Origin of the sequence: Actinomadura soli (assembly GCF_005889715.1) — a bacterium.
Taxonomy (GTDB): domain Bacteria; phylum Actinomycetota; class Actinomycetes; order Streptosporangiales; family Streptosporangiaceae; genus Spirillospora; species Spirillospora soli.
This window is the reverse complement of record NZ_VCKW01000034.1, coordinates 1-47626: the sequence shown is the minus strand read 5'-3', so window position 1 is coordinate 47626 and position 47626 is coordinate 1. Positions and strand designations below refer to the sequence as shown.

Annotated in this window: 45 protein-coding genes, 1 tRNA gene and 3 pseudogenes; 22 read left to right on the top strand and 27 right to left on the bottom strand. The window is 69.4% G+C overall.

Annotated features, from left to right (window positions below):
- The first annotated feature begins 295 nt into the window (after nucleotides 1-295).
- Nucleotides 296-369: transfer RNA gene (locus tag ETD83_RS09385), tRNA-Arg, on the top strand.
- A gap of 307 nt (nucleotides 370-676) precedes the next feature.
- Here ETD83_RS09385 and ETD83_RS09380 read toward each other — a convergent pair.
- The 3 genes from ETD83_RS09380 to ETD83_RS09370 all read right to left on the bottom strand — a co-directional run bounded on the left by ETD83_RS09380 (nucleotide 677) and on the right by ETD83_RS09370 (nucleotide 4030).
- Nucleotides 677-2281 carry a tyrosine-type recombinase/integrase gene (locus ETD83_RS09380; protein WP_138644673.1) on the bottom strand — a complete coding sequence of 535 codons (1605 nt, stop codon included), beginning with the start codon at nucleotides 2279-2281 and terminating at the stop codon, nucleotides 677-679.
- Between the two features lie 7 nt (nucleotides 2282-2288).
- Nucleotides 2289-2525, bottom strand: coding sequence for a hypothetical protein (locus tag ETD83_RS09375; protein ID WP_230420781.1), 237 nt, complete (start codon nucleotides 2523-2525; stop codon nucleotides 2289-2291).
- A gap of 557 nt (nucleotides 2526-3082) precedes the next feature.
- The gene (locus tag ETD83_RS09370; RefSeq protein ID WP_138644671.1) at nucleotides 3083-4030 is read right to left on the bottom strand and encodes a GlxA family transcriptional regulator; all 948 of its coding nucleotides are present in this window, start codon (nucleotides 4028-4030) and stop codon (nucleotides 3083-3085) included.
- Nucleotides 4031-4225: 195 nt separating this feature from the next.
- Between ETD83_RS09370 and ETD83_RS44305 the strand changes: the two genes are divergently transcribed.
- Complete coding sequence (locus ETD83_RS44305) at nucleotides 4226-4660, top strand: DUF6010 family protein (protein WP_230420780.1); 435 nt, start codon at nucleotides 4226-4228, stop codon at nucleotides 4658-4660.
- 353 nt (nucleotides 4661-5013) lie between these two features.
- Here the strand turns inward: ETD83_RS44305 and ETD83_RS45905 are convergent.
- From ETD83_RS45905 to ETD83_RS09345, 3 genes and pseudogenes are all read right to left on the bottom strand, one after another.
- Nucleotides 5014-5094 (bottom strand): annotated as a pseudogene (locus tag ETD83_RS45905) (SHOCT domain-containing protein); the annotation flags it as partial.
- Nucleotides 5095-5317: 223 nt separating this feature from the next.
- On the bottom strand, nucleotides 5318-5764 hold the full coding sequence (locus ETD83_RS09350) for a carboxymuconolactone decarboxylase family protein (RefSeq protein ID WP_171064105.1): 447 nt from the start codon (nucleotides 5762-5764) through the stop codon (nucleotides 5318-5320).
- A gap of 10 nt (nucleotides 5765-5774) precedes the next feature.
- Entirely contained in the window at nucleotides 5775-6734 is a 960-nt protein-coding gene (locus ETD83_RS09345; RefSeq protein WP_138644669.1) for an MBL fold metallo-hydrolase, read from the bottom strand.
- A 79-nt stretch (nucleotides 6735-6813) separates the two neighbouring features.
- Between ETD83_RS09345 and ETD83_RS09340 the strand changes: the two genes are divergently transcribed.
- Nucleotides 6814-7626, top strand: a complete 813-nt coding sequence (locus ETD83_RS09340; protein WP_138644668.1) for a TetR/AcrR family transcriptional regulator — start codon at nucleotides 6814-6816, stop codon at nucleotides 7624-7626.
- 104 nt (nucleotides 7627-7730) lie between these two features.
- On the opposite strand, the gene ETD83_RS09335 is transcribed toward ETD83_RS09340, so the two are convergent.
- Genes ETD83_RS09335 through ETD83_RS09325 form a run of 3 tightly spaced genes read right to left on the bottom strand, consistent with a single transcriptional unit; the run spans nucleotide 7731 to nucleotide 11312 of the window.
- On the bottom strand, nucleotides 7731-8822 hold the full coding sequence (locus tag ETD83_RS09335; protein WP_138644667.1) for an ABC transporter ATP-binding protein: 1092 nt from the start codon (nucleotides 8820-8822) through the stop codon (nucleotides 7731-7733).
- Nucleotides 8819-10330 carry an ABC transporter permease gene (locus ETD83_RS09330; RefSeq protein WP_138644666.1) on the bottom strand — a complete coding sequence of 504 codons (1512 nt, stop codon included), beginning with the start codon at nucleotides 10328-10330 and terminating at the stop codon, nucleotides 8819-8821. The genes ETD83_RS09335 and ETD83_RS09330 overlap by 4 nt, the downstream gene beginning before the upstream one ends.
- A 4-nt stretch (nucleotides 10331-10334) precedes the next feature.
- Nucleotides 10335-11312, bottom strand: a complete 978-nt coding sequence (locus tag ETD83_RS09325) for an iron ABC transporter substrate-binding protein (protein WP_230420778.1) — start codon at nucleotides 11310-11312, stop codon at nucleotides 10335-10337.
- 106 nt (nucleotides 11313-11418) lie between these two features.
- Between ETD83_RS09325 and ETD83_RS09320 the strand changes: the two genes are divergently transcribed.
- The 3 genes from ETD83_RS09320 (at nucleotide 11419) to ETD83_RS42335 (ending at nucleotide 14970) form a co-directional block, all read left to right on the top strand.
- Nucleotides 11419-14205, top strand: coding sequence for an AMP-binding protein (locus tag ETD83_RS09320; RefSeq protein ID WP_205717572.1), 2787 nt, complete (start codon nucleotides 11419-11421; stop codon nucleotides 14203-14205).
- A gap of 348 nt (nucleotides 14206-14553) precedes the next feature.
- Nucleotides 14554-14811: a hypothetical protein gene (locus ETD83_RS09315; protein ID WP_138644664.1), complete on the top strand. Its 258-nt coding sequence runs from the start codon at nucleotides 14554-14556 to the stop codon at nucleotides 14809-14811.
- Nucleotides 14812-14817: 6 nt separating this feature from the next.
- Nucleotides 14818-14970 carry a hypothetical protein gene (locus tag ETD83_RS42335; protein WP_171064104.1) on the top strand — a complete coding sequence of 51 codons (153 nt, stop codon included), beginning with the start codon at nucleotides 14818-14820 and terminating at the stop codon, nucleotides 14968-14970.
- Between the two features lie 105 nt (nucleotides 14971-15075).
- On the opposite strand, the gene ETD83_RS42330 is transcribed toward ETD83_RS42335, so the two are convergent.
- From ETD83_RS42330 to ETD83_RS43585, 6 genes are all read right to left on the bottom strand, one after another.
- Nucleotides 15076-15222 carry a Tn3 family transposase gene (locus ETD83_RS42330; protein ID WP_171064103.1) on the bottom strand — a complete coding sequence of 49 codons (147 nt, stop codon included), beginning with the start codon at nucleotides 15220-15222 and terminating at the stop codon, nucleotides 15076-15078.
- 104 nt (nucleotides 15223-15326) lie between these two features.
- A complete protein-coding gene (locus ETD83_RS09310) occupies nucleotides 15327-15944 on the bottom strand; it encodes a dihydrofolate reductase family protein (protein WP_138644663.1) in 618 nt (205 codons plus the stop codon).
- A gap of 65 nt (nucleotides 15945-16009) precedes the next feature.
- A complete protein-coding gene (locus ETD83_RS09305) occupies nucleotides 16010-16297 on the bottom strand; it encodes an ATP-binding protein (protein ID WP_138644662.1) in 288 nt (95 codons plus the stop codon).
- Between the two features lie 332 nt (nucleotides 16298-16629).
- Entirely contained in the window at nucleotides 16630-17268 is a 639-nt protein-coding gene (locus ETD83_RS45900; protein ID WP_407921474.1) for a trypco2 family protein, read from the bottom strand.
- A 159-nt stretch (nucleotides 17269-17427) separates the two neighbouring features.
- Nucleotides 17428-18603 carry a sialidase family protein gene (locus tag ETD83_RS09300; RefSeq protein ID WP_171064102.1) on the bottom strand — a complete coding sequence of 392 codons (1176 nt, stop codon included), beginning with the start codon at nucleotides 18601-18603 and terminating at the stop codon, nucleotides 17428-17430.
- Between the two features lie 113 nt (nucleotides 18604-18716).
- Nucleotides 18717-19157, bottom strand: a complete 441-nt coding sequence (locus tag ETD83_RS43585; protein WP_205717571.1) for a hypothetical protein — start codon at nucleotides 19155-19157, stop codon at nucleotides 18717-18719.
- 76 nt (nucleotides 19158-19233) lie between these two features.
- Between ETD83_RS43585 and ETD83_RS43580 the strand changes: the two genes are divergently transcribed.
- Both ETD83_RS43580 and ETD83_RS09290 read left to right on the top strand, forming a co-directional pair.
- Nucleotides 19234-19689: a site-specific integrase gene (locus ETD83_RS43580; RefSeq protein WP_205717570.1), complete on the top strand. Its 456-nt coding sequence runs from the start codon at nucleotides 19234-19236 to the stop codon at nucleotides 19687-19689.
- A 125-nt stretch (nucleotides 19690-19814) separates the two neighbouring features.
- Nucleotides 19815-20309 (top strand): phosphatase domain-containing putative toxin, encoded by a 495-nt coding sequence (locus ETD83_RS09290; protein ID WP_138644660.1) that lies wholly within the window; start codon nucleotides 19815-19817, stop codon nucleotides 20307-20309.
- Nucleotides 20310-20341: 32 nt separating this feature from the next.
- On the opposite strand, the pseudogene ETD83_RS45895 reads toward ETD83_RS09290, so the two are convergent.
- From ETD83_RS45895 to ETD83_RS09265, 4 genes and pseudogenes are all read right to left on the bottom strand, one after another.
- Nucleotides 20342-20641 (bottom strand): annotated as a pseudogene (locus ETD83_RS45895) (transposase); the annotation flags it as partial.
- A gap of 267 nt (nucleotides 20642-20908) precedes the next feature.
- Entirely contained in the window at nucleotides 20909-21568 is a 660-nt protein-coding gene (locus ETD83_RS09280) for a transposase family protein (protein ID WP_268920433.1), read from the bottom strand.
- 361 nt (nucleotides 21569-21929) lie between these two features.
- A complete protein-coding gene (locus ETD83_RS09275; protein WP_138644658.1) occupies nucleotides 21930-23651 on the bottom strand; it encodes an eCIS core domain-containing protein in 1722 nt (573 codons plus the stop codon).
- Between the two features lie 1095 nt (nucleotides 23652-24746).
- Nucleotides 24747-25148, bottom strand: coding sequence for an STAS domain-containing protein (locus ETD83_RS09265; RefSeq protein WP_171064101.1), 402 nt, complete (start codon nucleotides 25146-25148; stop codon nucleotides 24747-24749).
- Between ETD83_RS09265 and ETD83_RS09260 the strand changes: the two genes are divergently transcribed.
- The gene (locus ETD83_RS09260; protein WP_230420776.1) at nucleotides 25119-25874 is read left to right on the top strand and encodes a MarR family winged helix-turn-helix transcriptional regulator; all 756 of its coding nucleotides are present in this window, start codon (nucleotides 25119-25121) and stop codon (nucleotides 25872-25874) included. The two genes, ETD83_RS09265 and ETD83_RS09260, sit on opposite strands and share 30 nt — an antisense overlap.
- A gap of 52 nt (nucleotides 25875-25926) precedes the next feature.
- Nucleotides 25927-26340 (top strand): transposase, encoded by a 414-nt coding sequence (locus ETD83_RS09255; RefSeq protein WP_230420775.1) that lies wholly within the window; start codon nucleotides 25927-25929, stop codon nucleotides 26338-26340.
- A 49-nt stretch (nucleotides 26341-26389) separates the two neighbouring features.
- On the opposite strand, the gene ETD83_RS09250 is transcribed toward ETD83_RS09255, so the two are convergent.
- A complete protein-coding gene (locus ETD83_RS09250; RefSeq protein ID WP_138644656.1) occupies nucleotides 26390-28663 on the bottom strand; it encodes a helix-turn-helix transcriptional regulator in 2274 nt (757 codons plus the stop codon).
- A 44-nt stretch (nucleotides 28664-28707) separates the two neighbouring features.
- Here ETD83_RS09250 and ETD83_RS09245 point away from each other — a divergent pair, with 44 nt between their 5' ends.
- Both ETD83_RS09245 and ETD83_RS09240 read left to right on the top strand, forming a co-directional pair.
- A complete protein-coding gene (locus tag ETD83_RS09245; protein ID WP_329602719.1) occupies nucleotides 28708-30018 on the top strand; it encodes a DUF6882 domain-containing protein in 1311 nt (436 codons plus the stop codon).
- A 289-nt stretch (nucleotides 30019-30307) separates the two neighbouring features.
- The gene (locus ETD83_RS09240; protein ID WP_138644654.1) at nucleotides 30308-30487 is read left to right on the top strand and encodes a DUF1737 domain-containing protein; all 180 of its coding nucleotides are present in this window, start codon (nucleotides 30308-30310) and stop codon (nucleotides 30485-30487) included.
- Nucleotides 30488-31096: 609 nt separating this feature from the next.
- On the opposite strand, the gene ETD83_RS09235 is transcribed toward ETD83_RS09240, so the two are convergent.
- Together ETD83_RS09235 and ETD83_RS09230 are read right to left on the bottom strand one after the other, a co-directional pair.
- The gene (locus ETD83_RS09235) at nucleotides 31097-31345 is read right to left on the bottom strand and encodes an SCO4226 family nickel-binding protein (protein ID WP_138644653.1); all 249 of its coding nucleotides are present in this window, start codon (nucleotides 31343-31345) and stop codon (nucleotides 31097-31099) included.
- Between the two features lie 694 nt (nucleotides 31346-32039).
- A complete protein-coding gene (locus ETD83_RS09230; RefSeq protein ID WP_138644652.1) occupies nucleotides 32040-32261 on the bottom strand; it encodes a hypothetical protein in 222 nt (73 codons plus the stop codon).
- 392 nt (nucleotides 32262-32653) lie between these two features.
- Between ETD83_RS09230 and ETD83_RS42325 the strand changes: the two genes are divergently transcribed.
- From ETD83_RS42325 to ETD83_RS09220, 3 genes are all read left to right on the top strand, one after another.
- Complete coding sequence (locus tag ETD83_RS42325; protein WP_171064100.1) at nucleotides 32654-32803, top strand: hypothetical protein; 150 nt, start codon at nucleotides 32654-32656, stop codon at nucleotides 32801-32803.
- A gap of 88 nt (nucleotides 32804-32891) precedes the next feature.
- Nucleotides 32892-34001: a HesA/MoeB/ThiF family protein gene (locus ETD83_RS09225; protein WP_138644651.1), complete on the top strand. Its 1110-nt coding sequence runs from the start codon at nucleotides 32892-32894 to the stop codon at nucleotides 33999-34001.
- Between the two features lie 3 nt (nucleotides 34002-34004).
- Nucleotides 34005-35252 carry a hypothetical protein gene (locus ETD83_RS09220; protein WP_138644650.1) on the top strand — a complete coding sequence of 416 codons (1248 nt, stop codon included), beginning with the start codon at nucleotides 34005-34007 and terminating at the stop codon, nucleotides 35250-35252.
- On the opposite strand, the gene ETD83_RS09215 is transcribed toward ETD83_RS09220, so the two are convergent.
- Nucleotides 35242-36255 carry a LuxR C-terminal-related transcriptional regulator gene (locus tag ETD83_RS09215; protein ID WP_138644649.1) on the bottom strand — a complete coding sequence of 338 codons (1014 nt, stop codon included), beginning with the start codon at nucleotides 36253-36255 and terminating at the stop codon, nucleotides 35242-35244. The two genes, ETD83_RS09220 and ETD83_RS09215, sit on opposite strands and share 11 nt — an antisense overlap.
- A gap of 98 nt (nucleotides 36256-36353) precedes the next feature.
- Nucleotides 36354-37157 carry a helix-turn-helix transcriptional regulator gene (locus ETD83_RS09210; RefSeq protein WP_205717569.1) on the bottom strand — a complete coding sequence of 268 codons (804 nt, stop codon included), beginning with the start codon at nucleotides 37155-37157 and terminating at the stop codon, nucleotides 36354-36356.
- 771 nt (nucleotides 37158-37928) lie between these two features.
- Between ETD83_RS09210 and ETD83_RS09205 the strand changes: the two genes are divergently transcribed.
- From ETD83_RS09205 to ETD83_RS09195, 3 genes are all read left to right on the top strand, one after another.
- Nucleotides 37929-38321, top strand: coding sequence for a hypothetical protein (locus ETD83_RS09205; RefSeq protein ID WP_138644647.1), 393 nt, complete (start codon nucleotides 37929-37931; stop codon nucleotides 38319-38321).
- Nucleotides 38322-38794: 473 nt separating this feature from the next.
- Nucleotides 38795-39640 carry an ArsR/SmtB family transcription factor gene (locus tag ETD83_RS09200; protein WP_138644646.1) on the top strand — a complete coding sequence of 282 codons (846 nt, stop codon included), beginning with the start codon at nucleotides 38795-38797 and terminating at the stop codon, nucleotides 39638-39640.
- 291 nt (nucleotides 39641-39931) lie between these two features.
- On the top strand, nucleotides 39932-41080 hold the full coding sequence (locus ETD83_RS09195) for a hypothetical protein (RefSeq protein ID WP_138644645.1): 1149 nt from the start codon (nucleotides 39932-39934) through the stop codon (nucleotides 41078-41080).
- 100 nt (nucleotides 41081-41180) lie between these two features.
- Here the strand turns inward: ETD83_RS09195 and ETD83_RS09190 are convergent, their stop codons facing one another.
- Complete coding sequence (locus tag ETD83_RS09190; RefSeq protein WP_205717568.1) at nucleotides 41181-41558, bottom strand: epoxide hydrolase N-terminal domain-containing protein; 378 nt, start codon at nucleotides 41556-41558, stop codon at nucleotides 41181-41183.
- A 366-nt stretch (nucleotides 41559-41924) separates the two neighbouring features.
- Here ETD83_RS09190 and ETD83_RS09185 point away from each other — a divergent pair, with 366 nt between their 5' ends.
- Genes ETD83_RS09185 through ETD83_RS09175 form a run of 3 tightly spaced genes read left to right on the top strand, consistent with a single transcriptional unit; the run spans nucleotide 41925 to nucleotide 45065 of the window.
- Nucleotides 41925-42830, top strand: coding sequence for a metallophosphoesterase family protein (locus tag ETD83_RS09185; RefSeq protein WP_138644643.1), 906 nt, complete (start codon nucleotides 41925-41927; stop codon nucleotides 42828-42830).
- A gap of 49 nt (nucleotides 42831-42879) precedes the next feature.
- Nucleotides 42880-44106 carry an MFS transporter gene (locus ETD83_RS09180; protein WP_230420774.1) on the top strand — a complete coding sequence of 409 codons (1227 nt, stop codon included), beginning with the start codon at nucleotides 42880-42882 and terminating at the stop codon, nucleotides 44104-44106.
- Nucleotides 44103-45065 carry a TolB-like translocation protein gene (locus ETD83_RS09175; RefSeq protein ID WP_138644642.1) on the top strand — a complete coding sequence of 321 codons (963 nt, stop codon included), beginning with the start codon at nucleotides 44103-44105 and terminating at the stop codon, nucleotides 45063-45065. The genes ETD83_RS09180 and ETD83_RS09175 overlap by 4 nt, the downstream gene beginning before the upstream one ends.
- Nucleotides 45066-45636: 571 nt before the next feature.
- Here ETD83_RS09175 and ETD83_RS09170 read toward each other — a convergent pair.
- Complete coding sequence (locus tag ETD83_RS09170; protein ID WP_138644641.1) at nucleotides 45637-46257, bottom strand: class F sortase; 621 nt, start codon at nucleotides 46255-46257, stop codon at nucleotides 45637-45639.
- An 89-nt stretch (nucleotides 46258-46346) separates the two neighbouring features.
- A complete protein-coding gene (locus ETD83_RS09165; protein ID WP_138644640.1) occupies nucleotides 46347-46856 on the bottom strand; it encodes a hypothetical protein in 510 nt (169 codons plus the stop codon).
- 527 nt (nucleotides 46857-47383) lie between these two features.
- Here ETD83_RS09165 and ETD83_RS09160 point away from each other — a divergent pair.
- Nucleotides 47384-47626, top strand: a pseudogene (locus ETD83_RS09160) (hypothetical protein); the annotation flags it as partial.

Genomic DNA, 47626 nt, shown 5'->3' with positions numbered 1-47626 from the left:
ACCCCCAGCACCCGCGGCGCCCCGTCGAACCCCACCGACTCCAGATGCCGCAACAACCCGTGCACCGCCGGACTATGCGCCCGCAACGGCCTCCGCACCGTCTCCCCGACCCGCACCACACCCTCCGACACGTCCCCGCCGGAGAGCGGCACTTCAAAGTTCACCACCACAGCAACCAAAGATAAGACCCCCAATACACCACCTCCGCCGGTTCACCCGTGGTAACGGCGTTATAGATGTGGAGCCGAAGGACCCTCGCCCTTACACTGTGTCCCGGCGTCCCGCCGGGCGCCGGGCGCCCGTAGCTCAGCTGGACAGAGCATCGGACTTCTAATCCGACGGTCGCGGGTTCGAATCCTGCCGGGCGCGCCCCCACCTGACCTGCGGTTTTACCACTGCCAAGATCCTGGATTCTGTCCCGGTTCGTCCCCGTGTTCGCTCGATGTTCGCTCGGTTGTCGCCGACCTGTCGCCGGCACCCCGCGAATCGCTGTAGTCACCTGCCCAGCCGCCGCTCCGACCACCGCCACCCGGTGACCGCTGGAACGCCGCCGTGCAGGCGGTTGCCGGCTCTTCGATCCGCCAACCAGGCCCACCGCGCAAGGACGGGTGTCCGCGCCCGGACCGGTCCGGGCGCGGACACCCGCAAGGTGAATCCGATGGTCAACCTCGGCTGCTCATCGGCTCGACGCCTGTGGCATCCGGACGACGCGGCCCGTGGCTGCTGCTTCGTCCGGCTCGGGTCCGGTGCGGGCGTTGAGGATGACGGCGGCGGCGTCTTCGGCGGATTGGCGGGCCAGGTCGGGCAGGACGCTGGTGTAGGTGTCGGAGGCGATGGTGATCGACGACAGCCCCAACGTTTCTTGTACGACTTTGAGGTCGTGTCCGGCGCGCAGCAGGATGGTGGCGGCGCCGTGCCGCAGGTCGTGTAGCCGGACGGGTGGGAGTCCGGCCTCCATGGCGAGTAGCAGGAATTGTTCGGAGACGGCCATGGGCGCCAGCGGCTGGCCGTCCTGCTGGGTGAAGACGAATCCGGTGTCGTTCCAGGTGTCACCTGCGGCCAGGCGTTCCTGGTTGTGTCGGGCCCGGTGCGCGGTGAGTTGTTTGATGGTGTGCTGGTCGAGGGTGACCTGTCGTTCCCCGGCTTCGGATTTGGGGCGGCCTTGTTCGGTGTGGGCGCCGATCTGGGTGATTTGCCATCGGACTCGGATGGTGCCTTCGTCCAGGTCGACGTCGGCCCACCGCAGCCCGCACGCTTCGCCGCGCCGGAGCCCGCGGAAGGCGATGAGGTGGTAGAGCGCGTGCAGCCGGTGCCGGGCGGCTCGGTCGAGGAAGGCCCCGGTCTGTTCGGGTGTCCACACCATGACCGGGGACGGGCGCGGCGTGCTGACGTAGGCGTCCATCGGCTTGACCCGCCCGCCGCTCCTCCCACCTGGCCCTTCGGGGCGCGTGCTCTTGGTTTGGATGAACGCTTCCCGTGCCTGGCGCCATTCGCGGACGCGTTCGGGTGTCCACACCAGCGCTTTGGGGCGGCGTCCGGACGGCAGTTCGATCAGGGAGGCGACGTTGAGATCGATGTGTCGTTCCCGGATCGCCTGGTTGAGGGCGGCGCGCAGGGTGGCACGGATCCGGTGCATGGTCGCTGGGCCGACCGGACGGCAGCCCTTCACCTGCGCCCGTGCTTCGGGGTCACCGGACGTGCGGGCGCGGTTGATCTGCTCGTTGCGTTCGTCGATGGCGTCGAACACCGCTTGCACGTCGGCGACGCGGAGCCGGTCCAGGCGGATGTGGCCGATGGCCGGTTCCAGGTAGGTGGTGATGTGGGTGCGGTAGCTGCGCAGCGTGCCGTTACGCAGGCCTTTGCGTCCGGCCAGCCAGGTTCGCAGCCATTGCCCGGTGGTGAGGGCGATCTCCAGGTCCTGTCCGGTGCGGACCTTGCGCCGCACCTCCTCCGGCACCGGGAGCCGCTTCTCCCTGCTCAGGGTGGTGGCGATGAGGTCGGCGATCCGGCTGCGGTCCTCGGGGTCGTCGCTGATGGCCAGCAGCTCGTGGAGCCGGGTGATCTGGGTTTCGGCGGCGTCCTGGCTGGTGAACCCGCCGCGGCGGATGGGGGTGCGGCGGGTGCCGTCGAGGTTGGGCGGCAGTTCGAATTGGTAGTACCAGTTGCCGTGGGTCGGGCTCCAGGAGCCGCCCTTGCGGCGCAGCTTGGGGCACTTGGTGCGTAGCAGCCGTCCCTCGGGGGTGCGGCAGCCGCACGATTTGTAGGTGGTTCCGGCAGGCATCCGGTGTTCACTCGCTTTCCAGTGTGGGCTGCCCGGTGCCGTCGGTGAGGCCGAGCAGGGTGAGCAGTCCGGTGGTGGGGACCAGGTAGCTGCGGCCGACGCGCAGCACCGGGCAGGGAAACCGCCCGGCGCGCGCCAGTTCGTAGCTTTTGGTGCGCCCCACTCCTAGAGCCCGCCCCGCGGTGACCAGATCGACCACGGCGGGCAGCGTGCGGATCTCCGCCGGAGTCAGCCCCGCCCTCACCGCCCACCCCCGCATGCAGTACGGGAACAGGCAAGTGGGGCGCTAGGTGCGTCTGCCAGCGGAGCGGGTCCGCTCCGGTGCCCGGACGCATGTCCTGCGCCTTGCAGACCAGCGGATTGGCCCGGACCGGAGCACCGGTATGCACGCTCGCCTCCATCCCGCCGGTCAAGCCCCGCCCTGCTGGCCCGGAGACCCTGGACGAGGGTGACCGGCGGGGGTGATGCGCTGGCGACACTGCGGTGGGCTGGTCAGGTGCCAGGCACCACCGCACCGGTAGGCGCGCAGCCCGGCGGCCGGGCGCGGCGATGCGGGCGGCGTGCCGGGCAGAGCGGCGGGTGGCGTAGCGGGCGCGTCCGCAGCGGCCGCACAGGCCGAGCTGCAGGAGGGCACCCGGTTGCGTCCGGCACGCTTGCCGTGCCGGTTCGGGGTCATCGATTCGCCTCCGGCAGGTCGGTGACGGGCCTTAGGAGCAGGAGGTCCTCGTGGACTGTGACGCAGGCGGGGATGCCGCGGTCACGAGCCCGGCGGGGTTCGAGGCGCGGGGCGGTAGCCGTCGCTCATGACGGTTCTCTGAACGTGCGGCGGTACGCGGCCGGGCTGACCCCAGTGATGCGCTTGAAGCGGTCACGGAAAGCGGTGGGGGAGCCGAAGCCGACCTGGGCGCTGATGCGTTCGATGGTGTGGCTGGTGGTCTCCAGCAGGTGCTGCGCCTGGCGGATACGGGTGTGGTGGAGCCACTGGAGCGGAGTGGTGCCGGTTTGCTCGCGGAAGTGGCGCATGAGGGTGCGCGGGCTCATCCCGGCGTGGACGGCCATGTCGGTGAGGGTGATGTCGCCGGACAGGTTGTCCTGAAGCCACATGAGCAGGGGTTCGAGCGCGGAGCCGCGGGGCGTGGGCGGGAACGGCCGGACGATGAACTGCGCCTGGCCGCCCTGGCGTTCGAGGGGCATGACCGACAGGCGGGCGGCGTGCGCCGCGACCGCCGAGCCGTAGTCGCGGCGGATCAGGTGCAGGCACAGGTCCAGCCCTGCGGCCGCGCCCGCGGAGGTGAGGATTTGGCCGTTGTCGACGTACAGGACGTCGGGATCCACGTCGATATCGGGGTAAGTGGCGGCCAGCAGGGCGGCCGCGGACCAGTGGGTGGTTGCGCGCAGGCCGCTGAGGAGGCCGGTCGAGGCCAGCGGGAACGTCCCCGAGCAGATGGAGGCGATCCGGGTGCCGTCGGTGGCGGCCGCTTTCAGCGCGTCTCGTACGGCGGGCGACACGGCTGCCGTGGGGTGGGCGGTGCCTGGGACGATGATGGTGTCGGCGTCTTTGAGGCCGCCCAGTCCCCAGGGCGCGTGCAGGATGAATACCCCGGCGTCGACCTGCGGTGTCTCGGCGCAGATGCGCACCTGGTAGCCCGGGCGCCCGTCGGGGAGGTGGGTACGGGTGAAAACCTCGATCGGCGTGGACAGATCGAACGGGATGACCCGGTCGAGCGCGAGGACGGCCACGGTGTGCATGGCCGTAATGTAGCCACCCGCCAAGGCGGGCCACGGCTCCTATCTAGCCTGGATATAGGGGCCTTCTGTGGTTGGCGTTATTCCGTTGGTAGATGGCAGTAGTGCCACTGGGAGACGGGTTCTCGGCCGCATATCTTCGATGCCGATCCCGACCGGCCGCGCCGCGGCGTCACCGCGTATCTGCGAGGAAAACCGATGCTGCTGTCCGTTGTGGCGCCGATCCTGATCGGGCTCGTCTTCATCACCCTGATGTCACTGAACCGGGAGCCGCACCGGCGGCGTTTCAACGCGGTCTTCGTGGCCGGGGCGGGAGCCGCCTACATCAGCGGCGGCGGCCTCGGGCTGTGGGAACTCCTGTTCACCGCGGTCGTCACGTTCGTCGCCTACCGCGGGCTGGACTCGTGGACGTTCATCGGGATCGGCTGGCTGCTCCACACCGCCTGGGACGTGGTCCACCACGTCAAGGGTGACCCGATCATCCCGTCCTTCCACGACTCGTCGTTCGGTTGCGCCCTCTGCGACCCCGTCATCGCCCTGTGGGCACTGACCGGTGGCCGCTCAGTCATCGACCATGTCAAGAACAGGCCGATCGGGCTGCGGCGGCACGCATCGCCGTCGAGGAGAGCATGAAAACGCCTCATTGCCGAGGCCGGATCGATGTCCTTGAACACCGCCGGGACCGGGCCCACGCCGTACCAGCCGATTCCGAACCGTCCCCATTGCTCGTCTCCCCGAGACGGGAGTGCAGACTCTGGTCGATGAGGGAATGGACCGGCCTGAACAGCAGATCCTCGGCAGAATGGGGATCGCCGGCGTAGACCATCCATCTGCACATCGCTACCTCGCATCGATTGGACGACGACGCACCTGTGAGCCTGGTCAGGTCGGCCGAAAGCCGATGTCATCGCCCTTCGGATCATGCCCATGTCCTTGCCGCGCGCGATCAGGTACACGAGGGCGCCGAGGAACGGCAGCACGATCACGAAGATCGTCCATCCCGCCTTGCCCCAGCCGCTCAGCCGGTCGTCGCGGAAGATGTCGGCGATGATCCTGAAAGGCAGCATCAAGAACAGCACCCACAGGAAGAACCAGAGCATGGACCAGAAAACGTTCAGCAGGGGGTAGTCCGTTTCGGCGATGGGTCTCGCAAGGTCATTCATGGTGCTCCTCCTGTCTGCCCATCATCATTCCGATGTGCCAACGCTCCTCGCCTCCGATGGCCCCGGAATCACCCACAGCAGTGGTCCGCGAAGTGCGGCGCGCATCCTCGCCAGCGGTGACCGCGCCCTACGCCCCGGATGAGGTTGCCCTCGGCGAGTCCCCGTCGAACGCGTCGTGGACGGCTTCCATCGCGAGGGAGGCTCGGGGGTATCCGAGGTAGCCGGCCAGGAGCGTCATCAGGGCGGTGAGCGCGTCCTCGCCGAGCCCGTGCTGCCGGGCCTGTCGCAGGTGGGTGGCCAGTCGGTCGCCGGATATGCCCTGGGCGGTCAGGGCGGTGATGACGGCGATGTCGCGGTCGCGTCCGGTGAGGGCGGGGTGGGCCCATGCGGCTCCGCCGGCCGCCTGGAGTTGCTCCTCGGCGAACGGCAGCCCGACCCGCGCGGAGAAGACGGCGAGCACGTCTCGCTCGGGTACGTCGAAGATCTCGGCGTAGACGGCGATGCCGCGCTCTCGCCGGTCATCGGATGCGCGGGTTGCTGGGAGCGTCCCATGCGGTCCTGTTTGCGTGTTCATGATGTGGCGCTCAGTCGGCGGGGGCGGCGTCGTAGAAGGCCCGGGCGGCGGAGCTGATCCATTCGGGCCGTTCCCAGGTGCTCCAGCGGGCGCGGGCATCGCTGTCGATGGCCGTGGCCGCCTCGTCGGCGGAGACGCCGGTCGCCCGCAGGCGTCCCGCTTCGTCGCGGACGTATGTCAGGTAGTCGCGGACGTCACCGATCAGCGAGGCGTCGGTCACCTCGCCGTGCCCGGGGACGACGACCTCGGGGGCCAGGGCGCCGAGTTGGTCGAGCACACTGATCCAGCGATGCGGGTCGACGTCGGTGTCGTGCGGTGGGAAGTACGGCGTGATCGGGAAGATGCGGGTCTCGAGCAGGTCACCGCCGAACAGCACCCGGTCGTCGACGAGCACGACCTGGTCAGCGGCGGTGTGGGCGGGGCCGACGGGGCGCAGCACGGCCGTGTGACCGCCGAGGTTGATCTCGGCCTGGCCGTCGTAGACCAGGTCAGGGTCGACGAGCTCGACGTCTTCGAGTTCGGCCGCGATGGCCGGGCTCAGGCCCCGGAACATCTCAAGGTAGGCGGCGCCCTTGCGGTGCAGCTCGTCGCGTTGTCCCCGGTTGTAGACGATGGTCGCGGCACCTTTGAAGGCCTGTGCGCCGAAGCCGTGCTCGGGGTGGAAGTGCGTGACGGTCAGGTACAGGTGCCGCTGGCCGGCGAGGCGGCGGGCCTGACGCAGGACGTGCGCGCCGTTGCGCGGCCCCATGCCGGTGTCGACGATCAGCGCGGCCCTCTCGCCGACGACGAGGCCGACGTTCGGGACGAGCTCCACCCGCCGGTCCGGGATCACGTGGACGCCGTCGGAAACCTGGACCGGCTCGCCGCTCACGACCGGTGCCGGCGCGCCGCTGACATCCGGCGCGCCGCCCGCGTCCGGGCCGGTGGCTTCTTTGTGCACGACGCTCGGTGAAGGTTCGGTGGGGCACATGATCGCACTCCAATCTGAGCAGTGTTTAGATTCGGCTCTGACCGTACCACCAATCTGAGCACTGTTAAGATCGATGTTCATGGGCAAGAGGCGCTATCACCACGGGGACCTGCGCAGCGCGCTACTGGACGCCGCTGAGGAACTGGTCCACGAGCACGGCGACACGAACTGGTCGCTGCGTGAGGCCTCGGCCCGGGTCGGAGTCAGCCCGAGCGCCGCCTACCACCACTTCTCCTCCCGCGACGCGCTGATCCGTGCCCTGTCCGTGCGCGTCCTTTCCCGGCTTGGAGAGCGGATGGCGGGCGCCGCCACGCAGGCCGCTGCACCGGGCGCCGATGCCCGGCAGGGACTCGTGGCGGCAGGGAGCGCCTACGTTCGCTGGACGCTGGAGGATCCCGCGGTCGCCCGCCTGGCCTTCGGCTCCGGCGCCCGCGACCCCGACGCCGCGATCTCGCCGCACCCACACGATGTGCTCGACGCAGAGCTGGACCAGCTCGTCGAGATCGGCGACCTGAGTGCCGAAGCCCGCCCCGGCGCCGAGTTCGCCGTCTGGGCCGCCGTCCACGGCCTCGCCACCTTGCTCGCCGACGGACTCATGACCCTCGACGGCCCCGAGGCCGCCGACCTGCACACCAAACGCATCGTCCAGGCCGTGCTCACCGGCTTGGCCCAGGAGACCACACCGCTGCCGGGTTGGCCGGCAGCGCGCTCCGCCCACACCGAGCGCCAGGCCAGAGGACAAGGTAACGCCACCGCGGACCAGCCACGGCCGACCACTCCGAACCAACCACCGACCACGACGCGGTCAACAGCACGCCCTACTCACGCGAAGGGCGCCGGAACACTCAATCAAGACACCCGCTCCTCCACCTTCACCCACCAAGAGCACTGAGGCCGTCCTGGGTCCCGGTCATGCCAGGCGCATCGGACACCTGTCCAGCCCACCCCGCAGGGGGCCTGTCCCGACCCCGGTTCCGGCGGTGCCGGTTGAGGGGCTCAATGTCGGGGCGGTCCGGCGTGGAAGGTGGCCCGGCCGGTGGGGTGGAGGCCGGTCCGGTCGCCGGGGCGGAGGCGTAGGTGGCCGTCGACCCGGACGTCGACCGGGCGTTCGAGCCCCTCGACGGAAAGGGTGATCACGGCGTCGTGTCCGTAGTAGCGCACGTCGGTCACTGTGCCGCTCGGGGTTGTTCCGGTGGGTTCGGTGAGCCGCAGTTGCTCGGGTCGCAGGATCACTGTGCCGTTGCCGGGGACTTCGGCGGGTGCGCGCAGTTCGATCGTGCCGAGGGCCGTTGTGGCGGTGCCGTTGGAGGCGGTCCCGGGCAGGAGGACGGCGTCGCCGACGAATCCGGCGACCCAGGGGCTGGCGGGGCGGCTGTACACGTCGTGCGGGGTACCGCATTGTGCGACTCGTCCTTCGTGGATGACGGCGACGAGATCCGCGACGGACAGGGCCTCCTGTTGGTCGTGGGTGACGAGGACGGCGGTGGCGCCGGTCGCGTGCAGAGCGGCGCGGACGTCGGCGCGTACTCCGGCGCGCAGTGCGCTGTCCAGAGCGTTGAACGGCTCATCGAGCAGGACCAGCGCGGGCGCGGGGGCCAGGGCGCGGGCCAGGGCGACGCGCTGCTGCTGTCCACCGGACAGTTCGTGCGGCATCCGGCCGCCGTAGCCGGCCAAGCCCACCAGTTCGAGCATCTCCTCGGCGCGGCGTTGGCGTGCCGCCCGGTCGGTCACGCCGAAGGCGACGTTGCGGGCGGCGCTCAGGTGGGGGAACAGGGCGCCTTCCTGGGGCACGATGCCGATTTGGCGGCGTTCCGGGGGGACGTGCGTCCCGGGGGCGGTCAGGGTGCGTCCGCCCACGGTGACGGTGCCCGCGTCGGCCCGCAGGAAACCCGCGATGACGCGGAGCAGGGTGGTCTTCCCGCAGCCCGAGGGGCCGAGCACGGCGGCCAGCGAACCGCTCGGAACGTCGAGGCTGAGCCCGTCCAGGACGGTCGTGCCCGTGCTGCTCCGGGGGGTGCCAGGGGTCGTGCTCCCACCGTGATCCGGGCCGTACGCCTTGGTCAGGCCCTCGATGCGCAGATCGGTCATAGACGCTGCCTTCCAAGGAGATAGGAGGGGACGGCCGCGAGCAGGATCAGCGCGGCGGCGTACGGGGCGGCGTCGGCGTAGGACCCGACGCCCGTCTCCGTCCACAGCCTGGTGGCGAGGGTGTCCATGCCAGTGGGACGCAGCAGCAGGGTGGCCGGCAGCTCCTTCATGCAGATCACGAAGGTCAGGGCCGCGCCGGCCGCGATGCCGGGGGCGGCCAGCGGCACGGTCACGCTGCTCAGGACGCGCAGGGGGCTACGGCCGAGAGAGCGGGCGATGTCCTCCAGGACGGGCGGCGCCTGCAGGACGGCGGCGCGCGTCGCGGCGACCGCGACCGGCAGGAAGAGCACCGCGTAGGCGCAGACCAGGAGCGGCAGTTCCTGATAGACGGGTGTGGCATAACGAACGGCGAAGAAGACCATTGCCAGCGCTACGGTGATGCCCGGCAAGGCGTGTCCCGCGTAGGCGGCCTGTTCGATCAGTTCGGCGGTCCGTCCCCGATGGCGGGCCGCGAGCACGCCGACGGGAAGGGAGAGCACGGTGGTCAGCGCGGCCCCGGCCGCCGCCACGCCGAGGGTTACGCCCGCGGTGCTCAGCAGGCCGGCCGGGTCCCAGGTGGAGCGGTTCCCGGTGACCAGCCAGTAAGCGAGCGTGGCCAGCGGGAACACGACGGCGGCGGCGGCGACTGCCCCGCACCAGGACAAGGCGGGGAGCGTCAGCCGTCCGAGCGGCACCAGGACGGCGGGACGCGCGGTCCCGGTTCCGGTCCTCGCGTGCCCGCGCCGCCCGCGTGTCCGGGTCTCCAGAGCGACGAGTCCGATGGTCATCACCACCAGCACCACGCTCAGCGCGGCGGCCGGGGTGCGGTCGAAGCTGGCCTGGTAGGACGTGTAGATCCCGCGTGTGAACGTGTCGTATCGCATCAGCGACACCGCGCCGAAGTCGGACAGCACGTACAGCGCGACCAGGAGCCCGCCGCCCGCCGCGGCCGGGCGCAGTTGCGGCAGGACGACACGGAAGAAGGTCCGCACCGGCCCCGATCCGAGCGAGCGGGACGTTTCCTCTTGCGCGGGGTCGATGCCCCGGAGCGCGGCGGCGACCGGCAGGTAGACGTAGGGGTAGCTGACGAGGGTCAGCGCCAGCGCCGATCCGGCGAATCCGGACAGGTCCGGCACTGCCGACAGCCAGGCGAAGGCCGCCACGTAGCTGGGCACGGCCAGCGGCAAGGTGGCGATGACCGACCAGGCACGGGCGCCGGGCAGCGTCGTCCGCACGGTGAGCCAGGCCAGCGAGATCCCCAGGACGAGGCACGCCGCCACCACGGCGCAGGCCAGGGCCAGGCTGCGGCCCAGGAGCTGCGCGGTGCCTCCGGTGGTGACGACGCTCCAGGCGAAGCCGGGGCCCCGCTCCAGCGCCCGCACTGCGAGATAGCCGAGCGGCAGCAGGGCGAAGGCCCCGGCCAGGCACGCCGGGCCGAGCAAGGTCCTCGGGACGCGGGCCGCGGCCATCAGGTCAGACCATCCCCGCTTCGCGCAGCATCGTCAGGGTCTGCTGCAGCGAGTCGAGCTTCCCGAGATCGATCTCGGGGCCCTTCAGCGAGTCCAGGGGAGGCAGGCCGGGGACGCTGCCGGTGACACCGGCGGCCAGCGGATACTCCTTGGTCTCGTCGCTGAAATAGGTCTGCGCCTCCTTCGACAGCAGATAGTCGACGGCCTTGAGCGCGGCCGACCGGTGCTCGCTGCCCTTGAGCATCCCGGTGCCCGCGACGTTGATCAGCGCGCCGGGGTCGCCGCCGGGAAGGTAGTGCAGCTTGGCGGTGACGCTTCCCTCACCCTTCTCGGCGACCCTCTCGTACCAGTAGTAGTGGTTGATCAGCCCGATCGAGACCTGCCCGGAGTTCACCGCGTCCAGCACGGCGAGGTTGTCCTTGTATGCCTTGACGCCGTTGGCCTTCATACCCTTGAGCCAGGCGCGCGTGGCCTCGTCGCCGTCCAAGACGCGCATGCCGGTGACGAACGCCTGGAAGGAGGCATTGGTGGGCGCGTATCCGACCTTGTCCTTCCACTCCGGCTTGACGAGGTCGCGCACGGTGTCGGGCGCCTTGGGCACCTGGCCGGGGTTGTAGGCCAGCACGCGGACCCGGCCGGAAAGTCCGACCCAGTCACCGCCGCTCCCGCGGAACTTCGCGGGCACCTTGCCGAGGGACGTCTGGGGCAGCTTCTCCAGACGCCCCTCCTTCGCCAGGGCCCCGAGCGCACCGGCGTCCTGGGACAGGAAGAGGTCGGCCTTCGACTTGCCGCCCTCCTCCAGGATCTGCGCGGCCAGTTCGGCGCTGGAGCCGTACCTCACCTCGACGTCGGTGCCGACGGCCTTCTCCAGCTTCTTCAGCAGCGGCTTGACGAGCCCTTCGTTGCGGCCGGAGTAGATGACCAGACCGGCGTCGCCCCCGATGCCGCATGCGGTCCCGAGTGAGAGAAGCAGGACTGTCAAGATCAATACGGAGGGGTAACGGCGAAGGGGGTTTCGCATGATTTCCTTGAGAAGGTGATCTAGGAGGGAATTGGCATTTAGTTTAGCCTTACCTAAAATGCCCAGGGTGAGCAACCCCCACCCCCAGGTGCCCGCGGTCGTCGCGTTCGCCCGCGACCTGGCCTGTCACGCCGACCGGACGGCGGTCATCACCGCCGAGGGCGCCCTCTCCTACCGAGAACTCGCCGACCGGGTGGCGGCCGCCGCCCGGCGCCTCGGCACCGGACGGCGGCTCGTCCTGCTCGCCGGCGCCAACACCCTCGACGTCCTCGTCGTCTACCTGGCGGCGCTGGCGTCCGGGCATCCCGTCCTGTTGGCACCGCACGACCGCCCCGACTTCCTGCGGGCCCTGGCCGACACCTACGACCCGGACGTCGTGGCCCACCCGGACGGGACGCTCGACGAGCGGCGCACGGTCTCCGCGCACACGCTGCACCCCGACCTCGCGCTGCTGCTCAGCACGTCCGGTTCGACGGGCTCACCCAAGCTCGTCCGGCTGTCGCACGAGAACCTGCGGGCGAACGCCGAGTCCATCGCCGCCTCGCTGGCCATCCGTGGCGGTGACCGCGCCGCCACGACCCTGCCGATGTACTACTGCTACGGCCTGTCGGTCATCAATAGCCACCTCCTGCGCGGTGCGGGCCTCGTCCTCACCGACCTCTCGGTGACCGACGACCGCTTCTGGACACTGTTCCGCGACGCCCGCGCCACGACCCTCGCGGGCGTCCCCTACACGTTCGAGCTGCTGGACCGGGTGGGCTTCGCCGACATGCGCCTGCCGGACCTGCGCTACCTCACCCAGGCGGGCGGGCGGCTTCCCGCCGCCCAGGTGGAACGCTACGCGGCACTCGGGCGGCGGCACGGCTGGGACCTGGTCGTCATGTACGGCCAGACCGAGGCGACCGCCCGCATGGCCTACCTGCCACCCGAACTCGCGTCCCGCCATCCGCAGGCGATCGGCGTCCCGATCCCCGGCGGCTCCTTCCGCCTGGAGCCACTGCCGAACGTCCCCGGACCCGACACCGGCGAACTGGTGTACGCGGGCCCGAACGTCATGCTCGGCTACGCCGAGCGCCCCGCCGACCTGGCCCGCGGCCGCACCGTCGACGAGCTGCGCACCGGCGACGTCGCGCGGCGCCTACCCGGCGGGATGTACGAGATCGTCGGACGCCGCAGCCGATTCGCCAAGCCGTACGGCCTGCGGATCGACCTCCAGCACGTCGAGAACACACTCGCCGGACGTGGCCTGACCGCCTGCTGCGCCGGCGACGACGCGGGACTGGTCGTGGCCGTCACAGGCGACACCGCGGAACGGAGCGTCCGGCGGCTCGTGGCGGCCGAGTGCGGCCTGCCCGCCAAGGCGGTCAGCGTGCACGTCCTACCCGACCTGCCCCGGCTCCCCACGGGCAAGCCCGACCACCGTGCCGTGCTCCGGCTGGCCCGCGCCGAACCCGTGGCAACCACAGACCTGTGCCGCCTGTACGAGGAAATCCTGGACCATCCCGGCGTCACCGAGGACGACACCTTCGTCGGCCTGGGAGGCGACTCACTGTCCTACGTGGAGATGTCGCTGAAGCTGGAGGAGGCACTCGGCTCCCTCCCGCCGGACTGGCCCGCACGGCGCATCCGCGACCTGCGGCGCTCGGCCCGAGCCACCAGGCTGCGGGCGCTGGAGACAGGTATCGCGCTGCGCGCCACCGCGATCGTCCTCATCGTCGGCTCCCACATCGGCGTCTTCTGGATCCAGGGCGGGGCCCACGTGCTGCTGGCGGTGGCGGGCTTCAACTTCGCCCGCTTCCACCTCACCTCGGCGGGCAGGCGCGAACGCCGCCGGCACGTCCTCGGCGCACTGGCACGGATAGCCGTGCCGAGCGTCGCCTGGATCGTCCTCGCGGCGCTCCTCACCGCCGACTACCACCTGGTGGACGCGCTGCTGCTGAAAAGCGCCACCGGGCACGACAGCAACTACTGGTTCATCGAGGTGATCGTCTACATCCTGCTCGCCACGGCCGCGTGGCTGAGCGTCCCGGCCCTGGAGCGGGTGGAGCGGCGCTCGCCCTTCCCCTTCGCCCTGGGGCTCCTGCTGGCGATGCTGATCGTCCGCTACGACCTCGGCGGGCTCACGGACCTGCCGGACGCGATCACCGCCCTCTGGATGTTCCCCCTCGGCTGGGCCGCGGCGAAGGCCGACGGTGTGGGGCAACGTCTGCTGGTGACCGCGATCGGGCTGGCCACGATCCCGGGATACTTCGGTCCAGGGGAGCAGCTCCGAGAGATCATCCTCATCATCGGCGTGACCCTGCTGATCTGGGTCCCGCTACTGCCGAGCACCGCCTGGCTCAACCGCCTCACCGGCCCGCTCGCCGCCGGATCGCTCTACATCTACCTGGTCCACTGGCAGGTCTACCCGCTGCTGGAAGAGCACTCCGAGCCCCTGGCCCTGCTCGCCTCCTTCGCGGCCGGCCTGGCCTACACCGCCGTCGCCACGAGGACCATCCGCTATACGACCGGCCGAAGCAGCAGGACGACCTTCCGGCCGCCGACACATGAGCCGCCTCCAGCCTTGCGGACGAGTCTCCAAAGACCGGGGAAGGTTCACCCTGTGGCCGGCAGAGGTCACCCCTCACCAGACGAGATTGGCGACCAGGCCGAGGAGTGCGCAGATGCCAAGGGTGCGCAGGACGCTCCAGCGGAGTCCGAAGATGATGACGAAGGGGTCGACGCCGACGTCCATGGGGGCCACATCTCCCCCGCCGCCTCTCGCCGTCGGCTATCAGGCGGGCGATCTGTCCGTCCTGTTCAGAGGCCCCTCGCAGTGACGACTGTGACCCCAGAAACCTCGGGCAACGCGTAGACCACGATCGGCACGGCGGGGGGCCATGACCGGCGGTCGCAGCAGCGGCACCGAGCTGCCCCAGAAGTCCAAGATATGATCCTTATCATTGAGATAAGCACCGCGTGGTAGAAACGCCGGACCGCGGCCACATCGCGAGCGGCCAACCCGATCCAGCACGGCGCGGACGGCTCGTCCACCACACCCACCCCGGCCAGTTGGTAGGGGATCCACACGGCGAAATCGACGCCTCGGGGGTCGGCGCACAACGCGAAGCGGCCCAGGTCGGCGACATCGTCAGGTTCGGCCAGTTCATCCAGGGCTACAAGTTCCTTCTTCGCCGGCGCGGCCACGCTCTACCAGATCCGTGTGGCCAACTCCTTCCTATGGTGGTACGCCCTGGGCGCCGGCCTGCTCAACGGCTTCTCCCACTTCGTCTTCCCGATCATCAAGGGCGGCTGCTTCCCCGGCCTCTACACCGCCGGAGGACACTTCATCATGAGCGGGCTGCTGATCACCTTCCTCGTCCAGGAGCAGAGCAGGCTCAAGGCAGAAGAACAGGCGGCCGGGACTCAGGGCGTCGCCGGTGACGCCCCCGCGACCGGATCCACCACCGTCGCACCCTAAAGAACCATGGTCACCATTGACGCCCTGCTCTGCGGCCTGAACGGCGTGCTCCGCCGGTGCGACCACGCCGTCCAGGCCGAGATCGAGGCCCGATACGACCTGCCGCTGAAGCGGACCGCCTTCGCCCCGCCCTCATCGGCCCGGCCACCCTCGGCCTGATCAGCGAGACCTGCTGGCCAAGGCGAAGGACGGTCGGGCCTTCCGCTCGCCGTACCTCGCCCACGTCGGCTCCCGCTACGCCGCCACCCCCGTCGCCCGCTTCCACTACATCAAGGCCGGATCCCGCACCCCGATGATCATGATCTTGACCATCTGGTCGTACTGGGCGGCGATGAGGTCCCACCGGATCGGCCGGGCCAACGCCGGCGCCAGCCGCGGGTAGTCGCCTTTGTACCGCGGTTGGGCAGGCAAAGCTTGCACACGCTGTCCGTTTGATCTGCGGTATCAGCTTGAACTACAGCAGCCCGGCGACTCCGAAGCCGATCTCCGACTGACCGTGCGGCAAGACACGCGGCCTAGTCGTCGGACTGCGGCAGGTTCGCCTTGGCACTGTTGTAGTCGCCGGTCGGAGCGTCGTCGTCCAGGCGATAGACCAGGTGGACAACGCCGGTGGCGAAGGTGGTGGAGGACAGGAGCTTCAGCGGCAGCGGCGTATCGGCATCCTCGAACAGCCGCATGCCCTTGTACACGGCGATCGGATGGACCAGCAGGTGCAACTCGTCGAGGAGACCTGCTGCCAGGAGCCGACGCACGACCGAGACCGATCCGCTCATCGCGATGTCCGAGGTGGATGGCTCCTTCTTCAGCGCGGTGACGGCCTCGATGAGGTCGCCCTTGAGCAGTTCGGAGTTGCGCCAGGTGAAGTGGAGTTCTTGCCTGGACACCACGATCTTGCGGGCATCACCGAGCTTCGTGGCGAAGTCGGCGTCATCAGCACCGGCCTTCTCCCGCTCCGGCCACGCCGCCGCGAAGCTGTCGTAGGTCTTGCGGCCGAGCAGGAGAGTGTCGGCCGAACCGAGCTGGCCGTCGACGGCCTGGCCCATCTCCTCGTTGAAGTACGGGAAATGCCAGTCCTGCGGATCCTCGATGACTCCGTCGAGTGAGATGAACAGGCCGGCGGTGATCTTTCGCATGTGAGGCTCCTTGAACATCGCGATGAATCGTGCTCACCACATTCGACCAGCGCCACCACCAGAACTCATCGGTCCCGGGGACACGGATCGATGACCGCGAAGACGACCTTGCCGGTGTCGCCCTCGAGGGGATGGAGGCCGCAGCCGCGCGAGAGGTAGTCCACGATCACGAGACTGCAGCCGACCTCACTGATCATGTCCACCGGTTGCAGGTGCGGGTGCTTGGGCGTGCCGTCCTGAACCTCCAGCCAGAGCGTCCTATCCTCAGTGCGGCCGAGCCGCAGGGTGATGTCGCCGTTCTCCTGGGACGCGTGCCGCAGCGCGTTGGTGACCAGCTCACTCGCCCCAGACACGGCACGTACTCACCCATGCCCCACCGGCCGACCACCAGCCGCACGAACTCCCGCACCTCCACAACGACTTCTTGGTCCTGCTTCACCACCATCTCGCCCTTCCCCCCACAGGGCGGCCATCGCCCCTGGCAGGCCCACTGCCCAACTTGGGGGCTGACCGCGCTGAAGAAAGATGGCCGCGCGGACTGCGCCGTTCCTTCCAGGGCGAGCGCGGAGAAGGCACTCATCGTCGACGGGACCGAACGCGCGAACGCCGCGGTCAAGGCTTGCGATCAGGCCAGTGACGGGTGCAAGACCGAGTTCTGGGCATCGGGCCACGCCGGCTAATGCGGCTAGAACGGCGTCGCTGCAGCCGGTGAGAAGGAGGAAGGTGCCAGCAAGGCGCCGTCCGGCGTGGTCGCGCTCGATGAGGGCTTCGCGAGCAGAACCGCAGCACAATCCAGCCAGCGGTTTCCGGCAGCGTCGTCGTCTCGCGGTCCCGTTCGCGTTCCGTGCCGGTTTCGGCTCCCAGGAGCCCCCGTTGCTCCTCGGGGCCGCGGAGTGCTCGGGGCACCTGTGCCAGAAGCACCCCGTCGACCATGACCGCCGTCTTCCTGTCGGCGGACGCGACGTCGATCGACGTCCGGGGCGCGCCGGGTACGGGCCAGCGCAGGCGGTAGCCGGTCAGGCGGAGAGCCCGCACGCGGCGGCGCAGCACGAGTTTCGGACCGTGTGTCCTTCGACCTGTTCCCGAGCTTGACACCGGCATTCGCGGCGCGGGCCTTCTCCACCGCGAGCGAGAGTTCCAGCTCCACGACGTCGGCCCGGAACCGGATGCTGCTGTTCTCGCCGTCCCCCATCGCGCGGCCCAGCTCATGGCGCAGCTGCGCGATCACATCGGCCAGTTCGACGGCGTCGTCCGTGAATCCCCCATAACCGTGCCGATATCGCGACCGCCGATTGTGGCATCCGGGGAACCCACCGCGGGCCATTGGCGCCCTTCATCCGACCATCAGGCGGGGAGGTTGCATGGACCCACGGTGAGATCCGGCGGATTCAGCAATGGCTGACAGCCCCGCACTTTGTCCCGCGGGCCTTCACCACCGCCACAGCCCGGACACGCCACGACCGCGACACGGCCCCGTGCCGGGTCAGCAGGTGCAGCCGTTGACGACCCAGGGGATGTTGAACTTGCGGTACAGGATCGAGAAGGTCTCGGTGGTGCTCAGTTCGGCCTCGATCAGGGCCCCGACCATCTCGTCGGCGGTCTTGGTCATGCTGGAGTAGCCGCCTTCCTCCCCGATGTCGACCGGCGGCCATTCCGGGCCCTCGGAGAGCGGGCGGCTGCGCTCCCAGGTCCTGGCGTCCTCGTCGTAGCTGACGCGCACCCGCATCTTCGTGCGGGACTCGGTGCTCGCGGAATTAAGGAACAGCGTCCGCGGCGGGGCGTCCGGCTCGGTGTCGTTGTAGAGCAGGACCGAGCCCTGGTTCCTCGGGTCGAGCAGTTTGTCGTCGGGCGCGGACGGCCCGAACCTCTTGGTGATGTCGGGGGTCCGAGAGACCCAGCGCCGCTTGTGCTTGATCCCGTCTCCGTCGTCTGTCTCCCAGGTAGCCCTGGTGGGACGGTCATTGCGATAGAGCTCACCGTTGGGGAGCTGGGTGACCGTGGCCTCGCTGGTCTTGGCGTCGCTCATCAGCACCACTTTCCACGTCTTGCCGTGGTCGGTGCTGTAGATGTTGCGGTGCTGCGCGGGAATCACCAGCGTGCCGTTCTTGGTGTAGAGGCCGGCGCCCGGGCCGATCGCGTCCCAGGTCCATTTCTTGCCGTCGGGCTGCTCCTTGGGGAGCAGTTCGTCGGTCATGTCGGTCGGTACCGACTCGCCGTTCATGCCGGTGAAGGTCTGGCCGTCGTCGGTGCTCTTCATGACGAAGACGCGGCGTTCTCCCCACGCGCTGACCTTGCTGGTCTCCTCCCCTGTGTCGGGGTTCTTACCGCCTGACTGGCTCTTGTCCGCGGCGTTCCACGACATGAACAGCCAGATGGTGCCGGTGGACCTGTCGACGACGGGGGTGGGGTTGCCCCAGGTGCCCATCCCCGCGCCGACGGCCTCCTTCAGGCCCGACCAGTCGTCGTGCGTAGCACCGTTGTTCGTGCCCCGCTTGTAGACGAGGTTGATGTTGCCGTAGTCCTTCTTGCTCTTGGCGCGGCCTTCGGCGAAGGCCAATAACGTTCCGGCGTTCGTCCGGACGATCGCCGGGATGCGGAACGAGTCGTACTTGATGCCGTTGAGCCCCTCCATGTAGTTTCCACGGAAAATCACGTCCACGATGTGGTACTGTTTTCGGTCTTTCGCCGGGTCCTTTGTTTCGGCGGCGGCCGACGGGGCGGAAATCATCATTCCCGCCACCGTCCCGGCCGCCACCACGGACAGCGCGCGGATCACTCCGGAGCGGGTTGTTCCAGTTCGGCGCACGGCGTCTCCAATTCGGGTGCGAAGGCATTCCGGATGGACGCGCCGAACCTACGTTTCACGGGTGAACGAAGATCAAACTCGTGGGGCAAGTGGTCGATCATCTCGCGGACCGGAGTGATCAAGGTGCTGGTGGCAAGGCGTGGACCGTGGCCGGATGTGGCAATCACGTCTTGAGGATCGCCGCGGCGGTGGAGCTGGTCCGCGCGGTAACGCTGACCTGGCTGTTCAGCGGCCGGCGCAGCAACGAGATCACCCGCCTGCGGGTTGGCTGCATCCGCTGGCAGCACGACGGGCAGACCATCAGCGGCGACGACACCGAGGGTCTTGGCCCGCGCCGCGGTCTGCCTGCTGGATGTCTTCACCCACAAGACCGGCACCGCGTTCACCAACCCTGTCGACGCGCTCATGGGCGAGGCTATCGAGGCATGGCAGGCGGTTCGACCAATCCAGCCGCAGATGCTCGACCGCCGTACCGGCGAGCAAGTGGACTTCTTGTTCGCCTTCCGGGCCGGATGTGTCCCGTCGACCTACATCAACGGCACCGTCATCCCGCTGCTCTGCCGCAAGGCCGGTGTCCCGGCCGCCGACGTTCGCGGGAACATCACCAGCCACCGGGCCCGCTCCACCATCGCCTCCCAGCCCTACAACGCCAAGGAGCCAATGACGCTGTGCGAGCTGCAAGCCTGGCTCGGACACCGCTCGCCTCAGACCACGACCTTCTACGCCAAGATCAGCCCCACGACGCTGAACAAGGCCTACGACGACGCCGGGTATTTCGCCCGCAACGTCCGCACCATCGAGGTCCTCTTCGACCGGGACGCCGTCACCTCCGGCGAGGCAACAGCTGGGGAGCCGTGGCAGTACTACGACCTCGGCCACGGCCTGTGCTCCTACACCTTCTTCGAGCAGTGCCAACACCGCCCTCGACCAGCTCCTTGAACGCCTCGCAGACGTCGCCACTCCCCCCGGCCCGACTCCCCGCAAGCTTCGCGCCGAGCCCGGCAGATCACTGCCGCTGATCGTCGAGTCGCCCACCGGCCGACCCGAACGAAAGTCCTGCTGACATGCGCCCCATTCTCTACACCATCGACCGCCGCGGCCCTGGACGACTGAGCACCATGGCCAAACCCCGAGGCGGAGACTGGCTGGACGACGAGATGACCGCTCTGAAAACCGAAGGCGTCGATGTTCTGGTCTGTGCCCTCACGCCGACCGAACTCGATGAGACCGGCCTCACCACCGAGCCCCTGACCGCCCAGCAAGCGGGTCTGCGCTTCGTGGCGATCTCCATCCCCGACCGCGGTGTCCCCGACCTCGCGGCCGTTCTGCCCGCCCTGCAGCAACTCGCCCAGCAGTTGCAGAGCGGCGCACACATCGTCACCCACTGCCGCTTCGGCATCGGACGCGCCTCCCTGCTCGCCGCATCCCTCCTGATCCTCAACGGCGACCACCCGGACTCGGCCTGGAACCACCTCCAACGCGCCAGAGGACTCCCCGTCCCCGACACCGCCGAGCAACGCGAGTGGACCAACATGCTGGTCAAGCACCGGCTGGCTTGACAGATCAGATTCCACATAATGATGCGGTTGACGCGGCCCTCGACCGGGCCGGAGCTCCAGCGGCTGGTCAGCCCGGCGGTGACGGCATCGAGGTCCTGCTCCAGGCCCTTGGCGAAGGAGGACATCCCGGGCAGCCCGACAGCGTAGGCGTCGCTGATCCATTGCGGGAGATCGTGGCCGCTCAGCTGGGTGAGCATGATGGCGAAGGCGCGAATGTGCTGGTCGGCGACGTCCAGTTCGGGGCAGCGTTCCAGCAGGGCTTTGAGCTGGGGCCGTTCGTCCTCGGTGAGGGAGTCGGGGTGGCGGGTGAGCAAGCCGGTGACCTCGCGCACGGTAGGCGCAGGGCGTGGCCAGCGGCGCCTTGGCCGGACGCTGCCCGACCAGGTGGTCGCGGAGGTTGGAGTAGCTGCCGGTTTAGCCCAGCGCGCGGATGTCCCGGAACAACTCGGCGACGTTGCCGCAGCCCTCGTCCAAGCGCTGGTGCAGGTGCGGCCTGAAGGGATCCAGCATGCTGGCGCGGGGAGCCTGCCAGCGCCCGTCGACCAGTTCCCGCCAGCTGGCGGCGCGGGCGTAGCGCTGCACAGCGTGCCGCCCCCAGCCTAGATGCCGCGCGATCGCCCGGATCGCATACCCCCTCGGCCAGCAACTGGTGGACCTGGGCGTGATGCCGCCGGGCGCGCTCGGCGAACTTCCCGGTCGGCTCCGTCGCTCCGCTGCGCGCCCTCGGCGTAGGCGCCCGAGCGGTCCCGGCAGATCACCTCGACACCTGGATGCGCGGTCAGCCAGTTCGCCAGTACGGCGGCGTCCCGGCCCTGCAGTAACTCCAACGGCGCACCGGTCTCACAATCGATGAGCACGGTGCCGTACCGGTGACCACGCTTGATCGCGAAGTCGTCGACACCCAGCACCCGCGGAGTTGGGGCGGCCGGATCGGGAACCGCCATGACCAGCCGTAACAGTGTGGACCTGGCCACCGCGCACAGCGCGCCAGCCAGCCGTGCCCCGGCACGCCCGGCCACCGCGACCGCGATGTTGCGCAGGAACTCCACCAGCAGCGGCGTCTCGCGTCCATGCCGGACGGTCAGACCGGGCACCTGCTCGGCGAACGTCCGCCGCCCGCACGACCGCTCATCGCAGAACAGGCGGCGGACCTGTAGCACGATGGTCACCTCCCGACCACCCATCGCGGTGTCGGCCAGTCGGCGCCGGTACCGGCTATGCGTCCTGGACGAGGACGAACCGCAGCCCGGGCAGGTCACCGCCACTCGCCGTGTCCGCGCCCAGATCCGCACCCCACCAGCCGCCTGCTCAACCCGCTCGACCTCAACCTCGACCAGATGAGGCAGCGGCACCCCAAGATCATGATCTCCCCCCGTGACACATCCTCGTCCGCGACCAGCGGGCTACGGGCACAGCACCGCCCAGCACACCTGAACGGGCCGACGGAGCCGCATCATCACGCAAAGTGGGTCAGAGCCACCCTTTTCAGATACCCGGTAGATCGGTGAACGGGGCGCAGCCGTCCGGCAGCTCGCGGCGGAGCATGCTACGGAAGTGTTCGCTCTACCCCGGCGTGGTCGGTGAGCGGGCTCGGTCAGCCTCGGAGTGGTGCCGTCCTGTTCACGGGGTCCGCCCGGAGCGTTGGGCCGAGCGGACATCCCGTACCCAGTAATCCCTTTGTGTTTCCTGCTCATACTCCTGCTTAGCGCGGTCGATTCCATTTTCGACCTCTGTGTAGAGGCCGGTTCGATATCTCGTCGCGTCGGACCTCTCAAGCAGATGTCTGATGATCGACTGGTCGATTTGAGCTAGGCACCACAGGTTCAGCTGCCCATCCGACCAATCTCCGATATCGCTCGTAGACCAGCTGTCAATGGATCCCAGTGCCCGCAGCACCCGGTCCGTAAGGCCTTCCTGGTGGAGGTCTACCGCCACGCCTTCCCGCTGGAGCATGCGACCGAGATCCTCGCTCGTGCACCCACTGAAGGCGCTCAGGTCCCATCCTGCTACAAGCTCTCCAGCCGCTCTCAAGCGAATTTGGTGAGAGATATGATTGACGGTGTCATTCCCATCAGCCCTGCTGGCTTGCCCGCCGGGCTGAACCCATTCCATATCCGCCGAGTAGCAGAAGTGATCCACCCACCTGACGGGCTCGGCCCGTGTTGGCCAAGGATCGACCACCACCCATTCCGAAGGGCTTTCGTCCGGCTCTCCGATTATCACGAAGGTATGGGATTTCTCATAGCTCACCATCGTCCTGAGATACTCTCCCTCGGCTACTCGCCGAAGGCACGAGAAGGTGCAATCGCTGTATGATTCGCACGTCCCGCCCCCCGCGTACAGCGCCTTCGCCGCCGCTAGATCGCCGGGGCTGGGCACATGATCACCCAGCCCAGAGATGTCCCAGAAGTCGTCGTGCTCTACGACCTGCGCGCGTAGGGATGAGTTGAACAGGGTGCGTACCAGCGCCTCCCGCTGGTTCGCCGCGAACGGTATGGCCCTTCGCAAGTAGTGGATGGCCTGGTCCGCGTATCGGAGGCGCCGTCTGACCCGACCGGAGAGTTCCTCGTGCGGGACCCGCTGGACAACAGCCGGGATATGGGTGCCCATGGGTGCGCGCTGCACCCGCGACTGATCGCTGTGACGGGCGCGTTCCTCACGGCGATGGTTCCGCTCACCCGTCGACTCCGGCTCAGCAAGCATCCGCCCGACGGCGGCGTTGCCGACGAGGCGTTGGAGGCCGAGGAGCGCTCCCCCCACCGGCCCGGCGTCGCCGGGCGGGACCGACATGACGCGCCTGGCGGTGGCCTCGGCCTCCCGCTCGAAACGGTCGCCAGGGTCGCTGACGCTCAGCCCCTGGCCGTTGTCGGTGCCCTCCACCGGCCCGCTGCGCTGCTGGATGACGTGCGTCAACTCATGGGCGAGGGTGTGCTCGTCCGCGCCGCCCTCCCCGACCACGACGTGGGTACCAGAGGTGTATGCACGCGCCCCGATCTCGGCCGCCGATCGCTGCGCGACGGCGTCGTCATGGATGCGCACGTCGCTGAAGTCCGCGCCCAGCCGTTGTTCCATGTCGGCCCGCAGCGGGTCGTCAAGGGGACGTCCGGAGGAGCGCAGGACGTCGTGCACCGCCGACCGCTGGACCGCGGGCCCGTGACCACAACCGGAGTGGTGGACGTGCCGCCGCCTCTCCAGCGCGGCGGTCACTGCGGCGTTGCCCACCTCACGCTGCAAAGCCAGCAGAGCCGATTCCGGCCCGGTCGGCGTCGCCGCACTGCGCGAGACGATGTCCGACGCACGCTTTCCGCCATCCTGCTTGTCCGGTTGCACTTGTTCGCGCATAGACGCCTCCCGACGATGAACGTGGCTTCACTTTTCTCCGGTACACGCGGTCCGGGGAAGGCCGCCGAGGACAACGCGAAGGGCACGAGATCGTGCCCTCTCAATCGGATGCCCAAGGAACCATCACTGCAGGGACGCGGCAGTATGCGCACTGTGCGCCGGGTCACCGCCAGTTCACCGAGATGCTCGTGCAGCCGCGCGGCAAAGACCTCGATGAGTGGGCCAACCGCGCCGAAGCCGGCCCCGTGCACGAGTTGCGTCGCTTCGCCTCAGGCCCGCGCCGCACTGGGACGCTGTCTAAGCCGGGCTCACGCTGCCCTACAACTCAGGGCCCGTCGAAGACAACGTCAACCGAATCAAAAATGATCAAGAGGCGGATGTACGGTCGAGCCGATCACGACTCGCTCCGCAAGCGCGTACTGCTCATGGACCAGCCCGATCACGCAGAGTGGGTCAGAGCCGGGTTGCGGCCCCATCTACGGATGGGTTGTGGCCCCAGTTAGCGATCTTGACCGCCGTGATCACGGGTGGGATTTGCCTTACCCGACATCCAGACCGGGCCGATCGAGGCGATCATCGGGGCCGACTGCGCGCACCGCGCAGACCACCACGACGCTCGACACGACAGACCAGGCCGCGGCCGCCTCCGGCTTCGACGTCAAGTCCTTCGCGTGTTCGTCGAAAGTCCAGGAGGGCAAGACAAAGATCTTCTGTAAGGCAGAGTGGGTCGGGGGCAAGGGTCCGTTCACTGCGAAGTTCAACGTCAACCTCACCGTTCTTCAACCCAGTATTGAGTTTCTGGAATGAATCCCGGACCGCGGAATACACCTTCGGATGCCTCGGCGGCATGGAGTACCGCGTGAGCCTGAGCATCGGCGACAATGACGACAAGGAAACCCCAACCCAGGCACGCTACGTCATTTGCGGCAACCTGTAACTCGGCTGGAGTGAGCGGCGAAGTGGCCGGCAGCGAGCGATGGAAGCCGGTCCCCAGGCGCCCGGCCCCAAGGCACCGGCCCTACCGCATCACCACCCATGCTGCGGTTTCGGTGGCTCGTGATGGCAGTGGCGTGGTTGGTCTGGGCGGTCCACGGGTCAGCGCCCGTCGAGGTCGTGGTCGTGAGTGGTGTGGGATGGCGCCGTCGCGTGATGCCCGGCGTGGTGGGCATGGATGGCGACATCGGCCGTGCCATAGATCGGGAACACCGTGATGAGCCGGGTGACCCGTAGTACCTCGCGGATCTGGCGGTTGACCCCGGTCAGCGCGACCGAGCCGCAGTGATCGCGCAGGTGGTGGTGGAGTGCGAGCAGGACGCCCAGCCCGTTGGAGTCGATCAAGCTGACCGCGCTCACGTCCAGGATCAGGTGGCGGGTGCCGGAGGCGACGAGGCAGGTGAGGTCCTCGCGCAGTTGCGCGCTGGTGGCCACGTCGATCTGCCCGGCCAGGACCGCGACCGCCAAGTCCTGGTGACGGCGGTGTTCCATGGTCAGGGCCATGACGCTCATCCCTCCCTTCGACTGGCTGCTCATGGCCGTCAGGATCGGCACGCCGGGCTGGAATCCGGGCGGTGGCGGCTTTTGCCATTCCGCCGCGAACGGGCCCACGGTGCCGTCCGGCACCTGGACTCGGGCTCAGGGCGAGGCGGCGTCAGCGATGACGGTGCTCCGACACAGGCGCGACCAGAGGCCGGCGCCACCGACCATCCCGTCCACGAAATCGCCGCTGCCTGGGAGCGGGAGCGTCCCGGCACGCCGGTCTCCTCGATCCGCATCGTCACACCGATCTGGCAACTGGCCAAGCTCTTTGGTGACGATCGGAGCCGGGTCCTCGCCCGCGCCGGGGTGGACGCCGCCACCCTGGACCTGCTCAGCGTCCTGCGCCGAAGCGGCCCGCCATACACGCTCAGCACCCGTGAGCTCAGTCAGCGCTCCCTGGTCACCGCGGGAGCGGTCTCGCAGCGCGTCGCCCGTGCCGAACGCGAGGGCCTGGTCAAACGCCACCCCGCCCAGGGGCGCCCCCGCACCGTGCGGGTCACACTGACCACCACCGGGCACGAGGTGGTCGAGGCAACCGTTGACCACGTGCTCCACCGGGAGGCCGAACTGATCAGCGGCCTCACATCCGACCAGCAGACCCAGCTCGCAGAGCTACTCTGCGTTCTTCTCCAGCAGGTTCAGCATCGCGCCGACGACAACCGGATAACGCACGTCGGCCAAGACTGAAGCCCTGCTGCGCTGGTTCACCAGCGAGATCACCCACTCCGCCTGTGCCGCCATGCTCGACGTCGGACGCGCCCGAAGATCGATCTTCCTGGCCGGTCTCCTGCGGGACCGGGACCTACAGCGCGAAACCGAGTCCGCGCTGGACGTGGTGGAGAACTACAACGGCGTCAATGACTACATCCGGTTCGGCCAACGCGGCGAGCTGGCTTCCAACCGGTGCCAGGAGCAAGAACTCGGCATGCTCTCCCTGCACATCCTGCGGTCGTGTCTCGACACCCTCGTGATCCAGGACACCTTTGCCCTGCCAGAGTGGCAGGACGTGCTTACCGACGTCGACCAGCGCGGCCTCACCCCTGTCTTCCGCGCCAACGTGACGCCGTACGGGGAGATCCAGCTCAACCTCGAAAAGCGCATCGCGCTCAGCGCCATCGACGCCTCCGCCGCCCCGCCGTCGGCAGCGCCGTAGCGGGCGTATCGGCACGGGGGGGGCTTGCTCGGCGGAGCGCTCATCTCCATCAATGCCGTCGGGTGTCGAAGAGGCCGGCTTGGTGGGCTCGGGAGGCGGCCTCGGTGCGGGTGGCGACGCCGAGTTTGGTGAGGATTCTGGTCACATGGGTGGCGACGGTGTTGGTGGTGATGAACAGGTCCTCGGCGATTTGGGGGTTGGATCGTCCGCGGGCGAGTAGGCGCAGCACGTCCAGTTCGCGGGGGGTGAGGTCGAAGACATTGCGCGCTGGGGCCGTGGCCGCGTCGCCGAGGCGGCCACGGTCGATGAGGTCGTCGATGCGTGCGAGCAGCGGTTCGGCGCCCAGATCGGTGGCGATGGCGTGTGATTCGCGAAATCGGGAGCGGGCGCCGGGCCGGTTGTTGGTGGCCAGGGCGGTGCTTGCGGCGTCGGTCAGGACGGCCGCGGTCTCGTAGCGGTTTCCGAGGTCGCGCCAGGCTGCGGCGGCCCGGTCCCACGCGGGCAGGCTGGCGGAGGTCGCGGTCGCGTGGAAGGTGACGCGGTAGGCGGTGAGCGTCGGGGTGGTGGGTCGTACGCTGGCGACCATGCGGTCGAGGTCTGCGAGTCGTTCGGTGGTCTGGTGGGCGACCTGCCGGTTTCGTGGGGCTGAGGTCCGCCGGGCACGCTGGACGCGGGCCCCGAGGACGGCGAGCCGCAGCAGGTGGTGTGGAGGCCAGGCGGGTGGCGGTGTCAGGTACTCGCCGAGGATGCGGTCGGCCAGGCCCGGGTCACCCTGGTCGAGTGCCCAGGCGATCCGCTGTAGGGCGAGCACGGCTTTGGCCTCGGTCGCTCCGAGCGTGTGCCGGGCGAACTCGGTCAGCTGACGCAGCAGCGTCTCGAACCGGCTGGTCTCGCCACGGCAGCGTGCGATGTCGGCGGCCGCCAGCCACAGGTACGCGGCATACAGCGGCGGCGGGTCCTCGGTGAGGGCGTCCTGGACGACCATGAGGGCCTCATCCCATCGGCCCAGGAACGTCAGCGGGAAAGCGCGTGCCGCGACGAGCATGCTGCCGCGGGATCGGGCCTGGCCGAGCCGTTCGGCGGCCTGCTGTCCGGCGTGGGCCATGTCGGCCGCCTGCGCGTACTGGCCGGAGGCCTCGATGACATCCGCCTCCCATTGGAAGGTGGTCAGGAAGGTGTGCTCGTCCCCGACCGCCTCGGCGATACGGCGCGCCTCACCGAAGGTGCTCCTGGCCGATTCCAGTTCCCCGGCCGCACCGTCAATCTCGGCCACGATCAGCAGGGCCGGTGCTCGCAGGCGGTCGTCGGCCAGCCGCTCGGCGAGGCGCAGCGCCTCGGCCGCTTGGTGCCGGACCTTGTCGGGGTGATGCGCCACGACGCCGACGAAACCCAGGGCGGACAGCAGCCGGCTGCGCAGCGCGTCGGAGGCATCCGACCCGCCTGGTGGCACGAGCGTGATCGCGCGCTCCAGATCGGAGGCTCCGCCGCCGTCGGTGCGGTTCTGCATGCGGCCACGCAGGCCGAGCAGCCTGGCCACGCGGTGCGGGTCCACCGCCGCGTCGAGCATGTCCAGCGCCGCGGTGCTGTGGGCGATGCCAGCAGCGGACTTGCCCGCCGCGAAGGCCGCAGCGGCCGCCCGCTCCAACACGGCCGCACGGTCGGCGCCGATGAGATGCAACGGGTCTGCGACCTGAGTCCACCGCGTCAGAACCAGGTCGAGCAGGTGAAGCTGTTCGTCGTAGGCGTTCTGACGGCCAGCGCGCTCGGCAGCCCGCCACGCGACCGGCAACGCGCGCGCGAACTCCCCGGCGGCCGCCCAATGCTCTGCCAGTGCGGCACCGTCGGGTGCGCGAGAAGCGAGTGCGCGGGCGTACCGGGCGTGCATGCGCCGCTGCTTGGTCGGCAGCAGCGAGGCGTACACCGCCTCCCGGATCAGGTCGTGCCGGACCGCGTACCCCGCCTGTCCGGCTACCACGAGTTCTCGCCCGACCAGGTCGTTCAGGACCGTCGCCAGCGATTCCTCGGGCATGGTGGTGATCTCGTGCAGGAGCTCGTCGGTCAGTTCGGCGCCGGCGACCGCCAAGCTCTCCATCACCTCGAGCGCAGGGCAGGGCAAGCCGCTGATCCGATCGAGCAGCAGGGTCCTCAGGTCGGCGGCCGCCGCCTCATCGGCGTCGCGCAGCACCTCGACGAACAGCGGGTTACCGCCGCTGCGCCGGTGGATCCGGGCGCTCCTGGACGGGTCCGGCGGCCGCCCGTCGAGGGCCGCGAGAAGCTCGGCCACATGCTCGTGCTCCAGCGGCTCCAGAGCCAGGCGTACCACGTCACCGCCGCGCCCCAGTTCAGCGAGCAGCCCGGTTCGGTGATCTGGAGCTCCGCGCGGATCTGCTGGGAACCTACGCCGAGGACGGTACCTTCCAGTGGGCGTGGGCCAAGCAGTCCATGGCCTCAACATCCGCGATCACTGCGCCCGTGCGGCTGAGGGAGATAGGTCAGCGCCACACGGTCCAGGAATTGACCGATGCGATGGTCGACCTCACCCGTTTCCCCGATCCCCGCCTGGCCGCCAAGCACCTCGGCGTCATCGCTATGGGCCTACTGGGTTCCCGGGGCGCGGCCAATTTCTCCCACGGCGGCAGATCCCTGACTTTTCTGGTCACCGATGACCCTCGTCTCCCTGCCGCCCGGCCCGACCCGGCCGGCCTCGCCGAGGCGCTGCAGACCGGCGCCCAGATGCTGCCCGAGGCGAACGTGGAAGAGGTGGTCAATGGATACGCCGCGCATCACCGCCTGACTGCGCGGCCTGTTAACGCGGGTCTGGAACTGGACCTGCCCGGACGCCATCAGGCTCTGGTCCGCGTCGAACATGGACGGCTCAGCGAGGTCGTCGTCACTGGCCCGGACGGGCCGGTCATCCCCGCACCCAGGCGCCTCACGCCCGTCACCGACCCCGCGGCCGCCACGTTCATCCCCGCGGGCCTGTTCGCCGAGCTGGCCCGCAGCGCGGCGGCGGCGCTGGATCGGGGTGCGGTCGCCCTCGGCGATCACCTGAAGGGCCTGGGCTGGGATCCGCAGGCCTTGCCGGTGTGGGAGCCCGGTGTCGTCCGCTACGGCGATGTGCTCACCGCACGCGCGCGCGAGATCGGCGTCTATCGTCCCGGCACCGGCACCTGGCACTGGAGTGACAGCGAGTGGGACGGGGTGGCGCGCGTACGCTCGGCCGCGCGCGAGTACGGCGCTGACGCCGTCGCCGCCGATCAGGTGGTCCTGCCCGATAGTGAGGTCCAGATCTTCATCGCGGTGTTCCTGGCCCGCTCGGCGGTCCACCTGGGGCGGGCCCGGGGACTGGTGCGCATTCCCACCGCGGAAGGCGACCATCGCTTCGTCGCCGTCATCGACCCTCGCGTCCCCGAGCCCTCCAGTGAATTGGACATCATCTGCGACGTCATTGTCTCCGCGGCCAACTTCCTGCAAGAACTGACGCCTCACCAGGACCGGTACGCGACGATGCGGGCCATGGTCGTCGATTACTTCGAGGCTTACGGCATCGCACCGATACATGTGGGTGAACCACAGATGCTCATTGGGTTGCGCGGCCTGAACGAGGTGCGGGTCGCCTTCAGCCACGACGGCACGATCAACCACGCCACATGGGGCATGCACGGCGCACTCGGCTAGACCAAGAAGATCGACTTCGCCCAGCAACCGTTCCAAGCTGCGAGTCGAGCCGCTGCTGCCGAAGCTCGAGCGCCGTAAGCGCCACCCCGGCCGCAGGCGGGCTTCTACCGAACGTGTCAAGGGCGGCGGCGCGCAGGCCGCTGCGCGGCCCCGCGCCTGGCCGTCCGGAGCATGCGGCGTGGGCACCGGTCACGGGCGGCCGCGTATCCGCACCACGCCCACACGCTGCGCCGCCGCCGACCGCCACGGGGTCGCGCCGCCGCTTATGCGCCCACCGTAAGATCGCCGCATGGCTGATGATCGACAACTTCCCCGATACCGCGTTCTCACCGGCCCGGACGACGATTCTTTCTGCTGGCGGGTCAGCGAAGCACTCGACCTCGGGTACGAGCTGCACGGAGCCCCGTCCCTCACATTCAACGGCGACAGGGTCATCGTCGCCCAGGCCCTTATCCGGGACGAGAGCTGAGACCGCCGGGGGGTAGAAGGAGCTTGAACCAGGGGCTGCGCCGCCCCTGGACCCCCCGCCGGACCGGAGCACGGAGCCTTGCCACGGCCAAAGCGACGGCCGGGTTTGACCACTGCCAGATGATGCCCCTTCTCCAACGGGTGGGCCTCGATTGGCTGCGCCGGTAGCCCGTCCAGAGGATGTCGATAGTGCGGCGTGGAGCTGGGCTTGGATGGTGCGGGCGTGGTCGGGGTTGCTCAGGACATGATGGGCCGCCTCCGGTAAGCACACTACGTAAACGACGGTAGGTGCTGTTCCCGACGGCCGCCCTTGCCTCGACCCGCGCTGAACCTTGACCGACGCTGAGCTGATCGGCTGTCAACCGCTGGGCGGGCGGCACAGGTCTGACCAGCGAGAATCCGCCGCCCTGAAGGTGATCACCTTCTTACAGTAGGCAGCGCCCCGAGTTGGAGGTGTCCCCCGGGAATCTCGCTCATCGAACCGGTGAATGCACGTTGGACGACGTGAGCACGCGGCGCTGGGCGCTGGCCAGCTCCGCCTGCCGCCGCGCATCCTGGGTGTCACCGGCCCCGCCGACACCCACCCTCGGTCAATGCTTCGACCGGGCCGTCAGACGCTCAACGGGACGGGGTGGATTTCATCGGCACGGTGGCCTGCGCGCTCGTGGATGCGCTGGACGGCGGCGGCGTCCGGAGCCTCCGACAGGCAGTAAACCGTGCCGGATTCCGGGTCGGCCCACGCCCGCTCGAACACGACACCTTCCTCGTTCTGGATGGCGAGGTCTGCCGCGTGGGCTTGCCTAAGCTGGTCGTCGGATATTCCTGTCATACCGTGGTGTACGTCCATGAACTTGGACATTGTTGTCCCTCCCCCGGCTGGAACACCCGGCTTGAAGCCGGGTTCACGATCAAGACAGGACCCCGTGCACTCGAAACCGATCGCCGCTTCCACTGTATCGCCGCCCTCTCGCTGAGCGTCAAGGCGCGGCCAGGGTCGGCGTCCTCCTCCTGTTGGCCGATCCGACGTGGACGGGAACCCCATGCCCCCGCGGGCCCGCGCCTTCACAGCATTCAGTCTCTAGGCAGGTCAAGACGTACGTCGAGGGGTCACAGGGCGCGTGAGGTGGCGCGAGCGTTCCACCGCCGGGTGAGGCCGTTCCCCGAAGCGGGTCACGCGTAGTCCGCGCAACGCGGCGCACCTCCTCCGCTCGCTTCACGTCGATGTTCTACAAGTTCGCGTCTCGCGGGTCCACGCTCAGCAGGCCCGCGCCGCCGCTTAGGTCCGCGATGCGCAGGTTCGCGCGGGTGATCGGCTCCGGGGAACGCGGGTGTTGTGCAAGCGAGGGTGAACGGTCCCTACGGGCGGGGTAGACAGCCAGGGACGGTGAGGGCGATGTCGATGTCGGGCTCGGGTGGGAGCACATCGTCCTTGATCGCTGCTGGAAGGTCGTGTTCGCGGAACGGCAACTCGTCTGTGCCGCACCTGGCCATGCCGGACGGCCGGGTGGCAAGAGCCGGTCGCTGCGCCACTGCTCCGACACGCCCAGCACCCGTCAGCCCACCGTGATCGGCAGCCCTTCGCGACCATTACTTCGATCGCCCCGAGCCGTCATCGAGGGCACCGCCTGCCTCACCAACTCGACCGCCCGCCGGGTGACGGCCAACTCGGTCTCCAACTGAGCGATCCGGCGCCGGGGGTCGAGGCAGATCCTCGTCTGTTCGGGTGTCCAGATCATGGCCGCGGAGGGTCGCTGGGTGCTGACGTCGGCGTCCATCGGTCCGACTCGCCCGCTGCGTCCCCTCCATCTGGTCTTCAGGGCGGGCGGTCTTGGTTTCGATGAATGCGTCTCGGGCCCGGCACCATTCGCGGACGCGTTCAGGTGTCCACACCAGCGTCCGCCGGGCACTTCGATCTGCGAGGCGAGGTTGAGGTCGATGCGGCATTCCTGGGTCGCCTGCTGAGCCCGGGTGCGCAACCGTTTCGGAACTTGCACCCGATCCTGAGGCGAAATCACCCAGAATATCCGTCCGGCAGAAGTGGGGCCGGCGGAGGTTAAGGCGTGAGTTAAGTGGACGACCTTCCATGGTTACCACAAAGGTCCATCGCACCCCACCCCCCAGGTTTGGGGATATCGGCCCGTCCTCGGCGCCGCCTAGCGTGACGCTCATGGGAAACGGCGGGCTCGGAATGAAGATTCGTCAGGCTCGTCCGCTCCCGCTCGTCAACGGGGGAAAGGTGGTGAGAAACATGACGAAGATCAAGATCCGCAAGCTGGACAAGCTCGAGACCACGGGCGACCGGCAGAACAACACCTGAGTGCGGGTGCCGGGGGTCGCGCGTCCTGCGGGACCCGGCCCCCGGCCCTTCTCGGGGCCTGTCATTTCTTTCTCAGGGGGACGATCTCATGCTGAAACCACGGATCAAGACGGCGCATCTGCCCGTCCGCCGTCCGGACGGGATGATCTGGATCGGCAGCCGCCACTACGGGCTGGGCGCCGAACTCGACGACGAGTCGGGCCTCGTGTGGCCGCTCTGCGAGCGCATGGACGGGACGCTCGGCAAGGACGAACTGGTCGCTGTCGTGGCGGCCGAGCAGGCCGCCGACCCTGCCGACGTCGCCGAGGTCGTGGACTTCGTGATCGCGTCCGGCTGGGCGGAGGACGCGGGCTCGGAGCCGCCGCCGTCGCTGTCGGAGCGCGAGCTCGGGCGGTACGAGCGCGGCGTCCAGTTCCAGTCCTGGATCGACACCGCACCCCGGTCGCACCCGTACGAGTTGCAGGCCCGGCTGAAGGCCGCCGCGGTGGCGGTGCTGGGCATGGGCGGGATCGGCTGCGCGGTCGCCGCGAGCCTCGCGGCGTCCGGGGTCGGGCGGATCCACTGCGTCGACTTCGACGAGGTCGAACTGACCAACCTCAACCGGCAACTGCTGTACGCCGAGGCCGACCTCGGGCGGCGCAAGGTCGAGGTGGCCGTCCAGCGGCTCCGCGCGCTGAACTCCGACGTCGAGATCACCGGGGCTGACCTGCGGCTGGCCAATGCGGACGATGTCGCCGGCGCGGTGCGCGGCGCGGACGTCTTTCTGCTGTGCGCCGACAGTCCCGAGGGGATCGAGCACTTCGCCAACCGGGCCGCGCTGCGTCTCGGCACGCCGTGGCTGAACGGCGCCTACGCGGGGCCGATGCTGTGCGCGGGCACGTTCATCCCGGGCGAGACCGGCTGCTACCGCTGCATGCGGGACGGCGAGCGGGAACGGCTGGAGTCCGTGGGCCGCGGCGACCTGACCAATCCGCGGATCCCCGGATTCAACCCGGTGATGGCGCCCACCGCCCAGATGGCCGGGCATTTCGCCGCCCTGGAGGCCATCTTCCTGCTGCTCGGGATGCCCGTGCAGACGGCCGGCAGGAAGCTGCACCGCAACTTCCTGGACTACGACCACCGGTACTACATCGAGGCCAAGAAGCGGCCGGACTGCCCGGACTGCGGGGACGCCGCCCGGCTTGAGGGCGAGGGCTGAGACGTGCCCGTCACCGCGGAGAGCCGGGTCGAGCTGCACCCGCTCCAGTACAGGGACGAAGGCGGCGGACAGTGGATCGTCGGCCGGGCGGACATCGGTGAGTTCGTCGAGGTGCCGGCCGAGGCGGCCACCTTCCTGCGCGCCCTCGGCGGCGGGACGGACCTCGGCGGCGCCCGCGACCGCGTCCGCGACGCGCACGGCGAGGACATCGACGCCGTCTCCTTCGTCGACGACCTCGTCGACCTAGGGTTCATCGCCCGTCTGGACGGTGTCACGATCGGCGAGCCGCCGCGTCCGCCCAGCCTGCGGAGGCTGCGGCCGGAGCACGTCCGCTGGGTGTTCCGGTGGCCGGTGCTGGTGACGGTCTACGCCTTCATTCTCGCCGGGCTCGCGGCCTCCGCCAGGCGCGGCGACCTGATCCCGAGCTTCCACGTGTACTTCATCACCGGCTCGCAGAGCGTGAACCTGGCCTGGAACACCGCGATGATGCTGACGGCGATCGCGATCCACGAGTTCTGGCACCTGGCCGCCGCGCGGGCCGACGGCGTCCACGCGCGGTTCGGGCTGGGGACGCGCCTGCAGGTCCTGGTCGCCCAGACGACGGTGGCAGGGCTGTGGGGCGCGTCCCGCCGGGCCCGGTTCCGGGTCTACCTCGCCGGCGTCACGTCCGACCTGGTGATCATGGCGGGCTGCTCGCTGGCCGTCGAGGTCTTCGCCCCTTCGGGGTTCGCGCTGCGATCGCTTCAGGCGCTCAGCCTCAGCCTGCTGCTGTCGATCGCCCAGCAGTTCGCCCTGTACATGCGGACCGACATGTACTACGTGCTGCAGGAATCGCTGCGGTGCAAGAACCTGTACGCCGACGGCTGGCGCTATGTCCGGTACATCACGCGGCGGACGGTGGCGGCGCTGTTCGACCGGCAGGCGCCCGCGAATCCTCTGCACGACGTGCCGTCCCATGAGCGGCGGCCGGTCAAAGTGTATTCGTGGCTCATGGTGCTCGGTTCTTTCGTGTCGGTCGCCTTGTTCCTCTATTACGAAGGGCCGATTCTGGTCTATCTGTTCGCCAAGGCAGGCGAGCACGCCATCGAGGGAATCACGTCGGGCAACGGTGCGAAGATCGCCGACGGGATGACGGTCTTCGCCATTGAGGGAACGCTTCAGGTGCTCTTCATCCGCCTGTTCATCGCGAAGCACGCGCCGAAACTGCGCGCGGCGTTCGGCTTCTTCCACGTTCTCGCCGTCAGGCGTTGATGACCGCCATGAGCTCGTCGCGTCCACTGGTGCCGGTCTTGCGGAAGATCGCCTTGAGGTGGTCGTTGACCGTGTGGACGGACAACTCGAACGCGCGAGCGATCTGCTTCGGCGCCGAACCGCCATGGAGGTACTGCATGACCTGGCGTTCGCGGGCCGTGATCCCGTACCAGTCGCAGAACGAGGGAAGCAGGAGCGTCCCCGTCGCCCGCTGGATCACGACCGCGACGTCGCCATCGTCGCCGAGCGGTTGCGCCTCGATCGCGGTCCACCAGCCGGCACCCACCGAGGGGACGCACAACCGCGGAGGTTCCGGGCGCTCACGCGCCGCGGCCGCCAGTGCGGCGTACGAGGACTCGGTCAGCCAGTCCGGTACCGCCAAATGCGCCTTCATCGCTTCCAGCCACGGCCGCGCCTGGGGGGTCATCGCGCGGACCCGGTCGTCGGCGCCGACGACGAGCATGCCCGGCGGCGGTTCCCTTTCCGCGGGCGCGCCGGGCTTCGCCGTCACATAGCCGCGCAGTGCGGCGATCAACGAAGGCCCGAGCTCGGCGATCCGCCACGCGTCGGCGTCGTCGAACGGACGCCCACCCGCCGCGCGCAGCAGGCAGAGCACTCCCCACACGCCCCGCGCGTCCCGCAGTGCGAGGCGCAGCTCTTCACCGACCCGAGACCTGGCGAGCAGCGGGTCGTGCGCGCCGGAGCGGAGCCCGAGATCGGCCACGACCACCGGGACCGCCGGCCGGATCAGCTCCCGCACGTCCGCTTTGATGCCGTCCACGCTCAGCAGCGCGCGGCCGAGGTCGGGCGGGTACCCGTGCCAGAACGCCAGCGAGGTGGCGCCCCAGCCCGTCGCCGGGTTCAGCACCCCGCAACGCAGCGCGTCATGCGCCACCACCCGCGCGACCACCCGCGATAGCTCGGCCCCGACCTGCTCCAGCCCGGCGCCGGGCCGGAGCGCCGCACACAGATCCAGACCTATCCGATCACTGACCGTCACCATGTCACCAGTGTGGCCGCAATGGATCGCGCACACCAGCGGCGTGTTGGGCCGTCCGGTCGCGCTGCGCGGTCGGCCGGGGCCGCCAGTGTCGCTGCCGGTTACACGGTGAAGGCGGCTAGGAGTTCGTCCCGGCCGCTTGCGCCGGTCTTGCGGAAGACCGCTTTGAGGTGGTCGTTGACCGTGTGCACGGACAGTTCGAGGCAGCGCGCTATCTGCTTGGGGGCCCTCGCCTCGCGCAGGTGGGCGATGATCTGACGCTCGCGCGCGGAGATGCCGTACCAGTCGCAGAAGGCCGGCAGCAGCTGCTGGGCGCTCGCCGCCTGGATGATGAGCGCCACGTCGTCGGTGCCCTTCAGGACCTGCCCGTGCGCGGCGACCCAGCGGCCGTAGGTCGCGGATGGGCCCACGATCAGCGGGGGGACGGCGCGCGGGTCGTGGGCGTGCCGGCGAGTCTGCTCCGCCAGCCCGGTGGTGAACGTCTCGCGGGTCCAGCGCGGGGCGCGGGCGTGGTTCTCCAGCTGCTCTCGCCACCGGAACGCCTCCGGAGTGGCCGTCCGGACCGCCTGGTCGGGACCGACGATGATCACGCCTGGCGGTGGCGGGGGGACGGGCGGAGCCAGCGGACCCGCGGTGACGTAGGAGCGCAGGAAGCCGATCAGCCTCGGGGCGAGCCGCGTCGCCCGCCGCGCTTCGGTCTCGTCGAACGGCCTGCCGCCTGCGGCCCGCACCAGAGAGACCACACGTACCTGCCGGATGATCCCGCGCGACGGCCGATGGTCACCGTCCTGCCGGGAAACGGTGGCGCGCCGCACGACCGCGCCGCGCGGCGCCTGGCGTCGGAGTTCGGGATCGCGGGCGAGATGCGGTTGCTGCTGCGGGACGTCCGCGGCCTCTCGAGACAACGGACCGGATCTCGGTGCCGGTTCCGGGCGCCCTGGCCGCTGACCTGCGCGTCCTGCGGCAGGCCCCGCGGGACGCGTTTCCGTACCGGACGAACGCGCGCTGGCCATCGGCAACGCGGGCCGCACCTACCCGGTGGACCGGTGCGCGGGTCGTGCTGCGCGAGGCGCCTCCGCTTGCGGGCCTGGACGCCCGCGCGGGCAACGCCGTGGCCAGGCTCGACCGCCACCGCGCCGCGCTGGAAGGGCGGTGGGCCTGCATTGTGTGCCGGACCTGCTCGGCTACCGGTCCTTCAGCGGGCACCGGTTCCTGATCGAGGAATTCGTCGAGGGACGTCGCTGACCGATTCCGTGTTCGCCACCCTCCGGCTGCTCGCTCACCGGGAGACCGCGTCCGTGATTCTGGGGACGCCGCCATTTACACGAAATGGGCGATGGAGTCACGTCCTGGACAAGGATACGAGACGCACTCGACGGACTCCAAGGACGCGGAATTCGGCTGGGCGAATCCGCCCCCGGCCACATCGTGATCAGTCCGGACGGACGCGTGCTCTGATCGATCTCGAATCGGCGATATCGCTCACCGACGAGCACGCTCCAGCGGCCGACAACCCGCAGTTCCGCGTCTCCGGACGTCAACCCCCTTGCGTCTGCGCACAAGTGTGTGGTGTCGCCGAGTCATGCCCGGTGATGCTCAAAGCCCGCCGCACGACGGCGGCGGACCAGAGGGAAAGGAGAGTAGACATGAAGGATCTACTTTCGCGAGGGATCAGGATGAGTGCCACGGTCCTCGCGCTCGGTGCCGCGGTGGCATCGGGCGGGACGGCTGCGGCGAGCGCGGCGACGCCGGCCCAGGAGAGCGCCACTTCGGAGGTCGCGGGCACGGGCGCCTGCACGACCGGCATGTTCTGCCTGTGGGGGAAGCCCAAGTACGACCCTCCGCTGGTCGCGCGGATTCTTCCGGTCACCCGCGGACATCGGGACGTGGGAACGATCGGGGCCGTATCCGGCTACAACGCCACCAATCAGGGCCAGATCCTCTGGCAGAAGATCGGCGGCTGCAGGAGCCGCACGGGCCCTCACGTCTACATCCGGCCGTTCACCCACTTCTCAGACGTCCGTCCCCAACTGGGCTGGCGGGGCGGGTTCTGCGTCACTCACTCGTGATCGCACTCTGTAGTGGAGTAGTGATCGCACCGAGGTGACTCGCAGGGTCACGCGGAGGTGAGGGGCCCTGACCCAGATCCAGGCGCGAACTCAGCGCTCGATCTTCAGGGCCCCTCATCCGCCCGCCCCAATTTGTTCATTGGGCGCCCTATTGCCGGTTTCGTTGCACTTACCGGTGTCTCTATTCGGGGTGGATCCGGCGTCGTCACAATGGCGTTGAATGATCTCGCGAGGCGGGTACGTCGTGAGCTGTGAGATTGCGCATCTTCTTCGAACCTGAGGATCTGGCTCGGACACGGGTCCAGGCGCGACCAGATGCGCTCTGGGAATTGGTGCTGAGCCTGCATCGGCTGAGGCCGCCACGTCCAGGTCTTTCGACGCCTGTGAACGTCACGCAATGGCGGACCGAGGCGCTGGCCGGCCTGTCTGCGCGTCCCGTGGGGGTCGCCGTGGGACGGTGTCTGCTGCCGCTGGTGCCGTCCTCGTCATACTGGCCTGACTTCCTCACACCGGACGTCGGAACGGACGGCCTGGACGCCGCGCTCGACGCCCTGGTCTCAACACCGCGCGCACGGGTGGCACGGGAACTCGACAAGCTCACCAGCCGCAGCGGAGCGCCGAGTTGGGGCACTGAACTGGCCACTGGCAACTCCGAAGCCAGAACGCTTCTGCGCGACCATATGGGGTCGTACTTCTCCGCCGCGCTGGCCCCGCGGTGGCCCGACATCAGCAGACAGGTCGCCATCGAGCACACCCGGCTCATGAGCGTGCTGCGGACGGGCGGGCCCGAGGCACTGCTGGCGAGCCTGCGGCCGTTCGCCACCTGGCGCCCATCCGACCGGGTGTTGGAGGCCCGCTACCCGGTCCCCCTGGACGTTCACCTCGAAGGACGGGGGCTGCGGCTGATCCCGTCCTGGTTCTGTTGCGCCGCGCCCGTCGTTCTGGCCGACGCCGAGTTGCCGCCCGTGCTCGTCTATCCGCTGACCCATCAGCCCCCACCGGTCGCCGACCCCGACGCGCTGGCCAAACTGCTGGGACCGACACGGGCTCGGGTGCTCGCGACGATCACGGTCGCGACGTCCACCGCGACCATCCAGCACAGGACAGGGATCTCCGCCTCTCAGCTATCGCGGCACACCGCCGTGCTGGCCGCCAGCGACCTCATCCTCCAGGCCCGCCACGCGGGACGCACTTTCTACTCCCGCACCCCGCTCGGGAACTCCCTCATCGCCTCCACCGGGCAGGAGGTCTCCTCTTCGAAGGCTCACGGATTCGACGATCAGCGGCCCCAGCGTCGTGAACCTGGGAGTGTCCAATGAACAGGGGATCCGATGCCCAAGGAGAAGCCACGTGACTGGCACTGTCGTTTAGGACGGCGCCCGGCGACGTCGGCCGATCCATCAGACCCCGACCGCGGCAACTCGAGGCCGCACGGTGCCCGTCCGCGCTCCCTCGTTGTTGATTCGGATCCGGGGAAGAGCTCCGATAAACGTCTTGTCCGGCACTGGTCGCCGCAGTGCTCTCTTCGGCGCGGATGTCCGTCCTCTTCACGAAGGTCATGAATCAACGGGGAGACCTTCACCAGTCCCCGCGAGGAGGACGAGTCCGTGATGATCAGAACGAGACGGGCCGTGATGTGCGGCGCCGCGCTGCTGGCGTCCGCGATGGCGGTGACGCTGGCGGCGGTGCCCGCCCAGGCGGACGGCCCGGGGTGGCGGGTTGTCGAGGCCGACCCCAAGCCCGACTGGGACGACCTTGTGACGGTGGCCACGTCGAGCAGGCACAACGCCTGGGTGTTCGGGGGCGTGATCGGTGAGACGCCGCCAATGCGTCCAATCGCCAGGCGCTGGGTGGACGGTGCGTGGCACGACGTCGCCCTGCCTGACGAGGTCGTCGGATACATCGACGCCGCCAGCACGACCTCGGCCCGGAACGTGTGGGCCATCGCCGACCACGGTGACGCAGGTCCCTCGTACGCGCTGCGCTGGGATGGGCGAGCCTGGACGTCCTCCCACCGGTGGGAGGAGGGGCTGACCAGCGACGTGATCACCACCGGCCCCCGTGACGCCTGGGTCTTCGGCTACTCGCGGGCCGGCGACGGCGTCGGGACCTGGCATTTCGACGGCAGCAGGTGGAGCCGGGCCGAAGTCGGTGACCTCCTGCTGGAACGCGGCAGCGCCGTCTCCGCGCGCGACATCTGGGCCGTGGGCGCCACCCGGTTGACCGGCTGCGGCGACCGCACAGTCGCGCACTTCGACGGCAGGCAATGGCGTGCGGTGCCGGTGGGTGACGCGTTGCCGCCCGACATCCCGCAGCCCGACGAGGGCGGCCCGCACCAGTGCGTGCACCTGCGCGATGTCCTCGCGACGTCCCCCCGCGACGTGTGGGTGACCGGGAACGTCTACCGGTCGGACGGGGCGGACCAGTACGAGGAGCGGCCCGTCCTGGCCCACTGGGACGGCAGGATGTGGCGGAGCCAGAACATCCCCGGCGTCTGGATCCCCAGCAGGCTCGCCTCCGACGGGCGCGGCGGGCTGTGGATCACCGGCTGGGACGATTCCTCCGGTCCGACGCCCGAGGCCACGCCGCTGATGCACCGAGCGGCGGACGGCACCTGGCGAACGGCGACGATCGACGCGTCCGGGCGGACCGCACGCATCAGGGACCTGGCGCTGATTCCCGGTACCCGGTCCCTGTGGGGAGTGGGCCGGATCGAGACCCCCGAGGAGATCGACGGGGCCATCTATCGCTACCGCTGATCCGGCGACGGAGCGGCGCCGTCCCCGGCCGGATGCAAGCGCCGTCCCTGAGCGGGTGCGGCGCCGCTCCCGGCCAAGGACGGCGCCGCTCCCGTGGACGTCACGACTCCCGTGAAGACGAGGTGGAGGCGTCGTCCCAGCTCATTCGCTGGGCCGATGTCGCGCCGAAGTGTCGGGTGGCGCGCCGGGGCCGGACATGGACGAAGTGGATGTCGAGCCCATCGATCTCGGTGGTGAAGTGCGGCAGGTCGGCCAGCCGCGCCTCGCATCCGCGCCAGTCGTAGTAGGACCCCCAGTACCGCGCGAGCTCCTGCATCGTCGCCAGCCGTACGCCCTGCGAGTCATCGGTGACCGTCTCACGCTCGGGCCACCTGGTCGCGTTGACCCGCCTGCGTAACTCGGTGAGCTCCACCTCCGCGAACCCGACCTTGGAACGGACGGACCGCAGTGTCTTCGGCAGGCATCTTCGCCTCCTCACCCCTGCGATACACCCGTCCGGCGTCCGGCAAGGTTCAGGCGCTGACCGCCGCTCATTCGTCGTGACGGCGCACGTCCCGCGCGGTGTCTCCCTGCGGGCACGCCAATAGGACACGGGGGGCGGACGTCGCGGAAATGGTTCATTGCGCCACCTGGAAATCATCCCGGAAATTGTGCTTTTCCAATTTCCGGTTCGGGGCTTATCCGGCGGCGGGATGCCCCAATCACTGACTCTCGATTCTTACAAGTCTTTATTCTCCAGCGTCATTCATCCACTGGATGGCGTCCGCTCGCCAGAGCACCCCCAGGACGTGTGACGGCGAAATTACCGTCCGGAGCGCCCAATTCCACCGCAAAGGGAGTGGACATGACCCCAAGCAGGAGCACGGTCGCGATCGCCCTCACGGGCGTCCTCGGCGCCGCGTCGATCACGGCGCTCATGCTGCCGGGCGGCGCGGCCTCGGCGGCGGCCGACCCGGTCCTCGTCGGCGCCGGCGACATCAGCAACTCCGGCAGCGGCGACACCGCCACCGCGGCGCTGCTCGACAACATCCCCGGGACGGTCTTCACCGCCGGCGACAACGTCTACAGCAACGGCACGACCAGCGAGTTCAACAACTACTACAACCCGACGTGGGGACGGCACAAGGCGCGCACCCGGCCCTCGCCCGGCAACCATGACTACAACACGTCCGGGGCCAGTGGCTACTACGGATACTTCGGCGCCGCCGCGGGCGACCCGTCCAAGGGCTACTACTCCTACAACATCGGCACCAACTGGCACGTCGTCGCGCTCAACTCCAACTGCGGGTCGATCAGCGGCGGCTGCGCGGCGACGGGCGCGCAGGTGCAGTGGCTGCGAGCCGACCTCGCCGCCAACCCGAGGCCGTGCACCATCGCCTACTGGCACCACCCGCGGTGGACGTCCGGCGCCAACCACGCCCCGAACACCGCCGTGGGCCCGCTGGTGCAGGCGCTCTACGACAACAACGCCGACGTCATCGTCGCCGGCCACAACCACCAGTACGAGCGGTTCGCGCCGCAGAACCCGAGCGGCGCCGCCGACTCGGCGCGCGGCATCCGCCAGTTCGTCGCCGGGATGGGCGGGGCGAGCCACTACTCGTTCGGCACGATCCGGCCGAACAGCCAGGCCCGCAACAGCGACACCTACGGCGTCCTCAAGCTGACGCTGCACTCCGGCAGCTACACCTGGCAGTTCGTCCCGCAGGCCGGAAAGACCTATTCCGACAGCGGCACCACCAACTGCCACTGACGTCCGGGGTCCGGCGCGGCGACGCGCCGGACCCTCCCAAGGAGCCGGCGTGTACCTTTCCACCCTCACCCGCCCGGCCGGGGACCGGCGCCGCGCGGGCCCGGTCGCCGCCAACGTGGTCGCCCTCGGCGCCGTCAGCATGATCACGGACGTCTCCGCCGAGATGGTCACCGCGATCCTGCCGCTCTACCTGGTGGTCGGACTCCAGTTCAGCCCGGCGGCCTACGGGGCGATCGACGGGCTCTACACCGGCGCGACCGTCCTGCTCCGCCTCGTCGGCGGGTGCGCGGCCGACCTCGTCGACCGGCGCAAGCCGGTGGCGCTGCTCGGGTACGGCGCGTCCGCCGCCGCGAAGCTCGGCCTGCTCGCCGCGGCGGGCTCCGGCGTCGGGATCGGCCTCGCCATCACCGCGGACCGCGCGGGCAAGGGCCTGCGCACCGCCCCGCGGGACGCCCTCATCACCCTGTCCACGCCCCCCGACCGGCTCGGCCGGGCGTTCGGCGTCCACCGGACGATGGACGCCGCCGGGGCGTTCGCCGGTCCGCTCGTCGCGCTCGCCGTCCTCGCCGCCGCGCCCGGCTCCTACGACTCGGTCATCATGACGAGTTTCTGCGTCGCGCTCCTCGGCGTCATGGTGCTCGTGCTGTTCGTCCGCGACACGCCGGGGCCGAGACCGTCCCGCGAGGCGCTGCGCTGGCGGGAACTGCTGCGCGGGCCCGCCGCCCGGCGGCTGGTCCCCGCCTCGTTCCTGCTCGGGCTGGCCACCATCGGGGACGGCTTCACCTACCTGCTGGTCGCCGAGCGCACGGACCTCGCGCTCGGCTGGTTCCCGCTGCTGGCCGTCGCCACCAGCGGCGTCTACCTCCTGCTCGCCACTCCCCTCGGCCTGCTCGCCGACCGGGCCGGACGGCTCCCCGTCGTGCTCGGCGGCTACCTGACGCTCACCGCCACCTACCTGCTGCTCGGCCTCGCGTCCGGCGGCGGGCTCTGGCTCGTCGGCGCCGTCGTCGTCCTGCACGGGACGTTCTACGCCGCGACCGACGGCGGGCTGATGGCGCTCGCCGGGCCGCTGCTCCCGGCGGGCCTCCGGACGACCGGCATCGCGCTCGTGCAGAGCGGGCAGGCGCTGGCGTACCTGATCTCGTCTGTGCTGTTCGGGGTGGCGTGGCAGGTGTGGGGCACGCGTCCCGCGCTGCTGGCCGCGACCGTCGTCAGCGTCATCGCCCTCGCCGGAACGGCCGTCGTTCTCCGTACGTCAGAAAGGGCCACCGCGTGAACGCGCGCTCCCGCGTCATCGTCCTGACGGCCACGGCCGTGCTGCTCGCCGCCCTGGCCGTCACCTACACGGTGTCGCGCGGTGCGGAGCCCGCGCCCGCCGAGAGCCGAACCTCCGGCGGCGCGACCGCCGACGGACAGCGGCTCCAGTTCCTCTCCAACGGCCGGCTGGCCTACACGTCGCCGCCGAGATCGCGGCGCGTGACCCCGGCGGAGTGTGACCGGGCCTATGCCGCCGCCGGTACGGTCGCCTGCCTGCGTCCTGTCGGCGCGCTGAGCGCGGGCGCGCTGGTCGTCATGGACGCCCGGCTGCACCAGCGGCGGCGCGTCCCGCTCACCGGGTTCCCCAACCGGCTGCGGGTGTCCGCCTCCGGACGGATGGTCGCCTGGACGCTCTTCATCGACGGCCACAGCTACGCGACCACGGGTTTCTCCACCCGGGCGGGCGTCCTCGACACACGGACGGGACGCCTCGTCACGTCCCTGGAGGACTTCGCGATCACCAAGGACGGCGCCCCGTACCGGAACCGGGACGTCAACTTCTGGGGCATCACGTTCGCCGCCGACGACAACCGGTTCTACGCGACGCTCTCCACGGGCGGGGGGCGCTACCTCGTCCAGGGAGACCTCGCGGCCCGGACGGTCCGGACGCTCGCGCCCAACGTCGAATGCCCGTCCCTGTCGCCGGACGGGACGCGCCTGGCCTTCAAGTCCGCGATCGCCGGCGACCCGAAGCGCGGCTGGCGCCTGTCGACGCTCGACCTCGCCACGTTGAAGACCGCTCCGCTCGGCGAGACCCGCAGCGTCGACGACCAGCCCGTCTGGCTGGACGACCACACCATCGCCTACACGCTTCAACTCAGCGATGGCACGAACCAGACGTGGGCCGTCCAGGCGTCCGGGCCCGGGAAGCCGCGGCGCCTGCTCGACAACGCGAGTTCGGTGTCCCCGATCCCGTGACTCGCTGTTCTCCCTGCGCGCAGCCGCCGCTGCTCCTCACGCTCGGCGCTGGTGAGCTACTCAGGACGCTTTCCGGCATCGCCGCGGGCCTGGCGCGCACCCATATGCGCAACGCCTCGCGGTGGACGCAAGATGAGGGATTGGGCACTGTAGACCGTGCAGACGAGCCGTCGGCCGTTCGAGGTGGGTTGGCCCTCTCCCTATTGCCGAGTGCGAGCCATGCATGAAGACCGACAGTGGAGCATGGCCCGGGCCCGTAACGAGGAGGCGTTAAGTGGCTTTGTCACACACTGCGTGGGGGCATGACACCGTTCAGGTGACCCATGCACCGGACGGTATCGCCACGATCGTCGAGCTGCAGGGCAACCGCATCGGCACCCTGTTCGCCTTCGGGGTCATCGACACGGCCGAACGGCTGGAGCAGGGTGACCTGCTCTGCAGGCAGAGCCGTAATCGTCAGATCATCCGTGCGGTCGTTCCCAAGAGGTACTCCCACCTTCGGGTGAACAGCCCCAAGAAAGAGGTCGCGGGACGATGGCAACTGGGCTTCTCCACAGGTGACGCGTGGCGCTCACCGCGAAGCGGTTTGACGGACCGCCGTCTGGGCGGCGTAGACGATGATGTTGTCGTGGTAGCTGCGCTTGCTCTGGTCGAACGAGCCACCGCACGTGACCAGCCGGAGCCCGGCATGGTCAAGCGGGCCGTAGACGCGGTTCGTGGGGAACCGCTCCTTCGAGACGCGCTCCACGGACTCGACGGTGAAGACGGCGGTCTTGCCGTCCTCGCGGGTCACCTCGATGCGGTGTCCGGGGCGCAGCCGTCCCAGCTCGTAGAAGACGGCGGCGCCCTTCGCCGAGTCGACATGGCCGAGGATGACGGCCGCGCCGCGTTCTCCCGGGGTGGGGCCGCGGTCGTACCAGCCCGCCTCGTTCAGACGATCGGCCGGCGGCACCTGGACGGAGCCGTCACCCGCCAGCCCCAGCCGGGCCAGCGGAGCCCGGACCCCGATCGAGGGAACGGCCACCTGGACGGGCGCTGAACGATCAAGCACCGGCCCGCGGTGCTCGGCGGCCCGGGGCACCGCCGCCCACGCGGGCGGTTGTGGCGGGCCGTCAGCGCCGCGAAGCCCCAGCCCCACCAGAACGAGCCCGGCGGCCAGCAGGGCGGCCGTCAGCGTCCACAACCCGCGCATTTCCACCTCACCCCAGCTTCGGCTAACGGTTATTCCCGAGAAATGCTCCGGTGGCGGCCCCCGAAAGGGACGCCACCGGAAATCCGTCGTTACGCGGCGACGTTGCCGCGCCGGCGGACGGCCATTGCGCCGATGCCGAGACCGCCGAGCAGCAGGACGCCCCCACCGGCGAGCAGCGCGGCGTCGGAACCGCCCGCACCGCCCCCGAACCCGGTGCCCGCGCCACCGCGCGGGGTGGACGTCGTCTTCGGGTGCGCCTTGCCGTCCACGACCACGATCTCGCCGGTCGACTTATGGGCGCCGCACCTGACCAGAATGGTGTACGTGCCCGGGAAGGTGTCCTTCTTGATGGTCGCCAGGCCGGCCCGCCCGTCGACCTCCTCGGCGCCGTTCAGCGGGACGGCCCCGCCCACGAACGCCAGCGAGCCGGCCGTCCCGTCAGTGGTGCACTTCTTCCCGACGACGGTGATCTTGTCGCCGGGGCGGGCCTGCTTCGGCTGCACGACGACATCGCCGGGGTCGGCCATTGCGGGCGCTGCGAGCCCCACCGTCATGCCGCCGACGACGAGACCGAAGACGGCAGCTTTTCCGAGTCGCATTTCCACTCCATTACGACACGGTGGCTTACTCGACCTTCAGCTCGTGAACCCGTGTCCCCGTACGCCTTCATACGATGAGGGCGCCACACGGTTGGTTCGAGCTTTCCGAGCCATTTTTCGAACGCGCATGATCAGAATTCCAGCCGAAAGGTTGTTGTGATAGTCGCCACACTTCCGTGGTCAAGGTCCGACAGCAGTGCGGGTCGCTAGGAGAACCCGTCCTACAGCTCCGGCGGCCGCGACCCTTGCGGAAGCTCGCTCGCCTGCCTCGCGGAGCCCCACGAGGAAGGCCCCCGAGACCGGGTTGCGGTCGCTGGAATGGCTCATGCGCTCGGCGCTGGCGCGGAGCCATGCCGAGCGTCCGAAAACGGTCCACGGCGGCGCGTCGGGAAGCGGGCAGATCGTCGGAATTCGGGGTGGCGTCTGGAGGTGGCCCGTAGGTTCGGCGCGGATGCGATGGTGCGGGAGGCAGCGGTCGGCCCGGTGGCGTCGACGGCGGTTCGGGCGGGCGCGCTGAGGCAGAGCGGGTGGATGCGATCCAGCAGGCCCACCAGGAGCGGCTGCACGCCCACCAGGCGCAAGTGGACGCCGCCTCGCAGCCCCATCAGCTGCGCCTGGCCGAGGCCGCAGACCGCGACGCGGCCGAGCGGGACAAGGCACCGGTCAGGTTGACCGTGCTGTACACCCTGGAACGACGGGCCAATGACGACGAGCGGCATCGGCAGACCATCGTCAACATCGTCTGCGCCTACCTGCGCATGCCTTACGCC

What these genes read in the sequence shown, in the direction of transcription:
- ETD83_RS09185 (WP_138644643.1), top strand. Translation starts at nt 41,925, where the DNA reads ATGACCCCAAGCAGGAGCACGGTCGCGATCGCCCTCACGGGCGTCCTC.
- ETD83_RS09335 (WP_138644667.1), bottom strand. Translation starts at nt 8,822, where the DNA reads ATGACCGATCTGCGCATCGAGGGCCTGACCAAGGCGTACGGCCCGGAT.
- ETD83_RS09215 (WP_138644649.1), bottom strand. Translation starts at nt 36,255, where the DNA reads ATGGTGACGGTCAGTGATCGGATAGGTCTGGATCTGTGTGCGGCGCTC.
- ETD83_RS09310 (WP_138644663.1), bottom strand. Translation starts at nt 15,944, where the DNA reads ATGCGAAAGATCACCGCCGGCCTGTTCATCTCACTCGACGGAGTCATC.
- ETD83_RS09330 (WP_138644666.1), bottom strand. Translation starts at nt 10,330, where the DNA reads ATGGCCGCGGCCCGCGTCCCGAGGACCTTGCTCGGCCCGGCGTGCCTG.
- ETD83_RS09265 (WP_171064101.1), bottom strand. Translation starts at nt 25,148, where the DNA reads ATGGCCCTGACCATGGAACACCGCCGTCACCAGGACTTGGCGGTCGCG.
- ETD83_RS09255 (WP_230420775.1), top strand. Translation starts at nt 25,927, where the DNA reads ATGCTCGACGTCGGACGCGCCCGAAGATCGATCTTCCTGGCCGGTCTC.
- ETD83_RS09370 (WP_138644671.1), bottom strand. Translation starts at nt 4,030, where the DNA reads ATGCACACCGTGGCCGTCCTCGCGCTCGACCGGGTCATCCCGTTCGAT.
- ETD83_RS09290 (WP_138644660.1), top strand. Translation starts at nt 19,815, where the DNA reads ATGCGCCCCATTCTCTACACCATCGACCGCCGCGGCCCTGGACGACTG.
- ETD83_RS09165 (WP_138644640.1), bottom strand. Translation starts at nt 46,856, where the DNA reads ATGCGACTCGGAAAAGCTGCCGTCTTCGGTCTCGTCGTCGGCGGCATG.
- ETD83_RS09350 (WP_171064105.1), bottom strand. Translation starts at nt 5,764, where the DNA reads ATGAACACGCAAACAGGACCGCATGGGACGCTCCCAGCAACCCGCGCA.
- ETD83_RS44305 (WP_230420780.1), top strand. Translation starts at nt 4,226, where the DNA reads ATGCTGCTGTCCGTTGTGGCGCCGATCCTGATCGGGCTCGTCTTCATC.
- ETD83_RS42335 (WP_171064104.1), top strand. Translation starts at nt 14,818, where the DNA reads ATGGTCACCATTGACGCCCTGCTCTGCGGCCTGAACGGCGTGCTCCGC.
- ETD83_RS09170 (WP_138644641.1), bottom strand. Translation starts at nt 46,257, where the DNA reads ATGCGCGGGTTGTGGACGCTGACGGCCGCCCTGCTGGCCGCCGGGCTC.
- ETD83_RS42325 (WP_171064100.1), top strand. Translation starts at nt 32,654, where the DNA reads ATGGGAAACGGCGGGCTCGGAATGAAGATTCGTCAGGCTCGTCCGCTC.
- ETD83_RS09240 (WP_138644654.1), top strand. Translation starts at nt 30,308, where the DNA reads ATGGCTGATGATCGACAACTTCCCCGATACCGCGTTCTCACCGGCCCG.
- ETD83_RS09230 (WP_138644652.1), bottom strand. Translation starts at nt 32,261, where the DNA reads ATGGACGCCGACGTCAGCACCCAGCGACCCTCCGCGGCCATGATCTGG.
- ETD83_RS09345 (WP_138644669.1), bottom strand. Translation starts at nt 6,734, where the DNA reads ATGTGCCCCACCGAACCTTCACCGAGCGTCGTGCACAAAGAAGCCACC.
- ETD83_RS09205 (WP_138644647.1), top strand. Translation starts at nt 37,929, where the DNA reads ATGAGTGCCACGGTCCTCGCGCTCGGTGCCGCGGTGGCATCGGGCGGG.
- ETD83_RS09235 (WP_138644653.1), bottom strand. Translation starts at nt 31,345, where the DNA reads ATGTCCAAGTTCATGGACGTACACCACGGTATGACAGGAATATCCGAC.
- ETD83_RS09380 (WP_138644673.1), bottom strand. Translation starts at nt 2,281, where the DNA reads ATGCCTGCCGGAACCACCTACAAATCGTGCGGCTGCCGCACCCCCGAG.
- ETD83_RS45900 (WP_407921474.1), bottom strand. Translation starts at nt 17,268, where the DNA reads ATGGCCCGCGGTGGGTTCCCCGGATGCCACAATCGGCGGTCGCGATAT.
- ETD83_RS09225 (WP_138644651.1), top strand. Translation starts at nt 32,892, where the DNA reads ATGCTGAAACCACGGATCAAGACGGCGCATCTGCCCGTCCGCCGTCCG.
- ETD83_RS09340 (WP_138644668.1), top strand. Translation starts at nt 6,814, where the DNA reads ATGGGCAAGAGGCGCTATCACCACGGGGACCTGCGCAGCGCGCTACTG.
- ETD83_RS43585 (WP_205717571.1), bottom strand. Translation starts at nt 19,157, where the DNA reads ATGAGCGCGTCGACAGGGTTGGTGAACGCGGTGCCGGTCTTGTGGGTG.
- ETD83_RS09195 (WP_138644645.1), top strand. Translation starts at nt 39,932, where the DNA reads ATGATCAGAACGAGACGGGCCGTGATGTGCGGCGCCGCGCTGCTGGCG.
- ETD83_RS09275 (WP_138644658.1), bottom strand. Translation starts at nt 23,651, where the DNA reads ATGCGCGAACAAGTGCAACCGGACAAGCAGGATGGCGGAAAGCGTGCG.